Source organism: Azospira sp., assembly GCF_030247495.1.
In the GTDB taxonomy this organism is placed as follows: Bacteria; Pseudomonadota; Gammaproteobacteria; order Burkholderiales; family Rhodocyclaceae; genus Azospira; species Azospira oryzae.
Map to the genome: position 1 here is coordinate 56123 of NZ_JAOTRW010000002.1, position 57198 is coordinate 113320.

Sequence of the window (57198 nt, forward strand, 5' to 3'; positions counted from 1 at the left end):
CAGCAGGGCCCGCCGCTCGCCGTTCATCTCCGGGGTGTTGCTCTCCACCTCCATGCCTTCCTTGGCCGGCATGGCGCAGGAGGAGACGTGGCGTCCGCCCACCTTGACGATGCACAGCTTGCAGGAACCGTGGGCCGGAAAATCCGGATGCCAGCACAGGTGGGGAATGTAGTGGCCAGCCTGGCGGGCGGCCTCCAGGATGGTCTGGCCGTCCTGGAAGACCACCGGTTTGCCGTCCAGCAGGAATTTCTTGGTATCGCTCATCGGTGGGCCTCCACGGAACTCAGGTGGGCGTCGGCATCGTCGCGCCCGGTCATGCGCCGGGCCTCGGCCAGGGACTGGTCCAGGTCGAAGGCGGGGGCGAAATCCAGGGACTGGAGCCGGCGCTCGTAGGCGGGGCGGAACTTGATCAGGGTCTCCACCACCGGGTTGGCGGCGGCCAGGCCCAGGCCGCAGTGGCTGGCCGCCTTGAGCAGGCGGTTGATCCACTCGATGTCGGCCAGGTCGTACTTGGCGCCGTGGCCGGTGGCCAGCTTGTCCATGAAGTTCCGCAGCAGGGAGGTGCCGACCCGGCAGGGGGTGCAAAAGCCGCAGCTCTCGTGGGCGAAGAAGTGGACGAAGTTGCGCGCCACCTCGAAGAGGTCCCGGCTGGTATCGAAGATCATGAAGGAACCGGCCGTCGGCACGTCCTCGTAGGCAATGCCCCGGTGGAACTCGTAGGACGCCAGGCAGGTGCCCGAAGCGCCGCCCACCTGGACCGCCTGCACGTCGGTGGCGCCGCAATCCTCCAGGATCTGCTCGATGGAAACGCCGAAGGGATACTCGTAGATGCCGGGAAAGGCGCAGTCGCCGGATATGGAGAGGAGCTTGGTGCCGGTGGACTGGGCAGTGCCGACGGCGGCGAAGCGCTCGGCTCCTTCCAGGGCGATCAGCACCGTCTTGGCCAGGGTTTCCACGTTATTGACCACCGTGGGCCGCCCCAGATAGCCCTTGATCACCGGGAAGGGCGGGCGGATGCGGGGCGTGCCCCGCTTGCCCTCGAGGGACTCGATCAGGGCCGTTTCCTCACCGCAGACATAGGCGCCGGCGCCCAGATGAATCTCGATGTCGAAATCGAAACCGGCCTGGCCCCGGATACCCTGCCCCAGCAGCCCGGCCTCCCGGCGGCGCTGCAGGGCCGCCTCCAGGGGCTCCAGCAGGTAGCGGTACTCGCCCCGCAGGTAGAGGAAGCCCTGGCGGGCGCCGGTGGCGTAGGCCGCCAGGGTCATGCCCTCGAACACGTGGTCCGGGTATGAGGTCAGCAGCACCCGGTCCTTGAAGGTACCGGGCTCGCCTTCGTCCGCGTTGCAGACGATGACCCGCTCCTCACCGGGGGCGTTGCGGCAGGCCTCCCACTTGACCCCGGTGGTGAAGCCGGCGCCGCCGCGACCGCGCAGGCTGGACTTCTGCACCTCGCCCAGCCAGGCCTCGGGCCCCAGGGCCATGGCCGCCGCCAGGGCAGCCCCCGGCTCCAGCACGGTATTGAGCAGATCGTCCTTGCGGCGGATGTTGTCCTCCACCCGGAAGTATTCCTGGGGCCACAGGGACAGGGGCCGGCGGGAACGGATCAGCTCGCAGATTTCATTGACGCGCTGGTGGGTGAGGCGGGTGATGGGGCGGCCATTGACCAGCAGGGCCGGGCCCTGGTCGCACATGCCGGTACAGGAGGTGACATCCACCGAGACCAGGCCGTCTTCCGACACCTTGCCCTGTTCGACCCACAGCTTCTGGCACATGGTGCCGAGCAAGTCCAGGTTGCCCAGGAGGCGGTCGGTGGCGTTGTCGGAGAAGAGCACCCGGTATTTGCCCACCGGCTGCAGATGGAGAAAGGAGTAGAAGCCGGCCACGCCCTCGACCCGGGCCCGGGGCAGCTTCAGGGCGGCGGCGATGGCGGTGAGGGCGGGAGGGGGGATGTAGCCCACCTGTTCCTGCACTTCCCGGAGAATTTGCAGCAGTTGGGTGGGGTCCCGGCGGCGGTTGCTCAAAACCGCCTCGAGGACTGCATCCAGAGAATTGGCAATCGGTTCCAAAATCCCTCCCCCTTGTAAGGTCATGCCGGAGGATTATAGGTATGGTCAATGCGAAAACGTTGACACAGCGCAAGCCGCTGTAACGGGGACGTCATCGGAACGAAATACCGGCTTATCCCTCGTCCGCTAAGGTCCTACTGCCACTAGGCCTTGATCTAGGTCAAAATCGATATGCTGCACCGCAACACAAAATGCGGCATGATAACGAAAACAGGATTGCAATAACGGCCCCGGTCCAGACTGGACGCCGGATGGTTCACCTTCATTCAACTAACCTGGAGTTCTGCAAATGTTCAACCTCAACGGCAAAAAAGGCCTGGTCGTCGGTATCGCCAACAACAAGAGCATTGCCTACGGCTGCGCCAAGGCTTTCAACATCTGCGGCGCCGAACTGGCGGTCACCTACCTGAATGAAAAGGCCGAACCCCACGTGCGCCCCCTGGCCGAGCTGCTGGCCGCCCCCCTGGTGCTGCCCCTGGACGTGGAACAGGACGATCAGCTGGCAGCCGTTTTCGCCGCCATCGAACAGAAGTGGGGCAAGCTGGACTTCCTCCTGCACTCCATCGCCTTCGCCCCCAAGGAAGACCTGCACGGCCGGGTGGTGGACTGCTCCCGCCAGGGCTTCCTGCGCGCCATCGACATTTCCTGCCACTCCTTCATCCGCATGGCCAAGCTGGCCGAGCCCCTGATGAAGGACGGCGGCTCCCTGCTGACCATGAGCTACCTGGGCGCCGATGAAGTGGTGGACAACTACGGCATGATGGGCCCGGTGAAGGCCGCCCTGCAGGCCTCCACCCGCTATCTGGCCACCGAGCTGGGCCCCAAGGGCATCCGGGTGCACGCCATCTCCCCGGGCCCCCTGGCCACCCGCGCCGCCTCCGGCATCGCCCACTTTGACGACCTGATGAAGGACGCCGTGGAACGGGCCCCCCTGCACCGCCTGGTCTCCATCGACGACGTCGGCGCCCTGGCCGCCTACCTGTGCAGCGATGTGGCGAAGACCCTGACCGGCGGTACCATCTACATCGACGGCGGCTACAACATCGTCGGCTAAGAGCTCCACACAATCAAAAACGGGAGGCGCCATGCACGCTGAGCACACCGAGCAGTACATCGAAAACAAGACTTTCGACGAAATCCAGGTGGGAGACTCTTCCACCCTGATCCGGACCCTGCGTCCGGAAGACATCAAGCTGTTCGCCATCATGTCGGGGGATGTGAATCCCTCCGTGGTGGACCCGGAATTCGCCCAGAGCGGCATTTTCCGGGAGGTGGTGGCCCATGGCATGTGGAGCGGCGCCCTCATTTCCACCGTGCTCGGCACCCAGTTCCCGGGGCCGGGCACCATCTACATCGACCAGTCCCTGCACTTCTCCCGGCCGGTGATCATCGGCGACACGGTGACCATCACCATCACCGCCAAGCAGAAGTTCGACCATAACAAGCACATCCTCTTCGACTGCCAATGCACCAACCAGGAAGGCCTGCAGGTGGTGAGCGGCACCGCCGAGGTGCTGGCGCCGACGGAGAAGATCCGCCGCGAGCGGGTGCATCTGCCCGAATTCACCATCAGCGACAAGGAAGCCCGCTACCAGGCCCTGCTGGCCACCGCCGCCGGCCTGGAACCCATTCCCGTGGCCGTGGCCCATCCCTGCGATGCTGAATCCCTGAAGGGTCCCATCTTCGCCGCCCGGGCCGGCCTCATCGAACCCTTCCTGGTGGGGCCGGAGGCCAAGATCCGCTCCGTCGCCGAAGAGAACGGCCTGGACCTGACCGGCATCCGCATCGTCAATACCCGCCATAGCCACGAATCCGCCGCCATGGCCGTGACCCTGGTGCGCAACGGCGACTGCGAGGCCCTGATGAAGGGCAGCCTGCACACCGACGAGCTGATGGGCGAGGTGGTGTCCCGGGCCAACGGCCTGCGCACCTCCCGCCGCATCTCCCACGTCTTCTACATGGACGTGCCCACCTATCCCAAGCCCATCATGATCACCGATGCGGCCATCAATATCGCGCCGACCCTGGAAGACAAGGTGGACATCATCCAGAATGCCATCGACCTCTTCCACATCCTGGGCAACCCGGAACCCAAGGTGGCCATCCTTTCCGCCGTGGAGACGGTCAATCCCAAGATCCAGTCCACCCTGGACGCCGCCGCCCTGTGCAAGATGGCCGACCGGGGCCAGATCAAGGGCGGCCTGCTGGACGGCCCCCTGGCCTTCGACAACGCCGTTTCCCTGGTTGCAGCCAAGACCAAGGGCATCAAGTCCGCCGTCGCCGGCCAGGCCGACATCCTGGTAGTGCCTGACCTGGAGTCCGGCAACATGGTGGCCAAGCAGCTGGAATACCTGGCCAACGCCCTTTCCGCCGGCGTCGTGCTGGGTGCCAAGTGCCCCATCGTGCTGACCTCCCGCGCCGATACCGCCGAGACCCGCACCGCCTCCTGCGCCATCGCTGCCCTGATGGCCCACGCCTACCGGAAGCAGAACCAATGACCCGCGCCGTCCTCACCCTCAACGCCGGTTCCTCCTCCATCAAGTTCTCCCTCTACGAGCTGGAGAACGGCGGCGGCATCGCTGCTGAACCCGTGCTCTCCGGCCAGATCGACGGCATCGGCGTCAAGGCCCACATCAAGGCCAAGGACGACAAGGGCAAGAAGCTGGACGACGTGGACATCCCGCTCCAGGGCGATGCGGAAAGCCAGCACCACGAGGCCCTGGAGTTCCTCATCTCCTGGCTGCACGACCATGAAAAGGGCTGGAAGATCGTGGCCGTGGGCCACCGGGTGGTCCATGGCGGCGAGCGCTATTCGCGCCCCATGAAGCTCGACGACAACATCATCGAGCACCTGACCCGGCTCATTCCCCTGGCGCCCCTGCACCAGCCCCACAACCTGGACGGCGTCGATGCCCTGCGCACCATGATGCCGGAAGTGCCCCAGGTGGCCTGTTTCGACACCGCCTTCCACCGTACCCAAGCCCCCGTGGCCCAGGCCTTTGCCCTGCCCCGCTGGATCACCGGCGAAGGGGTCAAACGCTACGGCTTCCACGGCCTCTCCTACGAGTACATCGCCCGGGTGCTGCCGGACTACTCGCCCCGGGCCAATGGCCGGGTGGTGGTGGCCCACCTGGGCAACGGCGCCTCCATGTGCGGCATGGTGGATCGCAAGAGCCAGGTGTCCACCATGGGCTTCACCGCGGTCGAGGGCCTGATGATGGGCACCCGTACCGGCGCCCTGGACCCGGGTGTGATGCTGTACCTGATGGAAAACAAGGGCATGGACGTGAAGGCCCTGACCAAGCTGCTGTACAAAGAGTCGGGCCTGCTCGGCGTTTCCGGCATTTCCCCGGACATGCGCACCCTGCTGGCCAGCGACAAGCCGGAAGCCAAGGAGGCGGTGGATCTCTTCTGCTACCGCGTGGTGCGGGAGCTGGGTTCCCTGGCGGCCGCCATCGGCGGCATCGACGCCCTGGTATTCACCGGCGGCATCGGCGAGCACGCAGCCGAAGTGCGCCGTCGCGTCTGTCTGCAGGCCTCCTGGCTGGGCATCAGCATCGACGAATCGGCCAACGCTCTGCACGCCAACCGCATCAGCGAACCCCGCAGCACCGTGGACGTGCTGGTGATCCCCACCAACGAGGAATGGATGATCGCCCGCCACACCGCCACCCTGCTCAACCTGTAATAGCCGCAACACCCCTCGGCGGTCCGGACTCCCGGACCGCCACCGCCGCCCTTGGACGGCCCCGGCCATCGGCCAATCGCCCCACCGGATTTTGCGACCGGACTACCCCGGACCACCCCCTCCTCCCCCGCCCGCCCCCTAGGTATTTTTTGTTCCTCCGGCTGCAAACGGAACCACCGTTTTATTGTCAAAAAATGTGCCAATCCTGATTTTTCCAGCCTTTCCGCGAACCACCCCGGGAACAGCGCAACAACTACATCTAGTCAAGCATTTGCCTAGCACCACTACATGTAGTAGCTTTACCTCCCATTCGACTCCGGACTACCGGGGCATATTACCAACCGCATACCCACATTTTTGGAGAGGAAACCCATGAATCAGGTCGCCGAACAGCTCTCCCTGTCCGCCATTCCCGAAGCACCCGAATTTGCCCCGCTGCCCGAGCAGGAAATCTCCACCGAAGTGCTGGTGGAAAAGTACGCCAAGGGCAAGGAAATGAACGTGCATGACGTGCGCCGCCGCGTTGCCCGCGCCCTGGCCGCCGTCGAACACGAGAAGGACCGGGCCAAGTGGGAAGAAAAATTCCTCTGGGCCCAGGAAAACGGTTTCGTCCCCGCCGGCCGCATCAACTCCGCCGCCGGCACCGATCTCGCCGCCACCCTGATCAACTGCTTCGTGCAACCGGTCGGCGACTCCATCGTTGAAGTGGTGGACGGCCGTCCCGGCATCTACACCGCCCTGGCCCAGGCCGCCGAGACCATGCGTCGCGGTGGCGGCGTCGGCTACGACTTCTCCTCCATCCGGCCTGTGGGCGCCCAGGTCAAGGGCACCCAGTCCCGTGCCTCCGGCCCCGTCTCCTACATGCGCGTCTTCGACCGCTCCTGCGAGACCGTGGAATCCGCCGGCGCCCGCCGCGGCGCCCAGATGGGCGTGCTGCGCTGCGACCATCCGGACATCGAGGACTTCATCCACGCCAAGGACAAGGGCGACCTGACCAACTTCAACATTTCCCTGGGCGTCACCGATGCCTTCATGCAGGCGGTGGAAGCCGACGGCGAGGTGGAACTGGTGCACAAGGCCGAACCCAACGCCGACATGAAGTCCCAGGGCGCCTTCCAGCGCGAGGACGGCATGTGGGTCTATCGCAAGGTACGGGCCCGGGACCTGTGGGACCAGGTGATGAAGTCCACCTACGACCACGCCGAACCCGGCATCCTCTTCCTGGACCGCATCAACAAGGACAACAACCTTAATTACTGCGAGCAGATCGAGGCCACCAACCCCTGCGCCGAACAGCCCCTGCCGCCTTACGGCTGCTGCTGCCTGGGTTCCATCAACCTGACCCTGTTCGTCAAGAACGCCTTCTCCGAACAGGCCGAGTTCGACTTCGACGCTTTCGGTGAAGTGATCAAGGTGTCCACCCGCATGCTGGACAACGTGCTGGACGCCACCCACTGGCCCCTGGAACGGCAGAAGGAAGAAGCCGCCAACAAGCGCCGCATCGGCCTCGGCTTCACCGGCCTGGGCGACGCCCTGGCCATGCTGCGCCTGCGCTACGACCGGGCCGAAGCCCGGGCCATGGCCTCCCGCATTTCCGAATTCATGCGCGACACCGCCTACCTGACCTCCGTGGAAATGGCCAAGGAACGGGGCGCCTTCCCCCTCTTCAACGCCGAGCTGTACCTTTCCGGCGGCAACTTTGCCTCCCGCCTGCCCAACGAGGTCAAGGCCGAAATCCGCAAGCACGGCCTGCGCAATTCCCACCTGCTGTCCATCGCCCCCACCGGCACCATTTCCCTGGCCTTCGCCGACAATGCCTCCAACGGCATCGAGCCGCCCTTCTCCTGGACCTACAACCGGAAGAAGCGCATGCCCGACGGCACCCTGAAGGAATACGCGGTGGAAGACTACGCCTGGCGCCTTTACAAGCACCAGGGCGGCAATGTGGAAAAGCTGCCCGACTACTTCGTCACCGCCCTGGAAATTTCCGCCGCCGCCCACAAGGACATGGTGGCAGCCGTCGCCCCCTACATCGACACCGCCATCTCCAAGACGGTGAACGTGCCCGGCGACTACCCCTACGAGGATTTCCAGGACCTCTACGTGGAAGCCTGGAAGTCCGGCCTCAAGGGCCTGGCCACCTACCGGCCCAACAGCATCCTGGGCTCCGTGCTCTCCGTCGAGCCGACCAAGGCCCAGGCCCAGGCTGAAGAGGAAAAGAATCACCCCCAGGATTTCGTCTCCGACGCCAACCGCCGCCTCTCCATCAAGAACCTGCCGGCCCCCGTGCTGGCCTCCCTGCGCTGGCCCGGCCGCCCCACCCTGCCGGAAGGCAACATGGCCTGGACCTACATGCTCGATTACCCCCAGGGCAAGTTCGCCCTCTTCGTCGGCCATGTGGAGCAGGAAGAGGAAGGCGCCCCGCGCCGCTCCTGGCCCTTCGAGATCTGGGTGAACGGTCCCGACGTACCCCGCGGCCTGGGTGCCGTGGCCAAGACCCTGTCCATGGACATGCGGGCCAATGACCGGGGCCTGCTGGAAATGAAGCTGGATGCCCTGGCCAAGACCCCGGGCGACGCCTTCGACCTGCCCTTCCCGCCCCACGGCGAGCACAGGCGCATGCCCTCCATCGTTTCCGCCATGGCCCAGGTGATCCACTGGCGTGTGGAGCAGCTGGGTGCCATGAAGCACGAAGGCCCGACTCCGGTGGTAGACGCCATGTTCAGCGCCAAGGAACCGAAGACCGGCACCGACGGCACCCTGTCCTGGACGGTGGATGTCTTCAACCCGACCACCGGCGAAGACTTCGTCCTGGGCCTGAAGGAAATCACCCTGCCCGACGGCGTCACCCGCCCCTACTCCATGTGGCTCTCCGGCAACTATCCGCGCGCCCTGGACGGCCTGTGCAAGCTGCTCTCCCTCGACATGCGGGTGGTGGACCCGGCCTGGATCGGCATGAAGCTGCGCAAGCTGCTGGACTACCCGGAACCCCTGGGCGACTTCATGGCCTTCGTGCCCGGCACCCGCCGCCAGACCAACTATCCCTCCACGGTGGCTTACCTGGCCCAGCTCATCATCCACCGCTACGCCATGCTCGGCATCCTCGACGAGCAGGGCGTGCCCCTGCAGCAGATGGGCATCCTGGAAGCGCCGGAAGAAGCCTCCAACAGCGTTCGCCCCACCCAGGGCAAGCTGTGCAGCGAATGCGGCAATACCACGGTCATCAAAAAGGATGGCTGCGAATTCTGCACCGCCTGCGGCGCCGTGGGCTCCTGCGGCTAAGCGCAGCGCAACAATTTGATGCTATCCTCTCGGGCAGCCTGCGGGCTGCCCTTGTTTTTGGGGCACCGTACAACCAACAACACGACAGGCTACATCGAGACAAAAGACCCTTTTTCATGACCAGTCGACTTGCACATATCGTCTGGCACCGCCTCACCGGCCTCATGCCCGGCGAGCTGAACCAGGCCGAGCTGGCCTGGCTGGTGTCACCCCATTTCCACCTCACTCTGCTCTCCCGGCGGCGTGCGACCATGATCGTGAACCGGGTACGCCTGTTCGCCTTCCTCTTCGCCGTCCTGACGCCCCTGTGGAGCATCATCGACTACCTGGTCTTCCCCTTCCCGTTGTGGTTCGCCCTGGCCTCCATGCGCATCCTGGCCAGCGTCGCCTTTGCCCTGCTGGTGCTCTACTACCGCCCCTCCGGCAGCCTCACGGACGCCTACCGGGCCATGGCCATACTGTTTGCCATCCCCACCGTCTTCTACGTCGCCACCCACCAGTTGCTGGTCAATTATCAGCTGACCGGCATGCAGGCCGCCATCGGTGCCGGCTACGCCTTCCTGCCCTTCGTCCTGCTGGCGGGTCTCTCCATCTTCCCCCTGACCCTGCTGGAGAACATCCTCTTCGCCCTGCCCATGCTGCTGGCCCAGGCCGTCTCCGGCATCATCAGCTGGGCCACCCTGGATTGGCCGTCCTTTGCCGGCGCCTTCTGGCTGCTGACCCTGATCACCGGTGTCTCCACCCTGGCCGGACTATCCCAGCTCGCCTTCATGATCGCCCTGGTGCGGCAGGCCGTGCGGGACCCCCTCACCGGCATTTTCTCCCGCCGCAGCGGCGAGGAAGTGCTGGAACTGCAGTTCATCATCTCCACCCGCAGCAACGCTCCCCTGGCCATCGCCTTCCTCGACCTGGACAACTTCAAGGCCGTCAATGACCGCTATGGTCACGAGGCCGGCGACAGCGTCCTGGTGGGCGCCACCGACTCCATTTCGAACAATCTGCGCCGGGGCGACATGCTGGCCCGCTGGGGCGGCGAGGAATTCATCCTGATCATGCCCAACACGGATCTGGAACAGGCCCAGCAGGCCATGCGGCGGATGCGCCAGGCCGGCTTCGGCCTGCGTCCGGACGGCTCGCCGGTGACCGCCAGCATCGGCATCGCCGAGCGCCTGGAAGACCAGACCCTGGACTGGAAAACCCTGGTGGAAAAGGCTGACCAGCGCATGTACCGCGCCAAGCAGAGCGGCCGCGACCGGGTGGTCTGCGACGATACCGTCTGAGCAACGGCTGATATCAAGCAAAAGGCCCGCAATTGCGGGCCTTTTGCTTTGGTGACCTGGATCACCAGCCTTCCTGCAGCACCTTTTCCGCCCAATAGAGGGCGGTGATGGTCTTGGCATCGGTCAGGCGCCCGTCGCGGATGGCGGCGGCAGCCTCCTCCAGGGACATTTCGATCACCTCCAGGTGCTCGCCGTGATCCAACTGGGGAGCCGACTCCCGGATCAGCTCCCGGGCCAGGAATATTTCGATGCGCTCGTTGGAGTAGCCGATGCAGGGATGCATGACCCCCAGATAGCGCCATTGACCCGCGGCATGGCCGGTTTCCTCACGCAGTTCGCGGATGGCGGTCTTCAGTATTTCCTCCCCCGGATCGATCTTGCCGGCAGGCAGTTCGAGGAACACCTGCCCCACCGGGTGGCGGTACTGGCGTTCGAAAAGCAGCTTGCCATTATCGAGCACGGCAATGATCACCACGGCACCGGGATGGACAATGTACTCCCGCACCCCCTCATGGGCGTCCGGCAGGCGCACCTGGTCACGGCGAACATCGAGCAGGCGGCCCCGCCAGACCTGCTCGGTACTCAGGGCTTCTTCGACGAGATGGGCATCGGGCTTGGTTTGACTTTCCACGCATGGCTCCGGCAAGGGTTGCAACAAGGAAAAAGAAAACGCCCCGGGGCTGCCGGGGCGTTGCTGAGCGGGGCTGGAAGGCGCCTCAGAGGGAGCGCACCAGGGCCACGGCGCAGAGGTACATCAGGGTCTGGGGGAACAGACCCAGCAGGGCCACGGCCAGGCCGTTGGCGGACAGCAGCAGCTTGGTGTCGAAGCCGGCGGCGATGGGGGTTTCGTCCAGGGGTGCATCGAAGTACATCAGCTTCACCACCCGCAGGTAGTAGAAGGCGCCGATCAGGGAGAACAGCACGGCGGCGATGGCCAGCCACATGTAGCCGGCGGCGACGACCGCCTGCAGCACGGCGAACTTGGCGAAGAAGCCAACGAAGAACGGGATGCCGGCCATGGACAGCATCACCACCATCATCATGCTGGCGAACCAGGGGCTGCGCTTGTTCAGGCCCTTGAAATCGTCCAGGGAGTCGGCCTCGAAACCGGCCCGGGCCAGCAGCAGGATCATGCCGAAGCCGGCCACGCTGGTGATGACGTAGGCCACCATGTAGAACATGGAGGAGCTGTAGGCATTCAGGGCGAAACGGGCATCGCCGCCGACCACGCCGGAAACCATGCCGAGCAGCATGAAGCCCATGTGGGAGATGGCGGAATAGGCCAGCATGCGCTTGATGTTGGTCTGGGCGATGGCAGCCAGGTTACCGATGGCCATGGACAGCACGGCCAGGATCATCAGCATCTGCTGCCAATCGGGCGCCAGGAAGAACAGGCCGTTGACCAGCAGCCGGATGACCATGGCGAAGGCGGCCAGCTTGGGAGCGGAGGCAATGAACAGGGTCACCGGGGTGGGAGCGCCGTGATAGACGTCCGGAATCCACATGTGGAAGGGAACCACGCCCAGCTTGAAGGCGATGCCGGCCACCAGGAACACCAGGCCGAAGACCAGGATGGTCTTGTTGACCGCGCCCTGGGCCAGGGCCTGGGCCACCTGGGTGATTTCCAGGGTGCCGGTGGCGCCGTAGACCATGGAGATGCCGTATAGCAGCAGGCCGGAGGCCAGGGCGCCGAGCACGAAGTACTTCATGGCGGCTTCGGTGGCCTGGGTCGAATCCCGGTTCAGGGCGACCATGGCGTAGACCGACAGGGACATCATTTCCAGGCCCAGGTACAGGGTCAGCAGATGGTTGGCGGAAATCATCACCATCATGCCCAGAGTCGCCAGCAGCACCAGGACGTAGAACTCGCCCTTGGCCATGGAGACCCGCTCGGCGATGTAGCCGCGGGCATAGAAGAGCACCACGATGACCGTGAGATCGAGGAACAGCTTCAGCAGGTCCGCCATCAGGTCATCGACGAACATGTTGGAGAAGGTATAGGTGATCTCCCCCGTGCTGGTCATGTAGGTGATGGCGGCGCAACCGACCAGGGTCAGCTGGGTCAGCGCGAAGGTCAGGGTGCGGGCCTTGCTCTTGACGAACAGGTCCACAATGAGGATCACGCAGGCCATGGCCAGGATGAAGAGTTCCGGCGCTGCCGGCAGCAGGTCGGGAATAACGAAATTCGTCAGCATGGCGGCTTCCATTATTGGAGTTTGCTCTGGGCCACGTGCTGCAGCAGGTCATTGACCGACGCATGCATCACTTCGGTGAAAGGCAGGGGATACAGACCCATGCCCAGGACGCACAGGGCCAGGATGGCGAGGAAGAAGAATTCCCGTGCATTGATGTCTTCCAGTTCGGCCACGTGGCTGTTGGCGACGGCGCCGAAAACCACCCGCTTGTACATCCAGAGGGTGTAGGCAGCACCGACGATCATGGTGGTGGCGGCAGCGAAAGCAACCCAGAAGTTGTACTCGACGGCCCCCAGGATCACCATGAACTCGCCGACGAAGCCGGAGGTGGCAGGCAGGCCGGCATTGGCCATGGAGAAGAGCATGAAGAAGGCGGCAAACTTGGGCATGGTGTTCACCACGCCGCCGTAATCGGCGATCTGGCGGCTGTGCATGCGGTCATACAGCACGCCGATGCAAAGGAACATGGCGCCGGAAACGAAGCCGTGGGAAATCATCTGCACCAGCGCACCCTCGACGCCCAGGGGGTTGAGCATGAAGAAGCCCAGGGTGACGAAGCCCATGTGGGCGATGGAGGAGTAGGCCACCAGCTTCTTCATGTCGGCCTGCACCAGGGCAACGAAACCGATGTAGATGACGGCAATGAGAGACAGGCCGATCATCAGGCCGGACAGCTCATGGGATGCATCGGGGGCGATGGGCAGGGAGAAGCGCAGGAAACCGTAGGCACCGAGCTTCAGGGCGATGGCGGCCAGCACCACGGAACCGCCGGTGGGCGCTTCCACGTGGGCATCGGGCAGCCAGGTGTGCACCGGCCACATCGGCACCTTGACGGCGAAGGCCACCAGGAAAGCCAGGAACAGCCAGATCTGGGTGGTCAGATCCAGGGGCAGCTGATGCCAGTCCTGGATGGAGAAGGAACCGCCGGACTGGAAGAAGAGATAGATCAGGGCGATCAGGAACAGCAGGGAGCCCATCAGGGTGTAGAGGAAGAACTTGATGGCGGCGTAAACCCGGTTGGGGCCGCCCCACATGCCGATGATCAGGTACAGGGGAATCAGGCTGGCCTCGAAGAAGACGTAGAACAGCACGCCGTCCAGAGCACAGAAGATGCCGTTGAGCAGACCGGACATGATCAGGAACGCGGCGTTGTACTGAGCCACCCGCTGCTCGATCACCTTCCAGCCGGCCAGCACCACCAGAATGGTGATGAAGGCGTTGAGGATGACGAAGGGCATGGAAATGCCGTCCACCCCCAGGTGGTAGTTGATGTTGAAGGGGGCGATCCAGGAGGCCTGTTCGACGAACTGCATGGCACTGGTGGCCTTGTCGAAACCGGTATAGAGCGGCAGGGTCACCAGCAGACCCAGGACGGCTCCGAGCAGGGCCAGGCCGCGGGCCAGGGGCGCGTTGCGGTCGGAGCCGGTGAACAACACCACCAGACCGGCCACAATCGGGGTCCAGATGGCGAGAGAGAGCAAGTAACCAGACATATTGATCCCAGTCTTCTAGCTTAGGCGCGGTTAAACCAGAGGGTCAGCAGCACGAATACGCCGATGATCATGGTGAAGGCATAGTGGTAGATGTAGCCGGACTGGAAGAAGCGGACCACGGAAGCGATCGCTCCCACCAGACGGGCGGAACCATTCACCAGCAGACCGTCGATCAGCGCCACATCGCCGCCCTTCCACAGGCCGCGGCCCAGGAGGCGGGCACCGCCGGCAAAGACCACTTCGTTGAACTTGTCGAAGTAGTACTTGTTGTCCAGCAGGGTGTAGATACCGGAGAAACGGGCCTTGATGGCAGCCGGGATGTCGGGGCGCTTCATGTAGAAGAACCAGGACAGGGCAACGCCAGAGAAGGCCAGCCAGAACACCGGGGTGGTCACGGCGTGCAGCGCCATGGCGACGGCACCATGGAAGTGGTGGTGCAGGGCTTCCATCACCGGGTGGGCCTCTTCATTGACGTGGATGACGCCTTTGAAGTAGTCGCCGAAGAGCATGGGCTCGATGGCGATGTAACCGATGATCACGGACGGAATGGCCAGAGCGATCAGGGGCACGGTCACCACCCAGGGGGACTCGTGGGGCTTCTGGCCGGGAGCCAGGCCGTGGTGGTGGTCGTCGGCCGGTTCTTCGTCCTCATGGTCGCCATGATGATCGTGGTGAGCCTTGCCGAAGCGTTCCTCGCCGTGGAAGACCAGGAAATACATGCGGAAGGAATAGAAGGCGGTGATGAAGACACCGGCCATGACCGCAAAGTAGGCATACTTGGCGCCAGCGATGTTGGACAGGGCCACCGCTTCGATGATGGAGTCCTTGGAGTAGAAACCGGCGAAGAACGGCGTGCCGATCAGGGCCAGGGAACCGATCAGGGACGTGATCCAGGTGATGGGCATGTACTTGCGCAGGCCGCCCATGTTGCGCATGTCCTGATCGTGGTGCATGCCGATGATGACGGAACCGGCACCGAGGAACAGCAGGGCCTTGAAGAAGGCGTGGGTCATCAGGTGGAAGATGGCCACGGAATAGGCGGAAGCGCCCAGGGCCACGGTCATGTAACCCAGCTGGGACAGGGTGGAATAGGCCACCACGCGCTTGATGTCGTTCTGGATGATGCCGAGGAAGCCCATGAACAGGGCGGTGGTGGCACCGATCACCAGGACGAAGGACAGGGCCGTGTCGGACAGCTCAAACAGCGGGGACATGCGCGCCACCATGAAGATGCCGGCAGTCACCATGGTCGCCGCGTGGATCAGGGCGGAGATGGGGGTCGGGCCTTCCATGGAATCGGGCAGCCACACGTGCAGCGGCACCTGGGCGGATTTGCCCATGGCGCCGATGAACAGGCAGATGCAGGCAACGGTCATGAGGGACCAGTCGGCGGAACCCCAGATGTTGATGGTCTTGTTAGCCAGTTCAGGCGCCTTGGCGAACACGGTGGCGTAGTCCAGGCTGCCGAAATGGGCCAGCACCAGGCCGATGCCGAGAATGAAACCGAAGTCACCGACCCGGTTCACCAGGAAGGCCTTCATGTTGGCGAAAATGGCGGTGGGGCGGGTGTACCAGAAGCCGATCAGCAGGTAGGAAACCAGGCCCACGGCTTCCCAGCCGAAGAAGAGCTGCATGAAGTTGTTGCTCATCACCAGCATCAGCATGGAGAAGGTGAACAACGAGATGTAGCTGAAGAAGCGGTTGTAGCCAGGGTCTTCCTGCATGTAGCCGATGGTGTAGAGGTGCACCATCAGGGAGACGGAGGTCACCACCAGCATCATGGTCACCGTCAGCTTGTCGATCAGGAAACCCACTTCGAACTTGTATTCGCCGCTGGCCAGCCACTGATAGACGGTGCCGTTGAAACTGTTACCCGCCAGCACGTCCTGGAAGATGACGATGGAGGTGATGAACGCCACGGCCACCCCCAGGATGGTGGCCGTGTGGGCCAGCCAGCGGGGAATGACGCGGCAGAACAGGCCGGCGACGATGGCACCCGCCAGGGGGGCCAGGGGAACCAGCAGATAGAGGCTCTTCATATCCATAGATGCTTAACCCTTCAGGCTGTCCAGATCATCCACATGGATGGTGCGCAGATTGCGGAACAGCACCACCAGGATGGCGAGGCCGATTGCAGATTCGGCCGCGGCGACGACGAGGATGAAGAAAACGGCAAGTTGCCCGGCCAGATCCTGCATGTAGTGGGAGAACGCGATGAAATTCATGTTCACCGCCAGCAGCATCAGTTCGATCGCCATGAGCAGCACGATCAGGTTCTTCCGGTTAAGGAAGATACCGAGCACGCTGATGGCGAAGAGAATCGCGCCAAGCACGAGGAAATGCGACAGAGTAAGCAAGGGGCCTCCCTTATCCTTCTTCAGCAGACTGCGGCCAGGCCGCAGCCACGTTGTTTAGTCCTGTTTTTCGGCCGGCATCTGCAAAACGCGGATGCGGTCGGCTGCCTTCACGAACACCTGCTTGGCAGGATCGGTGTACTTGGTCTTCTTGGCGCCCCGATGGGTCAGGACGATGGCGGCGATCAGGGCCACCAGCAGAATCACCGACGCCAGTTCGAAGGGATAGACGTACTCGGTGAAGAGCAGACGCCCCAGTTCCTTGACGTTGGAGACACCGGCGGCAGTCTGGGGCACCTGGGCTTCGGCAGCGCCGAGGTACTGGCTACCCAGGATGGCGCCCATTTCCAGGACCATCAGCAGGCCGACCATGGCCCCCAGGGGCAGGTAGTTCCAGAAGCCCTCGCGAATGCGGTCGATGTTGATGTCCAGCATCATGACGACGAAGAGGAACAGCACCATCACCGCGCCGACATAGACCAGAACGATGGAGATGGCGAGGAACTCGGCCTGCAGCAGCGCCCATACGCCACCGGCACTGAAGAAGGACAGCACCAGATGCAGGGCGGCATGGACCGGGTTACGGGCAGTGATCACCCGCAGGGCGGCGTAAACCAGGATCGCCGACAGGAAGTAGAAAACGACAGTCTTGAATTCCATTTCAGGTCCCGTCAGCGGAATTTGGCATCGGCTTCACGGTCAGCGGCGATCTGCGCTTCGTAGCGGTCGCCGTTGGCCAGGAGCATCTGCTTGGTGTAGTAGAGATCGCCGCGCTTTTCGCCGTGATACTCGAAAATGCGGGTTTCGACGATGGCATCGACCGGGCAGGCTTCTTCGCAGAAACCGCAGAAGATGCACTTGGTCAGGTCGATGTCGTAGCGCGTGGTGCGACGGGAACCATCATCCCGCTGGGCCGCTTCAATGGTGATGGCCATCGCCGGACAGACCGCTTCACACAGCTTGCAGGCGATGCAGCGCTCTTCCCCGTTGGGGTAGCGACGCAGGGCATGCAGGCCACGGAAGCGCGCACTTTGCGGAGTTTTTTCTTCCGGATACTGAACGGTGATCTTGCGGGCAAAGAAATAGCGCCCGGTAACGCTCATACCCTGGAACAGTTCCTTGAGGAACAGGCTCTTAACAATATCTTTCATGGCACCCATGGTGTAATCCTCACTTCCAGATGTTCAGGGGCGACATCATCCAGACGCCGACCACGGTGAACCACACCAGGCTAACCGGAATGAACACCTTCCAGCCCAGACGCATGATCTGGTCGAAACGGTAGCGCGGGAAGGTGGCACGGAACCAGAGGAACAGGAACAGCACGAAGGACATCTTCGCGGCCAGCCAGAAGAAGCCGTCGGGCAGGAATCCCACCGGAGACAGCCAGCCGCCCAGGAACAGCAGGGAGGTCAGAGCTGCAATCAGGATCATATTGGCGTATTCGGCCAGGAAGAACAGGGCGAACGCCATGCCGGAGTATTCCACCATGTGGCCGGCCACAATTTCGGATTCACCTTCCACCACGTCGAACGGGGCCCGGTTGGTTTCAGCCACACCGGAGACCAGGTAGACAATGAACATGGGCAGCAGGGGCAGCCAGTTCCAGGAAAGGAAGGTCAGGCCCATGCCGGCGAAGATGCCGTGATCCTGGGCCCGCACGATTTCGGTGAGGTTCAGGCTGTTGGACACCATCAGCACGGTCACCAGGGCAAAGCCCATGGAGATTTCGTAGGACACCATCTGGGCCGCGGAACGCATGGCACCGAGGAAGGCGTACTTGGAGTTGGAAGCCCAACCGGCCAGGATGATGCCGTAGACGCCCATGGAGGCGATGGCCATGATGTAGAGCAGGCTGGCATCGATATTGGCCACACCCAGGCCGTCGGCAAAGGGCACCACTGCCCAGGCTGCCAGCGCCGGAGCGATGGCCAGGCCGGGAGCAATCAGATAGACCCACTTGTCGGCACCGGACGGAACGATGATTTCCTTCAGCAACAGCTTGAGGCCGTCGGCGATCGGCTGGATCAGGCCCAGGGGACCGACCCGGTTGGGACCGATCCGCACGTGCATGTAGGCAATGACCTTGCGCTCGAAGTAGGTCAGGTAGGCCACACCCAGCAGCAGGGGGGCAACCACGGCGACGATCTTGAGCAGGTTCCAGACCACCGGCCAGGCAGGGCCGAAAACGCCCTGAATGAATTGCTGCAGCATATCCATCATGCACGCTCCACGGTGATGGTGCCGAACAGGTCACCCAAGGCCGCAGTGGCGGCATGGGCGGCGGGAACCCGCACGCAACCGGCAGGAGTCCCTTCGTCCAGCTTCAGGGTCAGGGTGGCAGTACCGTCGCCCTGGCGCACACGAACCTGGGCGCCCTCTTCCAGACCCAACTGGGCTGCCGTGGCGCCGTTGATGCGGGCCATGGGGGCCTGCCCGTCACGGGTGCGCAACAGGGAAGGCGCGCGACGCACCAGGGTGTCGGCGAAGTGGATGGGCACATCGCCCACCCGCTGCAGACCGGCAGGGGCCGGGGCCAGTGCCACATTCACACCGCTGATGCCGTTATCGAGGCCGGCGGCGAATTCGGTGCCCTGCCCCAGCAACTCGTCGCGCACTGCTTCGGCGCTTTCGTAATCGAAGCCGGACAGGTTGAGCACATTACCCAGGACGCGGAAGATCTTCCAGGCCGGACGGGCTTCGCCCAGGGGCCGCACCACACCGTTGAAGCTCTGCACGCGGCCTTCGGCATTGACGAAGGTACCGGCAGTTTCGGTGAAGGGGGCAACGGGCAGCATCACATCGGCGTACTCCAGGGCCGGCGCGTGCTTGAAGGCGGACATGAACACCACCAGCTTGGCCTGCTTGAGGGCAGCCAGGGTCTGCTGGGCATTGGCAAAGTCGAACTCGGGCTCGGCATTCAGCAGCAGATAGCCCTGGCGGGGCTGTTCCAGCATGGTGCGGGCATTGAGCTTGCCCGGCAGAGCGCCGGCCACATAACCGCCGACGCTGTTGGCAGCCTCGCCGATGAAGCCGACGGTGGCGCCGGTGATCTTGCCCAGTTCGTTGGCCAGCACCTGCAGCTGGGCGGCGTCGCCGGACTGCTGGGCCACGCTGCCGAGGAACACGGCCTTCTTCTCGCCATCCACCAGGGACTGGGCGATCTTCTGGGCGGTTTCACAGGGATTGAGGCTGTCCAGACCGGCGGGCACTGCCACGCCCTTGATCTGGGCAGCGGCCTTGACCACGGCACCGAGACCGCGGATCAGGTCGGCCGGAGCCAGGGTCAGGCGGGCATGGGTGTTGATCAGCTGGCCATCGCCGGCCACATCGATGAAGCTCACCTTGGTGAACTTCTTGGCGGCCTGGCGCAGGCGCTGGGCAAAGAGGGCGGCATCCTTGCGCAGGAAGGAACCGACCACCAGGGCACCGTCCAGATCCTTGATCTCGGCCAGCTTCAGGCCCAGCCAGGGAGTGCCGGCACGCTTGCCGTCGGCGGAGAAGTCGCGCTGACGCAGGCGGAAGTCCACGTTGTCGCAACCCAGGCCGGCCGCCAGTTTCTTGGCCAGAGCCAGTTCTTCCAGGGTGGCGTGGGGAGACAGCAGGAAGCCCAAGGCATCGCCGCCGAATTCACGGGAGACGTCCTTCAGACCGTGGGCCACGTAGTCCAGGGCCACGTTCCACTCCACTTCCTTCCATTCGCCGCCCTGCTTGACCATGGGCTTGGTCAGGCGCTCTTCGCTGTTCAGGGCTTCGTAGGAGAAACGGTCCTTGTCGGAAATCCAGCACTCGTTCACTTCCTCGTTTTCACGGGGCAGAACGCGCATGACCTTGTTGCCCTTGACCTGGACCACCAGGTTGGCGCCGAGGGAATCGTGGGGGCTGACGGACTTGCGACGCTGCAGTTCCCAAGTGCGGGCGCTGTAGCGGAAAGGCTTGGAGGTCAGGGCACCCACCGGGCACAGGTCGATGGCATTGCCGGACAGCTCGGAATCCACGGTGCGGGCCATGAAAGTGGTGATCTCGGAATGGAAATTCCGGTTCGCCATGCCCAGTTCCATGATGCCGGCAATCTCCTGGCCGAAGCGCACGCAACGGGTACAGTGGATGCAACGGCTCATCTCCTCCATGGAGATGAGGGGGCCGATGTCCTTGTGGAACACCACCCGCTTCTCTTCCTGGTAGCGGCTCTTGACGCCGCCGTAGCCCACGGAAAGATCCTGCAGCTGGCATTCGCCGCCCTGGTCGCAGATGGGGCAGTCCAGGGGGTGGTTGATGAGGAGGAATTCCATCACACCCTTCTGGGCCTTGACGGCCAGCTCGGAGTGGGTGAACACCTTCATGCCGTTGGTCACGGGAGTGGCACAGGCCGGCAGCGGCTTGGGCGCCTTCTCCACTTGCACCAGACACATGCGGCAGTTGGCGGCGATGGAAAGCTTCTTGTGGTAGCAGAAGTGCGGAATGTAGACACCCACCTGCTGCGCGGCATCCATCACCGTGCTGCCGTCGGGTACCTCGGCCTTCTTGCCGTCGATTTCGATTTCAAGCATGTCGCTTAAGCCTCAGTTCTGAGCCTTGAAGAACCCGCTACCCGCCCGCTGGACATCCTTGGGCACGAGACAGGTCTTGTGTTCGATGTGGTGCACGAATTCGTCGCGGAAGTGCTTGATGAAGCTCTTCACGGGGAAGGCGGCGGCGTCGCCCAGGGCGCAGATGGTGCGGCCCATGATGCCTTCGCAGACGGAATCGAGCAGATCCAGGTCGTCGGGACGGCCCAGGCCGTGCTCGATGCGGCTCACCACCTTGTACAGCCAGGGGGTGCCTTCACGGCAGGGAGTGCATTGGCCGCAGGACTCTTCGTGATAGAAGAAGGAGAGGCGCTCCAGAGCCTTGACCATGCAGGTGGTCTCGTCCATGACGATGACCGCACCGGAGCCCAGCATGGAGCCGGCCTTGCTGATGGAGTCATAGTCCATGGTGCATTCCATCATCACGTCGCCGGGCAGCACCGGAGCGGAAGAGCCCCCGGGAATCACCGCCTTGAGCTTGCGACCGCCGCGCACGCCGCCGGCCATCTCCAGCAGGGTGCTGAAGGGGGTGCCCAGCGGAATCTCGTAGTTGCCGGGACGATTGACGTGGCCGGAAATGGAGAACAGCTTGGTACCGCCGTTATTGGGCTTGCCCAGGTTGAGGAACTTCTCGCCACCGTCCCGGATGATGAAGGGAATGGAGCCGAAGGTCTCGGTATTGTTGATGGTGGTGGGCTTGCCGTAAAGGCCGAAGGAGGCGGGGAACGGCGGCTTGAAGCGGGGCTGACCCTTCTTGCCTTCGATGGACTCCAGCAGGGCGGTTTCTTCACCGCAGATGTAGGCGCCGTAGCCGTGGTGGGCGAACAGTTCGAAGTTGAAGCCGGAGCCCAGGATGTTCTGGCCGATGAAACCGGCGGCACGGGCTTCGTCCAGGGCATCCTCGAAGCGCTTGTACACTTCCCAGATTTCGCCGTGGATGTAGTTGTAGCCGCGGGTGGCCCCCATGGCGTAGGCGGCGATGGCCATGCCTTCGATCACGGAGTGGGGGTTGTAGCGCAGGATGTCCCGGTCCTTGAAGGTGCCGGGCTCGCCCTCGTCGGAGTTGCAGACCACGTACTTGTCGCCGGGGAAGGAGCGGGGCATGAAGCTCCACTTCAGACCGGTGGGGAAACCGGCGCCGCCCCGTCCGCGCAGGACGGAGGTCTTCACTTCGGCAATGACCTGTTCCTGGGGAATCTTTTCCGCCAGGATTTTCTTCAGGGCCTCGTAGCCGCCGCGGGCCACGTAATCCTTCAGGCTCCAGCCCGCGTCACCGTTCCAGCCGGCGGTCAGGGTGGGGTTGATCGCTCCCAGAATGGCCATTATTTCAACTCCGCCAGCAGTTGGTCGATCTGTTCCGGATTCATGTGGCTGCACATGGACCGGTTATTGACGATCATCACCGGGGCGTCGCCGCAGGCTCCCATGCACTCACCCATGACCAGGGTGAACTTGCCATCGGGAGTGGTCTCGCCGTAGCCGATGCCCAGCTTCTGCTGCAGGTACTCACCGGCGTGTTCGCCGCCGGTCAGGGCGCAGGGCAGATTGGTGCAGACGGTGAGCTTGTACTTGCCCACCGGCTTGCGATCGTACATGTTGTAGAAGGAGGCCACTTCCAGGGCCGCCATGGGCGGCATGCCGAGATAGTTGGCGACGAACTCGATGGTTTCGTCGGCCAGCCAGCCTTTTTCTTCCTGGGCGATCGCCAGAGATGCCATCACCGCCGACTGCTTTTGATCAGCCGGATACTTGGCGACCTCGCGGTCGATCTTCTTGAGGGATTCGGGAGTCAGCATCAGCGGTCAATCTCGCCAAAAACGATGTCCTGGGAGCCGATGATCGTCACCACGTCGGCGATCATGTGGCCCCGTGCCATCTCGTCCATGGCCGCCAGGTGGGCGTAGCCAGGAGCACGGATTTTCATGCGATACGGCTTGTTGGCACCGTCGGAGACGAAATAGATGCCGAACTCGCCCTTGGGATGCTCGACGGCGGCATAGGCCTCGCCTTCGGGCACGTGGATGCCTTCAGTGAAGAGCTTGAAGTGGTGGATCAGCTCTTCCATGTTGGACTTCATGCCTTCGCGGGCCGGCGGTGCAACCTTGTGGTTGTCGGTGATGACCGGACCCGGGTTCTTGCGCAGCCAGTCGATGCACTGCTTGATGATGCGGTTGGACTGGCGCATTTCTTCCATACGCACCAGATAGCGGTCGTAGGAGTCGCCGTTCACGCCGACGGGAATGTCGAAATCCAGATCGGCATAGACTTCGTACGGCTGCTTCTTGCGCAGGTCCCAGGCAATGCCGGAGCCGCGCAGCATGGCGCCGGTGAAGCCGAGCTGCAGGGCGCGCTCGGGGCTGACCACGCCGACGTTCACCAGACGCTGCTTCCAGATCCGGTTGTCGGTAAGGAGGGTGTGGTACTCGTCCAGATAGGTCGGGAAGCGATTGGTGAAGTCTTCCAGGAAATCCAGCAGGGAACCGGTGCGGTTCTCGTTCAGGGTCTTGACCGTGGACGCGCTTTTGAAGCGGTTCTCGGTGTATTGGGGCATGCGGTCCGGCAGGTCGCGATAGACGCCGCCCGGACGGTAGTAGGCTGCGTGCATGCGGGCACCGGAAACGGCCTCGTAGGCATCGACCAGGTCTTCCCGCTCGCGGAAGGTGTACAGCACCATGGCCATGGCACCCACGTCCAGGCCGTGACAGCCGATCCACAGCAGGTGGTTGAGCAGACGGGTGATCTCGTCGAACATCACGCGGATGTACTGGGCACGGACCGGCACCTCGATGCCCAGCAGCTTTTCAACGGCCAGGCAGTAGGCATGCTCGTTGGACATCATGGACACATAGTCCAGACGGTCCATATAGGGCACGGACTGAATCCAGGTGCGGGTTTCCGCCAGCTTCTCGGTAGCCCGGTGCAGCAGGCCGATGTGCGGATCGGCGCGCTGCACGACTTCGCCGTCGAGCTCCAGCACCAGGCGCAGCACACCGTGGGCCGCAGGGTGCTGGGGCCCGAAGTTCATGGTGTAGTTACGAATTTCGGCCATATCAGACGTCCCCGTAATTCTCTTCGCGCACGATGCGCGGCGTGTTTTCGCGCGGTTCGATGGTCACCGGCTGGTAGATCACCCGACCCTGGTCCGGGTCGTAGCGCATTTCGACATAACCGGAAATGGGGAAGTCCTTGCGGAAAGGATGGCCGATGAAGCCGTAATCCGTCAGGATGCGGCGCAGATCTTCGTGACCCGGGAAAACGATGCCGAACAGGTCGAAGGCTTCGCGCTCGAACCAGTTGGCGGAACTCCAGACATTGACGACGGAATCCACCGCGGGGAAGGCATCATCCGGCGCGAAGACACGCACCCGCAGACGCCAGTTCTTGGCCACCGACAACAGGTGGACCACCACCGCGTAGCGCTTGCCGCTCCAGCCGTCGTTGCCGTAGGTGGAGTAATCGACGCCGCACAGGTCGATCAACTCGTCGAAACACAGGGCTTCGGAATCGCGCAACTCCTGCATCACCTGCAGATAATCGGCGGCATCGACTTCGATGGTCGCTTCACCGAGGGCCAGCTTGAGACTCTTGAGGCGCTCACCGAACTGCGCCTGCAGGCTCTGGCCAAGGGTTTCCAGTTTGGACATGGGAACTCTCCAGGATCAGCGGGCGATGGTATTGGTACGGCGGATCTTGTTCTGCAGCTGCACCAGACCGTAAAGCAGGGCTTCAGCGGTCGGGGGGCAGCCCGGAACGTAGATATCCACCGGCACAATGCGGTCACAACCGCGCACCACGGAATAGGAATAATGGTAGTAGCCACCGCCGTTGGCACAGGAACCCATGGAGATGACCCAGCGGGGCTCCGGCATCTGGTCGTAGACCTTGCGCAGGGCGGGAGCCATCTTGTTGGTCAGGGTGCCGGCCACGATCATCACGTCGGACTGACGGGGGCTGGGACGGAAAACGATACCGAAGCGGTCCAGGTCGTAGCGGGAACAGCCGGCGTGGATCATTTCCACGGCGCAGCAGGCTAGACCGAACGTCATGGGCCACAGGGAGCCCGTACGCATGTAGTTGATCAGCTTGTCAGCGGTAGTCGTGACAAAGCCTTCCTGCAGAATACCTTCGATAGCCATACGCTTACTCCCACTCCAGCGCGCCCTTGACCCAGGCGTAGATGTATCCGACCACCAGAATGGCGATAAAAACCATCATTTCGGCGAAACCAAACCACTTCACGGCCTCGGTATTGACGATTTCCTTGAAAATCGTGGCCCAGGGGAAGAGGAAGGCAATTTCCAGGTCGAACAGGATGAAGAGGATGGCGATCAGGTAATACCGCACATCGAACTTCATACGGGCGTCTTCGAAGGCTTCGAAGCCGCATTCGTAGGGGGAGAGCTTTTCAGCGTCGGGACGGTTGGGAGCAATCAGCCAACCAAGGACAATCGGCAGAACACCGATGGCGATGCCGACCAGAATGAATAATAAGATCGGGAAGTAGTTTTCCAGCATGATCCGCCGCGCTATCGCTTCGTTCTGAAGCCCAACGACCCCTGGCGGAACCACTGGACTTCGTTGCAATTGGTGCCGACGGCGAGACTCGAACTCGCACGACTTACGTCACTACCCCCTCAAGATAGCGTGTCTACCAATTTCACCACGTCGGCACTGCCACTCTGGCACGGCAATTCGAGGACTTCTGCTTTCCGTACCAGAGAACCAAACCCAAAAATTACTTGGGAATGTCTTTCGCTTTCGAACCAACTCCAGCATCTGCCGCTGCAGCGGCGGCATCGCCGCCAACCACAGCCGGCGCGCCATTCGGCGCAGAAGCAGGCGCGGATTGTACAGCTTCCTGCATCACACTGCCACTATTTTTCGGCTTGGCCGAAGCAAGATAGGCGAGCGCCAGGCTGGTCGAAAAGAAAACGATCGCGAGGATGGCGGTGGTACGGGACAGGAAGTTGGCAGAACCGGTAGCGCCGAACAAACTGCCGGACGCACCGCTACCAAACGCAGCCCCCATATCGGCACCCTTGCCATGCTGGATCAGGACCAAACCAATGATCCCCAGGGCCGCCAGGATATGCACCACCAACACCACAGAAAACAGGTAATTCATGTCACTCTTTTCTCAAAAGGCAGCCGCACGACAAATGGCCACGAATTCTTCCGCCACCAGGGATGCGCCGCCGACCAAAGCCCCGTCGATATCGGGCATGGCAAACAACTCCGCCGCATTCCCCGCCTTGACGCTGCCACCGTAGAGCACACGCACTCCGGCAGCCACTTCTGCATTTCTTGCCGCCAGTCGGGCACGAATCCCTTCATGCACCGCCTGAGCCTGGGCGGGAGAAGCCGTGAGGCCGGTACCGATGGCCCACACGGGCTCATAGGCAACCACCGCTCCGGCGAAAACCTCAACACCCGCCGCATCCAGGACCGCATCCAGCTGAGCAGCAACCACCCCAGCCGTCTGACCGGACTCCCGCTGAGCCAGGGTTTCACCGACACACAGAATCGGCACCAACCCGCCCGCCAGAGCCTGCTTGAACTTCTTTGCCACCAGCCCGTCATCCTCGCCATAGAGCGCCCGGCGCTCCGAGTGGCCGACGATGACATAGCGACAGCCAAAATCCTTGAGCATTGCCGTACTTACCTCACCGGTAAATGCCCCCGAGACTTGCTCGCTCAGGTTTTGCGCCCCCCAACTCACTTCAGTCTTAGCCAGCTCCTGCTGGGCCTGAGCCAGGTACGGATAGGGAACACAAACGGCACACTCGACCGCAGCGGCAAGCCCCTTCACCCCGGCAACCACACCCTGGAGCAGGGAACGGTTGGCTGCCAAGCCGCCATGCATCTTCCAGTTTCCAACAACCAGTTTTTGGCGCATGACTCAAAGACTCGGATCAGGTGAAGCGCCCCCAAAACGGGAGTGCATAAAACTTTTTAATTATATCTTTTAGAAGACTCCCGGGTCAATGCAAAACCGGAGATACCGGATGCGCCGCAAATCAAGAAAAACGGCCGGAAAGTCCGGCCGTTTCTATGATTTATGGCAAATTCCGCCACTCGCAAAAAAGGACAATCAACCGAAGCGGCCGGTGATGTAGTCCTCGGTCTGCTTCTTCTGGGGCTTGATGAAAATCTGGTCGGTGATGCCGAACTCGATCAGTTCCCCCAGATACATGTAGGCCGTGAAGTCGGAAACCCGTGCCGCCTGCTGCATGTTGTGGGTAACGATGAGGATGGTGACCTTTTCCTTCAGCTCGGACACCAGCTCTTCGATGCTGGCGGTGGCGATGGGGTCCAGGGCGGAAGTGGGCTCGTCGAAGAGCAGCAGTTCGGGATCGGTAGCCAGGGCCCGGGCGATGCACAAGCGCTGCTGCTGGCCGCCGGAAAGATTGAAGGCCAGATCGTCCAGGCGGTCCTTCACCTCGTCCCACAGGGCCGCGCCGCGCAGGGCCTCCTCCACCTTCTCGTCGAGCACGGTGCGCTTCTTCTCGCCGCGCACGCGCAGGCCATAGGCAACGTTCTCGTAGATGGACTTGGGAAAAGGATTGGGTTTCTGGAACACCATGCTGATGCGCATGCGCACTTCGATGGGATCCACCTTCTCGGCCAGCAAGTTGGTCTGGTCGGGAAAGAAGTTGATGGCGCCCTGATAGCGGTTACCCGGGTAGAGGTCGTGCATGCGGTTGAAGCAGCGCAGGAAGGTGGATTTGCCGCAGCCGGAAGGGCCGATCAGGGCCGTCACCTTCTTCTCGTAGACCGGCATGTTGAGACCCTTGAGGGCATGGAAGCCGCCGTAGAAGAAATTCAGGTCCTTCGCTTCGGCCTTGACGATCGGGGTTGCAGTGGTCATGGATTAATTCCTGTTGGAGCGCCTGTTAAAGGCAGGCACGGTCAATTCGATAGAGGGCGAGGTCCGGCCTTACCACTTGATGTTCTTGCGCAGGCGATAGCGGATCCAGATCGCCAGGGCATTCATGGTCAGGGTCATCAGCACCAGGACGAAGCCGGCAGCGGCCGCATTCTGGTGGAAGGCCTCTTCGGGACGGGAGGTCCAGTTGAACATCTGGATCGGCATCACCGTGAAGGGGGCGAAGACCCAGTCGAAGGGACCGGCCATGGGCTCGCCGGTGAAGGGTGCCGGCGGCAGGAAGGCAATGAAGGTCAGGGCGCCGATGGTGATGATGGGCGCCGTCTCGCCGATGGCCCGGGCCATGCCGATGATGACCCCGGTGAGGATGCCGGCGGAGGAATAGGGCAGGATGTGATCCCGCACCACCTGCCACTGGGTGGCGCCGCAACCGTAGGCACCTTCGCGCACATAGATGGGAATGGCGCGGATAGCCTCCCGGGTGGCGACGATGACCACCGGCAGGATCAAGAGAGCCAGGGTCAGGCCGGCGGAGAGGATGCTCTGGCCGAAGCCGAACTGATAGACGAAGATGCCCAGGGCCAGCAGGCCATAGACGATGGAAGGCACGCCGGCCAGGTTGGTGACGTTGATCTCGATGATGTCGGTCATCAGGTTCTTCGGCGCGTATTCCTCCAGGTAGACCCCGGCGGCCACGCCCAGGGGCACGGCGGCCAGGGCGGTGACGATCATCACCAGGGTGGAGCCCACCCAGGCGGAGAGGATGCCCGCCTGCTCCGGACGACGGGAGGGGAAGTTGGTGAAGAAATCCACCGACAGGCGGGGACCGCCTTCTACCACCATCTGGGCGAAGAGGGAAACGAAGGTCAGCACGCCCAGCATCAGGGCGCACAGGCCGAGCAGGGCGAACAGGAGATCCCAGCGCTTGTGGCGCGCGATGATGCGACGGATTTCCTGCAGACGGGCAGCAACGACAGCGGTATCGCTCATGATCAGTAAGCCTCGCGGAACTTCTTGCGCATGATGTGACCGATGACGTTGAAGAACAGGGTAATCAGCATCAGGGTCAGACCCGCGGCGAAAATGGTCTGGTAGCCCACGGAACCGTGGGGCAGGTCACCCAGGGCCACCTGGACGATGTAGGCGGTGATGGTGGCCGCCGGCTCCAGGGGATTCCAGGTCAGGTTGGGCTGCATGCCGGCGGACACGGCCAGGATCATGGTCTCGCCCACCGCCCGGGAGATGCCCAGGATGTAAGCGGCGGCCAGGCCGGAAGTGGCGGCGGGCGCTACCACCTTGACCGCCGTCTGGAAGCGGGTGGCGCCCATGGCGTAGGAGCCCTCGCGCAGGCTCATAGGCACGGCGCGCATGGCGTCCTCGGCCACCGAGCTAACGTAGGGCACGATCATGATGCCCATGACGATGCCGGCGGACAGCAGGTTGAAGCCGGGCAGGTCCGGGTAAATCTGCTGCAGCAGCGGGGTGATGAACATCAGGGCGAAGTAGCCGTAGACGATGGTCGGCACGCCGCCCAGCAATTCAAGGAAGGGCTTGGCGATTTCGCGCACCTTGAAGGGAGCGAATTCGGAAAGGTAGATGGCGATGATGGTCCCCAGGGGAATGGCCACCAGCAGGGCCACACCGGAGCTCACCAGGGTGCCGGAAACCAGGGGCAGGATGCCGAAATGGGCATCGTCAAACAGAGGCGTCCACTGGGTATCGGTAAGGAAGTCGATGAGGGGCACGTGGTCGAAGAAGACCAGGGACTCCTTCACCAGGATAAAGACGATCCCGGCCGTGGTCGCCACGGAAACCAGGGCTGCCGCCAGCAGGATGAATTCAATGATGGTTTCGCGCAGGTGGCGGGTACGCCGCCGCACGAAACGCTCGCTCACATGGTCAAGGGGTACGGCCACAGGCGCATCCGATACAAGGGTGGAAGACATAACGGGATTTTCGGGGCTCATTCTAATGGAGTCCGGCAGGGCCGGGGCTCAAAAAAGGCGGCCCGCCGCAACGGGCCGCCCTGCTGCAACAGCTTAGAGTTGAGCTTCGCGCTTGATCAGTTCTTCGATCTTCATGCCGACAGCTTCAGTGCCACCGAAGACGGTGCCGGCCTTCTTCTTGGCCAGGCGTTCCCGGTTGGCTTCATACACCTTGCCGGGCAGGGCCACGTACTTCACTTCCTTGACCAGCTTGGGGGCGTTCTTCAGGTAGAACTCGACGAACTCCTTGACCTCGGGCTTTTCCAGGGACTTGGCGTTCACGTAGATGAAGATGGGACGGGACAGGGGAGCGTAGGAACCGTTCTCCACGGTCTCGGGGGAAGGCAGGACGCCGCCCTTGCCGTTGTCGATGGACACGGCCTTCAGCTTCTTCTGGTTTTCAATGTAGTAGGCGTAGCCGAAGTAGCCCAGGCCGCCCTTGTCGCGGGAAACGCCCTGCACCAGCACGTTGTCGTCTTCGGAGGCGGTGTAGTCGCCGCGGGAGGACTTGGCCTTGCCGACCACGGCTTCGGTGAAGTAGTCGAAGGTGCCGGAATCGGCGCCGGGACCGTAGAGCTTCAGGGGCACGTCCGGATAGGCCGGGTTCACCTGGTTCCAGTTGGTGATCTTGCCCTGGGCGGCGGGTTCCCAGATGGCCTTCAGTTCGGCCACGGTCATGTTCTTGATGAAGTTGTTCTGGGGATTGACGATGACGGTCAGGGCGTCATAGGCAATGGGCAGTTCGTAGTAGGCAATGCCCAGTTCCTTGCAGGCGTCCATTTCCTTCTTCAGGATGGGACGGGAGGCATTGGAAACGTCGGTCTCGCCGCGGCAGAACTTCTTGAAACCGCCGCCGGTGCCGGAAATACCCACGGTCACCTTGATGGCGTTCTTCTTTTCCTTCTGGAAATCCTCGGCCACCGCCTCGGTAATGGGATACACGGTGGAAGAGCCATCCACCTTCACCAGTGCGGACTGGGCGTGGGCGATACCGGAAACGGCCAGGCCGGCAAGACCCAGGGCAGCGGCGATTTTGGCAAATTTCATCAGGTTTTCTCCTTGGAGGGGTTACACGCATAAGACGGTGCATTTCACTACCCTGCGGAGTCTACCTAGCCACTATTACACTTCCGTTACATCGCTGTAATAAATCCGGACCACCCCCTCTTCCACCGGAAAGGGCGGCCAGGATCAAGCAAAGACGGGTATCTTGGCCATGCAATGGCCAAGATACCCGCCCTTCCTGCCTCCCCGGGATGGCCCCGGGAAGAATGCCGCCCCGCCTTATTCGCCGACGGCCTGGCGCACGGCGCCGGCCAGCTTCTCCGCCAGACGGGCAATCAGTTCGCCATCCTGCCCTTCCACCATCACCCGCAGCAGGGGCTCGGTGCCGGAAGCGCGCAGCAGCACCCTGCCCCGTCCGTCCAGCTCCGCCTCCACCGCCCGCTGGGCCGCGGCAATGGCCGGGCTGTCCTGCCAGGGGAAGCCCTTGGGCATGGGCACGTTGATCAGTTTCTGCGGATACAGCACCAGGTCCCCGAGCAGGGCCTTGAGGCTGCCGCCCTGCTGGCGCAGGGCCGCCAGCACCTGCAGCGCAGCGATGATGCCGTCGCCGGTGGTGTGCCGGTCGAGGCAGAGGATGTGGCCGGAATTCTCGCCGCCGTAGAGCCAGCCGTTCTGCACCAGCTTTTCCAGCACGTAGCGGTCGCCCACGGCAGCCCGGGCGAAGGGAATGTCCAGGGCCTTGAGGGCATCTTCCAGGGCCAGGTTGGTCATCAGGGTGCCGGCCACGCCGGCCACCGGGCCCAGGGCCTGGCGGCCGCGGACGATGGCGTAGAGCAGCTGGTCGCCGTCGTAGACGTTGCCCTCCCCGTCCACCATCACCAGCCGGTCGCCGTCGCCGTCCAGGGCGATGCCCAGATCGGCCCGCTGGCCCAGCACCGCTTCCTTGAGGGCCTTGGGCGCCGTGGCGCCGACGGCGGCGTTGATGTTGAGGCCGTCCGGACGGTTGCCGATGGCCACCACGTCCGCCCCCAACTCGTGGAAGACGTCCGGCGCGATGTGGTAGGCGGCACCATGGGCGCAGTCCACCACGATCTTCAGGCCGCGCAGGTCCAGATCGTTGGGGAAGGTGCTCTTGCAGAATTCGATGTAGCGACCCCGGGCGTCGTCGATGCGCCGGGCCTTGCCCAGGCGGTCCGAGGGCACGCAGCCCATGGGCGCTTCCACGCCGGCCTCGATGGCATGTTCCACCGCATCCGGCAGCTTGGTGCCCTGGGCCGAGAAGAACTTGATGCCGTTATCGTAGAAGGGGTTGTGGGAGGCGGAGATGACGATGCCGGCCTGCAGCCGCAGGGCCCGGGTCAGGTAGGCCACCGCCGGCGTCGGCATGGGACCCACCAGGCAGACATCGACGCCGGCGGCGGAAAAACCGGCCTCCAGGGCCGCTTCCAGCATGTAGCCGGAAATCCGGGTGTCCTTGCCGATCAGCACTGCCGGACGCTCGCCGGCGGGCAGCCCGTCCTGGGCCACCAGCACCTGGCCGGCGCTGTAACCCAGGCGCATGGCGAAATCCGGCGTGATCGGCGCTTCGCCGACGCGGCCCCGCACACCATCGGTACCGAAATATTTTCTGCTCATGGTTGTCCTCGTAACTTTCAGTGTTCAGGCGGCCACGGCCTGCCAGACAGTCAGGGCGTCCCGGGTGGCGGCCACGTCATGCACCCGCAGGATGCGGGCGCCGCGCTGGGCAGCCAGGAGATGGGCGGTCACGCTGGCCGCCAGCCGCTCTGCCACGGGCTTGCCGGTGAGGGCGCCCAGCATGGTCTTGCGCGACATGCCGGCGAGAACGGGCAGGCCGTCCACCGTGGTTTCCGGCAGGTGGCGCAACAGGGCCAGGTTGTGTTCCAGGGTCTTGCCAAAGCCGAAGCCCGGGTCCAGCACCAGGCGCTCGTCGGCGATGCCGGCGGCCCGGACAGCGGCAACCCGCCGGGCCAGGAAATCCCGCACCTCCGCTACCACATCGCCGTAGCTGGGCTGCTGCTGCATGGTGCGGGGTTCGCCCTGCATGTGCATGAGGCAGAGGCCGCAATCGCTGTCAGCCACGGCCTCCAGGGCACCGGGATAGCTCAGGGCGGCGATGTCGTTGATCATGTCGGCGCCGGCCGCCAGCACGGCCCGCATCACTTCCGGCTTGTAGGTATCCACCGAGAGGGGCACGCCGCAATCCTTGAGGGCCGCCAGCACCGGCAGCAGCCGCTCCAGCTCCTCTTCCGCGGTGGCCGGGATGGCGCCGGGACGGGTCGATTCGGCCCCCAGGTCCAGCATGTCGGCACCGGCCGCAATCTGGGCCCGGGCGTGGGCCGCGGCCCGTTCTGCATCGGTGGCCAGGCCGTCGCCGGAAAAGGAGTCGGGGGTGAGATTGACGATCCCCATGATCAGGGGCCGTTCCAGGGAAAGGGTGAATTTCCCGCAGCGCAAAAGGGACATGTGGACAGCAGACAAAAGAAAAGGCCGGAAGGATGATCCTCCCGGCCCCGTATTGTAACGCCTGGCAACCAGGCCGTGATCAGGCCGTGGCGGCAGCGCTGGGCGCAGCGCCCGGGGAATTGCTGTCGGCAGACGACTTGGGCGGCGTCTGGGGCGCCTTGGGCGGGCGCGGTTCCTTGCCTTCCATGATGTCGTTGATCTGGTCTGCGTCGATGGTTTCCCACTCCAGCAGGGCGGCGGTCATGGCCTCCACCTTGTCCCGGTTGTCTTCCAGCAGCTTGCGGGCAAGGCCGTACTGCTGGTCGATGATGCGGCGGATTTCCTTGTCCACCAGCTGCATGGTGGCTTCGGAAACGTTCTTGTGGGTGGTGACGGAACGGCCGAGGAACACTTCGCCTTCGTTCTCGCCATAGACCATGGGGCCCAGGGCGTCGGTCATGCCGTAGCGGGTGACCATGTCCCGGGCCATCTGGGTAGCCCGCTCGAAATCGTTGGAAGCGCCGGTGGTCATCTGGTTCATGAACACCTCTTCGGCGATGCGGCCGCCGAAGAGAATGGCGATGCGGTTCATCAGATATTCCCGGTCGTAGGCGTAACGGTCTTCCACCGGCAGCTGCATGGTGACGCCGAGGGCCCGGCCCCGGGGAATGATGGTGACCTTGTGCACCGGATCGGCCTTGGGCAGCAGCTTGGCGACAACGGCATGGCCGGACTCGTGGTAGGCCGTGTTGCGCTTTTCTTCCTCGCTCATGACCATGCTGCGGCGCTCGGCGCCCATCATGATCTTGTCCTTGGCCTTCTCGAAGTCCTCCATGTCCACCAGGCGCTTGTTGCTGCGGGCGGCAAAGAGGGCGGCTTCGTTCACCAGGTTGGCCAGATCGGCACCGGAGAAACCGGGGGTGCCGCGGGCCACGATGTCGGCACGCACGTCACCGGCCACCGGCACCTTGCGCATGTGCACCTTGAGGATTTCCTCCCGGCCGCGGATGTCGGGCAGGGGTACCACCACCTGGCGATCGAAACGGCCCGGGCGCAGCAGGGCGGGGTCGAGCACGTCGGGACGGTTGGTGGCGGCGATGACGATGATGCCGGTATGGCCCTCGAAACCGTCCATTTCCACCAGCAGCTGGTTCAGGGTCTGTTCCCGCTCGTCGTTGCCACCGCCCAGGCCGGCGCCGCGCTGGCGGCCGACGGCGTCGATTTCGTCGATGAAGATGATGCAGGGGGCGTGTTTCTTGGCGTTTTCGAACATGTCGCGGACCCGGGCCGCGCCCACGCCGACGAACATTTCCACGAAGTCGGAACCGGAGATGGAGAAGAACGGCACCTTGGCCTCGCCGGCGATGGCCTTGGCCAGCAGGGTCTTACCCGTACCCGGGTTGCCCACCATCAGCACGCCCTTGGGAATGCGGCCGCCCAGCTTCTGGAACTTGGAGGGGTCCCGCAGGAAATCCACCAGCTCGGACACTTCTTCCTTGGCCTCGTCGCAGCCGGCCACGTCGGCGAAGGTGACTGTGTTGTTGGATTCGTCCAGCATGCGGGCCTTGGACTTGCCGAAGGAAAAGGCGCCGCCCTTGCCGCCGCCCTGCATCTGGCGCATGAAGAAGACCCAGACGCCGATGAGGAGCAGCATGGGGAACCAGCTGACGAAGATGCTCATCAGCATGGAGGGTTCTTCATCCGGCTTGGCCTCGATCTTGACGCCGTACTTGAGCAGGTCGGAAACCAGCCAGATGTCGCCCGGCGAATAGGAAGTGACGCGCTTGCCTTCCGTCGTGGTGGCCTTGAGGGTGCGGCCTTCCATCACCACCTTGTTGATACGACCAGCCTTCACCTCGTCGATGAACTGGGAGTATTCCATGGAGTTCTGGGCAACCTGACGGTTGTTGAACTGATTGAACACCGTCATCAGGACCAGGCCAATCACCAGCCAGATGGCCAGGTTTTTAAACATGTTGTTCAAGTGTGCTCCTCTCGCCGCTCAACGGCGGCTAAACCTCGAATGCCACGAATGGTCCATTCTAAACCGAAAGCCGGTCTGACAGCAGGCGGGGCTATACGGACCCACCATGCTTGAGACGCCGGCCGAGCAAATAGAGTTCCGGACTGCGATCCCGGGACGACTTGGGCTTGCGTGTCGCCACCACCTCGAAGGTCTCCCGCATGGCCGCCAGGAACTCGTTGAAACCGCTGCCCTGGAAGACCTTGACGAGGAATGCGCCATCCGGCTTGAGGTGCTCCCGGGCGAATTCCAGGGCCAGTTCGCACAGATAGATGGAGCGCGCCTGATCGGAAACGTTCACCCCCGATATATTGGGGGCCATGTCCGAAAGTACAAGCCCCACCTGGCGCCCCGCCAGGCGCGACTCGAACTCCCGCAGCACCGATTCCTCGCGGAAATCCCCCTGCATGAAGTCCACACCGGCGATACCCTGCATTTCCAGAAGGTCGATGGCGAACACCTTGCCGCCCTCCCCCACCCGCTGCACGGCCACCTGACACCAGCCGCCGGGGGCCGCCCCCAGGTCCACCACCACCTCGCCGGGCTTGAGGAGTTTGTCCTTGTCGTCGATCTCGAGCAGCTTGAAGGAGGCGCGGGAACGCCAGCCCTCGGCCTTGGCCCGATGGACAAAATGATCATTGACGTGTTCTTGCAGCCACGCCTTGCTGGTCTTGGAACGTGCCATCCAGTAGAATCCGCGTTTTGAATCAGGTGCTTCCTATGCTTTCCCTCAATGCCGACCAGCGCCGCGCTCTGCGAGCCCGTGCCCATTCCCTCGACCCCGTCGTCAGCATCAGCCAGAACGGCCTCTCTGAAGGGGTGATGAAGGAGATCGACGCCTCCCTGAAGAGCCATGAGCTCATCAAGGTCCGGGTGTACAACGACAACCGGGAAGAACGGGAACAGTTCCTCCAGGAAATCTGCCAGCAACTCGACGCTGCCCCGGTGCAGCACATCGGCAAACTGCTGGTACTGTGGCGCCCCACTCTGGACGCCGCCGGCAAGCCGGTCAAGGCCGCCCCCCAGCGCCGTCCCCGCTCCGCCCCCCGCCGCACCAAGCGCAGCTTCCAGGCCTGAACAGGCACGCCGGTGGTCAGGCCACAGCAGGCCGCCGGCTCTCCACTCCCCCCAGCATCACCAGAATCAGCCCCGCCAGGCTCTGCAGCAGGTAGAGGGCGCTGGACAAGGCATGCCAGAAGGCGAACTCCGGCCCCAGGAACGCCACGTCCGGCGGCAAGGGGGGCAATTGGGCCTTGATGCCGGCAATCACCGGCTGCAGCCAGAACAGCTGGGCCGCCGCCAGCAGCCACAACACCGACAGCAACAGCAGACGCAGCCGCCGCTCGCGGCCGGCCACCTGGGTGCGACGCACATAAACCAGGAGCAGGATGCCGGCCGCCATGCCGATCCAGCCGACGATGAAGAACAGCTTGCCCGCCACTTCCCCGGCCACCAGCCTGGGCAGGCTGGCAAACAGCACCGGCGCGGCCAGGTAACCCACCGCCCACAGGGCACCGACCCAGAGGACCAACAGTCCGCGGCAGAGCGCCGTGGCCAGGCGGGACAGGACGGCAGGCTTGGTCATCTTTGGTTCAAGACAAAAACCAAGGCCCTGCCACCCCTGCCAGGACAGCGGCAGATCGGTTGAACAGGGCCCGGGACATGATGGGTTACGCCGGACTTATTCGTAACGCACGTCGAGGATTTCATACTCCCGCAGGCCGCCCGGAGCCTGCACCTGGGCGATATCGCCGGCATATTTGCCGATCAGGGCGCGGGCCAGGGGGGAGTTGAAGGAAATCTTGCTTTCCTTGATGTCCGCCTCATCCTCACCCACGATCTGGTAGGTCACCTGGGCACCGGAATCCTGGTCCTCCAGATCGACGGTGGCGCCGAAAACGCAGCGTCCGTCCGCATCCAGGGCCTGGGGATCGATGATCTGGGAATGGGAAAGCTTGCCTTCCACTTCCTGGATCCGGCCCTCGATGAAGCCCTGGCGCTCCTTGGCGGCATCGTACTCGGCATTTTCCGAGAGGTCGCCGTGGGAACGGGCTTCGGCAATGGCGGCAATGACATTGGGCCGATCCACCGTCTTCAGGCGGTGCAGTTCGGCGCGAAGTTTCTCGGCGCCCTTAACGGTCAGAGGAATCTTGCTCATAGCGCGTCTATCAAAGCAAAACCGCCGGCGCCCCGATGGGGCGTTCCCGGCGGCGAGGGTTAGGATTGATCAGGAAATCTGGGCGTGCAGCGCCTGGATGGGATAAACCACCAGTTCGCCACCCTGGCGGATACCGGCGGCAGCAGCCTCGGCACCCCAGATGGTGGTGTACATGGTGACCCGGGCGGCCAGTCCGGAAGTCCGGATGGAGCGGGAATCGTTGATGGCCTGGCGCTTCTCGTCCACCGTGTTGATGATCAGGGCAATCTCGTTGTTCTTGATCATGTCCACGATGTGGGGACGGCCTTCGGTCACCTTGTTCACCACGGTCACCGGAATGCCGGCCGCTTCCATGGCGGCACCGGTACCCCGGGTCGCCAGGATGGTAAAGCCGGCAGCGTGCAGGTCACGGGCCACATCCACGGCCTTGGTCTTGTCCGAATCCTTGACGGAGAGGAACACCTTGCCGCCGGTGGGCAGCTTGACGCCGGCCGCCAGCTGGCTCTTGACGAAGGCTTCGGCGAAGGTGGTGCCCACACCCATGACTTCGCCGGTGGACTTCATTTCCGGCCCCAGGATGGTATCGACACCGGGGAACTTGACGAAGGGAAACACCGCTTCCTTGACGGAGAAGTAAGGCGGAATCACTTCCTTGGTGATGCCCTGGCTCTTCAGGCTCTGGCCGGCCATGCAGCGGGCGGCGATCTTGGCCAGCTGCAGGCCCGTGGCCTTGGAAACGAAGGGCACGGTGCGGGAGGCGCGGGGATTCACTTCCAGCACATACACGGTGTCGTTCTGAATGGCGAACTGCACGTTCATCAGGCCGCAGACGTTGAGGGCCTTGGCCATCAGCTTGGTCTGGCGACGCAGTTCGTCGGTCACTTCCTTGGTCAGGGAGTAAGGCGGCAGGGAACAGGCGGAGTCGCCGGAGTGCACGCCGGCCTGTTCGATGTGTTCCATGACGCCGCCGATGATGACTTCGTCACCGTCGGACAGGGCATCCACGTCCACTTCGCAGGCGTCGTTCAAGAAGCGGTCCAGCAGCACGGGAGAGTCGTTGGAGACCTTCACCGCCTCGCGCATGTAGCGCTCCAGATCGGACTGCTGATGCACGATTTCCATGGCCCGGCCGCCCAGCACGTAGGAGGGGCGGACCACCAGGGGATAACCGATTTCCTGGGCCAGGGCCAGGGCGTCGGCTTCGTTGCGGGCGGTGCGGTTGGGCGGCTGCTTCAGGCCCAGCTCGTGCAGCAGCTTCTGGAAGCGTTCCCGGTCTTCGGCCGCGTCGATCATATCGGGGCTGGTACCGATGATGGGCACGCCGTTGGCCTCCAGGTCCCGCGCCAGCTTCAGCGGGGTCTGGCCGCCGTACTGGACGATGACGCCGACGGGCTTCTCCACATTGACCACTTCTAGCACGTCTTCCAGGGTCAGGGGCTCGAAGTACAGACGGTCGGAGGTGTCGTAGTCGGTGGACACGGTCTCCGGGTTGCAGTTGACCATGATGGTCTCGTAGCCGTCTTCGCGCATGGCCATGGCGGCATGCACGCAGCAGTAGTCGAACTCGATGCCCTGGCCGATGCGGTTCGGACCGCCGCCCAGGACCATGATCTTCTTCTTGTCGCTGGGCTGGGCCTCGCACTCGTCCTCGTAGGTGGAGTACATGTAGGCCGTGTTGGTGGCGAATTCGGCGGCGCAGGTATCGACGCGCTTGAACACCGGACGCACGTTGAGGGCGTGGCGACGCTCCCGCACGGCGGTCTGGGTGGTGGCCAGCAGCTTGGCCAGGCGCTTGTCGGAGAAGCCGCACTTCTTCAGCACCAGCAGCTCTTCCCGGGACAGGGAATCGACGCTGCGGCCGGCCAGGGACTTGGCCTTCAGGTGCAGGTCCTCGATCTGGGCCAGGAACCAGGGGTCGATGTGGGTCAGGCGGTGGATCTCGTCCAGGGTCATGCCGATGCGGAAGGCATCGCCCACGTACCAGATGCGCTCGGGGCCGGGTTCGGCCAGTTCGGTCTCGATCACTTCCCGGTCGGTGGTCTTCTCGTCGAAGCCGTCCACACCCACTTCCAGGCCGCGCAGGGCCTTCTGCAGGGATTCCTGCAGGGTGCGGCCGATGGCCATGACCTCGCCCACGGACTTCATCTGGGTGGTCAGGTGGAAATCGGCGGTGGGGAACTTCTCGAAGGCGAAACGGGGCACCTTGGTGACCACGTAGTCGATGGAGGGCTCGAAGGAGGCCGGGGTCTTGCCGCCGGTGATCTCGTTGGCCAGCTCGTCCAGGGTGTAGCCGACAGCCAGCTTGGCCGCCACCTTGGCGATGGGGAAGCCGGTGGCCTTGGAGGCCAGGGCGGAGGAACGGGACACCCGGGGGTTCATCTCGATGACGATCATGCGACCGTCCTTCGGACTGATGGCGAACTGCACGTTGGAGCCGCCCGTATCAACGCCGATCTCGCGCAGCACCGCGATGGAGGCGTTGCGCATGATCTGGTATTCCTTGTCCGTCAGGGTCTGGGCCGGGGCCACGGTGATGGAGTCACCGGTATGCACACCCATGGGGTCCAGGTTCTCGATGGAACAGATGATGATGCAGTTGTCCTTGCTGTCGCGGACCACTTCCATCTCATACTCTTTCCAGCCGATGAGGGACTCTTCGATGAGCAGTTCCTTGGTCGGCGAGGCTTCCAGGCCCCGTTCGCAGATGGTGACGAACTCTTCCTTGTTGTAGGCGATGCCGCCGCCGGAACCGCCCAGGGTGAAGGAGGGACGGATGATGGCCGGGAAGCCGATCATGGCCTGCACCTGCAGGGCCTCTTCCATGGAGTGGGCCACGGCGGAACGGGCGGAGCCCAGACCGATCTTGGTCATGGCGGCCTTGAACTTTTCCCGGTCCTCGGCCTTGTCGATGGCTTCCTCGGAAGCGCCGATCAGCTCGACGCCGAACTTCTCCAGCACGCCGTGCTTGGCCAGATCCAGAGCGCAGTTCAGCGCAGTCTGGCCGCCCATGGTGGGCAGCAGGGCGTCGGGACGCTCCTTTTCGATGATCTTTTCCACCACCTTCCAGGAGATGGGCTCGATGTAGGTCACATCGGCCGTTTCCGGGTCGGTCATGATGGTGGCGGGGTTGGAGTTCACCAGGATGACCCGGTAACCCTCGGCCTTCAGGGCCTTGCAGGCCTGGGCGCCGGAATAGTCGAACTCGCAGGCCTGACCGATGATGATCGGGCCGGCGCCGATGATGAGAATGCTCTTAATGTCTGTGCGCTTGGGCATGAGTTACTTTCCCTCGGCCTTTTTGTCTTGCATCAGCTTGATGAAACGGTCGAACAGATAGGCCACATCGTGGGGGCCCGGGCTCGCCTCGGGGTGGCCCTGGAAGGAGAAGGCCGGCACGTCGGTGCGGGCGATGCCTTGCAGGGAGCCGTCGAACAGGGACACGTGGGTCGCCCGCACATTGGCCGGCAGGGTGTCCACATCCACGGCAAAGCCGTGGTTCTGGCTGGTGATCAGCACCTGGTTGGTGTCCAGATCCTTGACCGGATGGTTGGCACCGTGGTGGCCGAACTTCATCTTCAGGGTCTTGGCGCCGGAAGCCAGGGCCAGCAGCTGGTGGCCCAGGCAGATGCCGTAGGTGGGCACGCCGGCCGCCAGGATTTCACGGATGGCGGTGATGGCGTAGTCACAGGGCTCGGGGTCGCCGGGGCCGTTGGAGAGGAAGACGCCATCCGGCTTGTACTTCAGCACCTCGGCCGCAGGAGTCTGGGCCGGCACCACGGTGACGTCGCAGCCGCGGGCAGCCAGCATGCGCAGGATGTTGGTCTTGACGCCGTAATCGTATGCCACCACCTTGAACTTGGCGGCGGGGGCGGCGGCGTAACCCTTCAGGGTCCACTCGCCTTCGCTGAACTGGTAGGGGGAATCGACGCTGACCACCTTGGCCAGGTCCATGCCGGCCAGACCCGGGAAAGCGCGGGCTTCGGCCAAGGCCTTGGCTTCGTCGGCCACGCCGGCGATGATGCAGCCGGCCTGGGCGCCCTTTTCGCGCAGGATGCGGGTCAGCTTGCGGGTGTCGATGCCGGCGATGGCAACGACGCCATGCTGCTTCAGATAGTCGGGCAGGGTCTGCTCGATACGCCAGTTGGAAGCGCGGATCGGCAGGTCGCGGATGACCAGGCCGGCGGCGAAGTTGGCGCGGGACTCGAAGTCCTCCGCATTGCAGCCGGTGTTGCCGATGTGGGGATAGGTGAGGGTGACAATCTGACGGCAGTAGGACGGGTCGGTCAGGATTTCCTGGTAACCGGTCATGGCCGTGTTGAACACCACTTCACCGCTGGTGGTGCCCTCGGCACCGATGGCGTAACCGCGGAACACGGTGCCGTCGGCCAGGGCAAGCAGGGCGGGCGAAAAGGCAGGAAGCAGGGACACAAAAGACTCCGGGCGGCGAATTCGTGGTACTCGTGACGCGCTGTCGGACCCCGGACAGCCCTGCCGCCACACAGGCAGGACCGGTTTCACCGGGGCACATACGCAAAGCGGGATGGGCTCAGCGCCCTCCCGCTTTCACGAATTGATTTTTTAACCGCACTATTATAGCCGACTGCCCCCTTTTGGGGCAATCGCGGCGCAGCACGTCACGGCCCGGAGCGGCTTCGCGGCCGCCCCCGGAGGAGGCTCAGCGCAGGCCCAGCACGTCCTGCATGTCGAACAGGCCATTCTTCTTGCCCGCCAGGAAGCGGGCCGCCCGCAGGCTGCCCAGGGCGTAAGGCATGCGGCTGCCGGCCTTGTGGGCGATCTCCACCCGTTCGCCGGTGCCGCAGAACATCACGTTGTGGTCGCCGACGATGTCGCCGCCGCGCACGGTGGCAAAGCCGATGGTGGAAGGATCCCGTTCGCCGGTGACGCCTTCGCGGCCGTAGATGGCGCATTCCTTCAGGTCCCGGCCCAGGGCATGGGCCACCACTTCGCCCATGCGCAGGGCGGTGCCGGAAGGGGCGTCGATCTTGTGCTTGTGGTGGGCTTCGACGATCTCGATGTCGTAGCCCTGGTTGAGAATGCGGGCCGCCACATCCAGCAGCTTGAACACCAGATTCACGCCCACCGCCATGTTGGGGGCGAAGACGACCGGGATATCCTGGGCGGCGTCGCGGATGGCGGCCTTGCCAGCCTCGTCGAAGCCGGTGGTGCCGATGATCATGGCCACGCCCAGCTTGCGGCACAGGGCCAGGTGCTCCAGGGTGCCTTCGGGGCGGGTGAAGTCGATCAGGCAGTCGGCCTGCTTCAGGGCGGTCTCGGCGCTATCCAGCACCTGGACGCCACAGGGCTGGCCCACCAGGTCGCCCGCATCCTTACCCACAGCGGGGCTGCCCGGGCGGTCAAAGGCGGCACCCAGCACCACTTCGCCATCCTTCAGGGTGGCTTCGATCAACATCCGGCCCATACGGCCGGAAGCCCCGGCCACGGCAATACGCAACTTGCTCATGAATTACAGTCCAACCTTATCCAGCATTCGTCCAAAGAAGCCCCGCTCGCTGTCGGGCGGCGGCGCCTGCACACTTCCGTCCTCGGGAATGGACCCAAGGTCGATCACCTGCTGCCGGGTCGGCGGCACCACGTCACCACCGGCCTCGCCGGCCTGGGCCGCCACCACGTCGCCACCGACGCGGGCCAGCTTGCCGTCAGCAAAGAAAACGGAGAACTTGCGGGTCTCGGTTTCCCCAGTCTTGCCCTTTTCCAGCCGATAGACGTAATCCCAGCGTTCGCCGTGGAAAATGTCCATCAACATGGGCGTCCCCAGGATGTAGCGAACCTGGTCCTTGCTCAGCCCGGGGCGCAGTTGGGCCACCATGTCCTGGGTCAGGACATTGCCCTGCTGCACATCGATTTTGTATTCGGTGACGATACGGGGAACGGAGCATCCGGCGAGCAAGGTCGAGGAAACGACCAGGGCCGAAAGGAAAATCCGGGAACTATGGCGGAAATGGCCATCAAAGGCAGGGATATGGAAGCGACTCATGCGGCAAAACGCTGGATTCCAGCGGTGTCCAAGCAAAGTGAATCGGTATATCATAGCCCAAAAAATCAGACCAACCTATCAAATAGGGTGCGACATGAGCAATTCCCAGAGCCTGAAGAGCATCGGTCTCAAGGCCACCTTTCCCCGACTCAAGATTCTGGACCTGTTCGAAAAGAGCAACGTCCGCCACCTCTCCGCCGAAGACGTCTATAAGCTCCTCATCGCCGAAGGCATGGACATCGGCCTGGCCACGGTTTACCGGGTCCTGACCCAGTTCGAGCAGGCCGGCATCCTGGAACGCCACTTTTTCGAATCCGGCCGTGCCGTCTTCGAAATGAACGAGGGCAAGCATCACGACCACCTGGTCTGCGTCAATTGCGGCCGGGTGGAAGAGTTCTACGACCCCGAGATCGAGCGGCGCCAGAACAAGATCGCCAAGGAACGGGGCTTCGCCATCCAGGAGCACGCCCTCTACCTCTACGCCGAGTGCCTCAAGGAAAACTGTCCCCACCGCAATTCCCCGGACGCCCACGTGGACAAGCACCACCTGCCTCACGACGCCTGATCCTCCAATTCCTTTGCCATGACGCCGGGGCTTGCCCCGGCTTTTATTTTGTATGGACGCCCTCCTCACCTCCACCCTGCTGGTCGCCCTGGCTGAAATCGGCGACAAGACCCAACTTCTCTCCTTCGTCCTGGCGGCACGCCTGCGCCGGCCCTGGGCCATCATCGCCGGCATCTTCGTCGCCACCGTGGCCAACCATGCCCTGGCCGGTTCCGTCGGCGCCTGGGTCGCCTCCCTGCTGAGTCCGGAAATCCTGCGCTGGTCGGTGGGCATCCTGTTCATCGCCTTCGGCCTGTGGACCCTGAAGCCGGACACCCTGGACGACGACGAGACGCCCAAGACCCTGGCCCGCGGCGCCTTCATCACAGCCCTGATCGCCTTCTTCCTGGCGGAGATGGGGGACAAGACCCAGTTCGCCACGGTGGCCCTGGCCGCCCGCTTCGATTCCCTGGCCGCCGTGGTCCTGGGCACCACCCTGGGCATGATGATCGCCAACGTGCCGGCCGTGCTGATCGGCGAAAAGCTGGCCCATCGCCTGCCTCTGGACTGGATCCGCCGCCTCGCCGCCCTGGTCTTCGTCCTGACCGGCGGCGCCACCCTGCTGACCACCGGCGCTTGACCCCCCGGGAGGGGCGGGGTATAACTTTTGTTCTACATCGTTACGCCTATGCGCCTCCATGGGGTTTTCCCGTCGATCCCTGTCCCGCCATGCGCTGGCCCTGTTCTGCCTGGGCCTGCCGGCTCTCGTCCATAGCGGCGATACGGCCACGGCCGGCCTGCGGGTGGGCCTCATGCACAGCGAACCCTGGGCCTACTACAGCCGGGACGGCGGCAACGAGCGCAAGAGCCAGCTCAGCGGCGTGTTCGTGGACATCAGCCGGGAGCTGGCCAGGGAAACCGGCCTCAGCCTGGAACTGAACACCCTGCCCTATGGCCGGGTCGGCAAGGAGCTGCAGAGCGGCGACTGCGACCTGACCTATCTGATCCGCTCCGACGACCGGGATGCCTACGTCGAGTACGCGGGCTATCTCTTCAGCTTCCACACCCTGGTGCTGGCCCGCCCCGGCAGCACCCTGCGCAGCTATGACGACCTGCAGGGCCTGCGCATCGGCCTGGTCAAGGACATCCGCCTCAACCCCCGTCTCGACGGCGACGCCGGTTTGAACAAGGTGGAAGTGCGGGACTACGAAACCCTGGTGGACATGTTCCTCAGCGGCCGCCTGGACGCCATCGCCGGCAACAGCATCTCCCTGCACCACCTGCTGCAGAAGCGGGGCTACCCGAGCCAGCCCTGGCCGCGCCTGATGCTGCAGAAGACCGAGGTGTGGGCCCAGATGTCGAAGAAATCCCCCCAGCTCGGCCACCTGCCCCGCATCCGCAGCGCGGTGGAAAAACTGCGCAGCGAAGGCTTCTTCGAGAATGCCGTGCAGCGCTACCGCCCCGCGGCGGAATCCGCGCCTCAGGCGAAGAGATCGACGCGGGAGCGGGAAACAGCCGTTTCCCTGACGCCCACGCTCTCCAGCCGATAGGCCGCCTCTCCCCTGGCCCCACCGCCAGAAGCCGCACCGGACGGACCTGCCACGGCAGCCTCCGCTGCAACCTGCGTCAATGCTTGCTATCCAGACACACCTCCGGTGGAACCGCTCCCCTCCTGGGCCGCAGCCGCCTCCGTAGCCTGTTCCTTGGCCTGCTCGGCCCGGGCGCTGCTCTCCAGCCTGGCGGCGCCTGCCGCCACGCGCCGGTCCTGGGGCGAAGGATCGGCCGGCGCCATGGCGGCGGCACGGATCTGCTGGGCCTTGGCCAGACTTTCCTCCGGCGTGCGGCCCGGCGACACATCGATGGAAACCTCTCCCGCCACCGCATACATGCGGCCGTCCGGCCCCTTGTCGTAGGTATAGCTGGCGCCGCCCTGGACCAGGGCGCCGCCGGCAGCGATGTGGGCCTGCTCGTGGGCGCGCACCTTGCGGTCCGTCTCCTTCAGCTTTTCCACCTGCCGCTGCTCGTCCTCCGACAGCTCGCTCTTCCCGGCAGCGGCGGCGAAGGGGTTCTTGCCCAGGGACTGGCCGTAGCCCCCGTTCCACTCGGCACCTGAAGCCGCCGCACTGCCACTGCCCGACGAAGATGCTCCGCTGCCGCTCTCGGCCGCCTTGGCGCCGCCGGCCGCCGGCCGCTGCACGGGTGCAGCAACGCCTCCCGTGGCGACAGGATAGACACTGGCAATGCCGGAAGCTGAGAGGGAGCCGATCATGGCAGACACTCAAGGCCGCAGCGGGGCGACAGCCCCGTTTGCGGGAAAGTAGATTACCTCACCATAGCCCAGGCCCCGGGCCGGGGCCAAGTCGGGCTCAGCCCTGACCGAGCAGTTCCTTGGCGTGCTGCCGGGTGGTGGCGGTGATTTCCACGCCGCCCAGCATGCGGGCGATTTCCTCCACCCGACCCGCTGCGTCCAGAGGCGTGACCCGGCTCTTGATGGCGGCGCCCTCCTTGGACTTGGCCACCTGCCACTGCCAGTCGGCCCGGGCCGCCACCTGGGGCAGGTGGGTGACGCACAGCACCTGGCGCTCCCGGCCCAGGCGGTGCAGCAGGCGCCCCACCACCTCGGCGACGCCGCCGCCGATGCCCACGTCCACCTCGTCGAAAATCAGGGTGGGGACGCTGGCCTGGCGGCTGGTGACCACCTGGATGGCCAGACTGATGCGGGACAGTTCGCCGCCGGAGGCCACCTTGGCCAGGGAACGGGCTTCGCTGCCCGCCAGGCCGCCGATACGGAATTCGATGTTTTCCAGGCCGTGGGCATTGCCGCCGGCCACGGGCACCAGGGCGATTTCGAAACGGCCGCCGCCCAGGGCCAGTTCCTGCATGCCCTGGCTGACCTCGTCGCCCAGGGCCTTGGCCGCCTTGGCCCGGGCCTTGGAGAGCTTGGCCGCATCCTTGTCGTATTGCTGGCGAGCCGCATCCACCCTGGCCTGCAGGGCCGCCAGGTCGCCCGCCTCGCCCAGCTCGGCGAGACGCTGCTGCCAGCGGGACAACAGTTCCGGCAGTTCCTCCGGCAGGGCGCGGAACTTGCGCGCACAACCCATGACGGCCTCCAGGCGGCGTTCCACCTCGGCCAGGCGGGCCGGGTCCAGATCCACCCGGTCGGCGTAGCGGCGCAGGGCGCTGACGGCTTCGGCCAGCTCGGCTTCGGCCGACTGCACCAGCTGGGCCACTTCGCTCAGGGCCGGGTCGTATTCGGCCAGACCGTCGAGACGGGAGGCCACGGCACGCACCTGGGCTTCGCAGGCCCCCTCGCCTTCGGCCAGCAGGCCCAGGGAAAACTGGGCCCCTTCCAGCAGGGAGGCGGCATGGGCCAGGCGCTTGTGTTCCTGGTTGAGGTTTTCCCACTCGTCGGCGGAGAAGGCCAGGGTCTCCAGTTCCCGCACCTGCCATTCCAGCTGTTCCCGCTCCCGGGCCAGGGCTTCGCCGCCTTCGGCTGCCGCATCCAGGGAATCCCGGGCGTCGCGCCAGGTGCGCCAGGCTTCGCCGACGCTGCGGGCCAGGTCGGCATGGCCGGCATGGGCGTCCAGCAGCTGGCGCTGGGCCTCGCCCCGCAACAGGGACTGGTGGGCGTGCTGGCCGTGGATGTCCACCAGCCATTCGGCGGCCTGTCGCAGTTGCTGCAGGGTGGCGGCAGAGCCGTTGATGTAGGCCCGGGAACGGCCGCCCGCATCCAGGATGCGACGCAGCAGCAGGTCATCGTCAGCGGCGAAGTCGTTCTCCGCCAGCCAGGACTTCAGTTCGGCCAGGGCACGGATGTCGAACTCGGCCCCCACTTCGGTCTTCTCGGCCCCGGCCCGCAGCAGGCCGCTGTCGGCCCGCTCGCCGAGGACGAAGGCCAGGGCGTCCACCAGGATGGACTTGCCGGCGCCGGTCTCGCCGGTGAGGGCGCCGAAGCCGCCCTGGAAATCCAGCTCCAGCCGGTCCACCAGGACGAAATCGCGAATGTTCAGACGTTGCAGCATGGTTCAGGGCCCCTTGGGACGTTTGCTCCAGTGGAGCTTCTGACGCAGCATGGCGAAGTAGCTGTAGCCGGGCGGGTGCAGGAAACAGACGTTGTAGGCGGAGCGGCGCATGCGCACGCAGTCGTCGGGACGGATGTCGAAGGCCACCTGGCCGTCAAAGTGCACCCGGGCGTCGGCGGACTGGATCACCCGCAACTCGATCTCGCAGCGGTCCGACACCGTGATCGGCCGGTTGGTCAGGGAATGGGGACAGAGGGGCACCAGGGCGATGCCGCCCAGGGTCGGGTGCAGGATGGGGCCGTTGGCCGAGAGGGCGTAGGCGGTGGAGCCGGTGGGAGTGGAGATGATGAGGCCGTCGGCCCGCAGGTTGTAGATGAACTCGCCGTCGATGAACAGCTCGAATTCGATCATGCGGCCGATGGCGCCCTTGTCCATCACCACGTCGTTGAGGGCCTGGTTGGCGCAGACTTCCTTGCCGTCCCGGATCACCTCGGCGTCCAGGATCAGGCGCTCCTCCGGCACGAAGCGGCCGTCCAGCAGGTCTTCCATGCAGGACAGCATGTCGCAGCGGGCAATGTCGGTCATGAACCCCAGGCGGCCCTGGTTCACGCCCACCAGGGGCACCTTGTAGCGGGCCAGGTGGCGGGCGGCGTTGAGCATGGTGCCGTCGCCGCCGAGGACGATGGCCAGGTCAGCATGGGCGCCGATGAACTGGAAATCGCCGGTCATCCAGCGGCTTTCCCCCACATTGGCGGCCGTGTCGGCCTCCACCAGCACCGAGACGCCCCGCTCGCTCAGATACTGGCCGAGGGAACGCAGGGATTCGGCAATTTCCGGGCTGTGGTATTTGCCAATCAGGGCAATGGTGCGGGGAAGTGCCATGGGACGCGAAGGGGAATGGTGACCGGAGCCTTTCATGGCCCGCATTAAACCACAAAACCCCCCGCCCCCGGCGGCACGGCGCGGATGCAACTCCTGGCGGCCCCGGCGATTTTCGGTAAAATCGATTCATGCTCGACAACCGCGCCCGCATCCTGCTCAAGACCCTGGTCGAACGGTACATCGCCGAAGGCCAACCGGTGGGCTCCCGCGCCCTCTCCCGCTTCTCCGGGCTGGACCTGTCGCCGGCCACCATCCGCAACGTCATGGCGGACCTGGAGGAACAGGGTTTCATCGCCAGCCCCCACACCTCCGCCGGCCGCATTCCCACGCCCCGGGGCTACCGCCTGTTCGTGGACAGCCTGCTGGCGGTGCAGCCCCTGCAGGAAAACCAGATCCACGAGATGGAAGGGCAGCTGATCCAGACCCAGCCCCAGCAGCTGATCGGCAACGCCTCCCACCTGCTCTCGGAACTGACCCAGTTTGCCGGCATCGTCGTGACACCGCGGCGCAAGACGCCGACCATCCGCCAGATCGAATTCCTCGGCCTCTCGGAAAAGCGCATCCTGCTCATCATCGTCACCACCGACGGCGACGTGCAGAACCGCATCCTGCTCACCGAACGGCCCTACTCGCCGTCGGAGCTGACGACGGCGGCCAATTACCTGAACCACAATTACGCCGGCCTGGACTTCGACCAGATCCGCCAGCGCCTCACCGGCGAAATCCAGCAGTTGCAGGACGACCTGAAGATCCTCATGGCCTCGGCCCTGGAGGCCGGCAACCAGGCCTTGAACGACAGCGCCAGCCAGTACGTCATCTCCGGCGAGAAGAACCTGCTGGAAGTGGAGGAACTGTCCTCCAACATGAAGCGGCTGCGGGAGCTGTTCGACCTCTTCGAACAGAAGACCGGCCTGGTGCGCCTGCTCGACATCTCCAACAACGCCGACGGCGTGCAGATCTACATCGGCGGCGAATCGGGCCTGGCGCCCCTGGACGAATGCAGCGTCGTCACCGCCCCCTACGAGGTGAATGGCCAAGTGGTGGGCTCCGTCGGCGTCATCGGCCCCACCCGCATGGCCTACGAGCGGGTCATCCCCATCGTGGACATCACCGCCAAGCTGCTCTCCTCCGCCCTTACCTACCAGGCCAATACCTGATGCCCTTTTTCCGTCCGGAACCCGAATTCAAGCACGGCACAGCCCCCCAGACCGGGGTTCTGCTGATCAACCTGGGCACCCCCGACGCCCCCACGGCGCCGGCCCTGCGCCGCTATCTCAAGGAATTCCTCTCCGACCCCCGGGTGGTGGAGATTCCCCGCCTCATCTGGTGGCCCATCCTCAACGGCATCATCCTCAACACCCGCCCCGCCAAGTCGGCGGCCAAGTACGCCTCCGTCTGGCTGCCCGAAGGCTCGCCCCTGCGGGTACACACGGAACGCCAGGCCAAGCTGCTCAAGGGCACCCTGGGCCAGGCCGGCCACCGCCTAGTGGTGGATTACGCCATGCGCTACGGCCAGCCTTCGGTAGCCGATGCCCTGGAGCGGCTGAAGCAGCAGAACTGCACCCGCATCCTGCTGCTGCCCCTCTATCCCCAGTACGCCGGCAGCACCTCGGCCACCGCCCTGGATGCGGCCTACGCCTGGCTGCAGCAGAGCCGCAACCAGCCGGAAATCCGCGCCGTGCGCAATTTCCACGACCATCCCGGCTACATCGCCGCCCTGGCCGCCAGCGTGCGCCAGTACTGGGCGGAGAACGGCCAGCCCGGCCCTTCCTACCGTCTCATGCTGAGCTTCCACGGCGTCCCCAAACGCACCCTGGAACTGGGGGACCCCTACCACTGCGAATGCCTGAAGACCGGCCGCCTGCTCAGCGAAGCCCTGGGCCTGCCCAAGGAGCGGGTGGAAATCTGCTTCCAGTCCCGCTTCGGCAAGGCCGAATGGCTGCAGCCCTACACCGCCCCCACCCTGCACCGGCTGGCCAAGGAAGGGGTGGAACGGGTAGACGTCATCTGCCCCGGCTTCACCTCCGACTGCCTGGAAACCCTGGAGGAGATCGCCATGGAAGGCAAGGCCGATTTCCTCGCTGCCGGCGGCAAGACCTACGGCTACATCCCCTGCCTCAACGAGCGGCCGGACTGGATCGAGGCCCTCGCCGACATCGTCACGACGCACCTTTCAGGCTGGCCCACCGGGGAAGCCCCGGACCAGGCGGCCCTGGAGCAGAGCGCCCTGCGGGCCCAGGCCCGGGGCGCCTCCCGCTGACCCCCTCTTGAAGACCGGGGCGGCGTCTCCATATTAGACAAGTCTAATCAATGAGCCCGCCATGGCCGCCCCCGAATCCCTGCACCTGGTCTGCCCCCACTGCCAGGCCGTCAATCGCCTGCCCACCCAGCGCCTGACCGAACAGCCCACCTGCGGCCGCTGCAAGGCAGCGCTGTTCACCGGCGAGCCCCTGGCAGTCAATAGCGCCGCCCTGGAGGCCCACCTGGGCCACTCCGACCTGCCCCTGCTGGTGGATTTCTGGGCCCCCTGGTGTGGCCCCTGCCGCATGATGGCTCCCGCCTTCGCCCAGGCGGCCCGGCAACTGGAACCCCATTACCGCCTGCTCAAGCTGGATACGGAAGCCGAACCGGCCATGGCCGCCCGCTTCGGCATCCGCAGCATTCCCACCCTGGCCCTCTTCCGCGGCGGCCGGGAAGTGGCCCGCCAGGCCGGCGCCATGGATGCAGCCAACCTGATCCGCTGGCTGCGCAGCGTGGACGTGTAGAAACGCCTCAACCTTTGCTCCGGGAGGCCGTAGACGAGGTAGCCACCCGCCACCCGGAGCCTCCCATGAAAATCGCCTCTGCCGACGTCCAGATGGCCGCCAGCCATGCCAGCCTGCAACACCATGAAGTCAGCGAAAGCCTGCGCGTCTGGGTCGGCGACCGGCGACCCGACTTCGAAGGCAACGGCGACTTGGCGACAGCCTCCCCGACATCGCCGGCCACCAGTGTCAGCCTGTCCCCGGAAGCCCTGGCGGCCCAGGCCCAGGACGGGGTGGAGGCTGCCGGCGCCAAGGCCGAAGAGACGCTGGAACCCAAGCTGGCCCTGCTCAAGACCCTGATCGAGTACTTCACCGGCCGCAAGATCGAGCTCCTCAGCCAGACCGATCTCAGCGCCGAAACGGGCACGCTTGCGGCCGGCCAGGCAGCGGGCGGCGTACCGGCCGACGCAGCACCGGCCAAGGCCGGCTACGGGGTTGAATACGACCACCACGAGTCCTACACGGAAATGGAACAGACCACCTTCTCCGCCCAGGGAAAGGTGCGCACCAGCGACGGCAAGGAAATCAGCTTCGACCTCAACCTGGCCATGAGCCGGCTCTACCACGAGGAAAGCAGCGTCAGCCTCCGCGCCGGCGATGCGGTGAAGAAGGACCCCCTGGTGCTCAATTTCGCCGGCACCGCCGCCCAGCTGACCGACCAGCGCTTCGCCTTCGACATCGACAGCGACGGCAAGGACGACATGGTCAACTTCACCAGCGGCGGCAGCGGTTTCCTGGTTTTCGACAAGGACGGCAACGGCAGCGCCACGGACGGCGGCGAGCTGTTCGGCACCCGCAGCGGCGACGGCTTTGCCGAACTGGCCGCCTACGACGCCGACCGCAACGGCTGGATCGACGAGAACGACCCCATTTTCGAACAGTTAAGAATCTGGATCAAAGACGGGGCTGGCCGGGACCAGCTACTTTCCCTGGCAGACAAGGGCGTGGGCGCCATCGGCCTGCAACATCTGGCCACCCCCTTCGAGGTGAAGACGGCGCAGAACCGGCTACAGGCTTCAGTGCTGGCTTCCGGCGTGTTTTTACAGCAGAATGGAGGCGTTGGCTCGATCCAACAACTGGACTTGACTGTATAGCGGCAGGACCGACAAATTAAAGCCGAGGACCAAGGGAGATTATGGCTCGTATCGCCGATTTGAAAATCTGGGTGCGCCTCACCGCAGCCATCTGGTTCATGCTCATTGCCGTATGGACAGGCATGATCGTCTGGGAATCCGAAGTCAATCGGGAAACAGCCATCGGCCAAGCCAAGGATTTTGCCGGCAGCATCCACGAAATGACCATGGCCGGCCTCACCGGCATGATGATCACCGGCACCGTCGGCCAGCGCGAAGTCTTCCTCGACCAGATCAAGCAGCTCTCCGTCATCAAGGACCTGCACGTGGTCCGCGGCGAAGCCGTGAGCAAGATTTTCGGCCCCGACACCAAGGACAAACGTCCCATGGACAGCATCGAGCAACAGGCGATGCAGAGCGGCAAGGCCTATACCGCCGTGCATGAAGAAAACGGCGCCACCTATCTGCGGGTGGTCACCCCCACCCTGGCTTCCACCAACTACCTGGGCAAGAACTGCATCATGTGCCACCAGGTGCCGGAAGGGTCCGTCCTCGGCCTGGTCAGCATGAAGGTTTCCCTCGACAAGGTGGACGCCGAGGTCAACGCCTTCCGCCTGAAGATCGCTGCCGCCGCCTTCGGTGCCAGCCTGCTGCTGCTGGCGGTGATCTACCTGTTCATCCGCCACTTCGTCACCATTCCCATCGAGCATCTGACCCACGGCCTGCAGGACATCGCCACCGGCGAAGGGGATCTCACCCGCCGCCTGGAAGTGAAGGGCCGGGACGAAGTGGGCCTGGCCGCCACCGTCTTCAATCAGGTGATGGAGAACTTCTCCACCCTGGTGCGCCAGGTCAGCCAGTCCGCCACCGAGGTTTCCGCCAAGGCCCATGCCCTGGCCCAGAGCGCCTCCCAGGTGGCCGACGGCTCCCACCAGCAGAACGAGAAGTCCGTCACTGCCGCCTCCGCCGTGGAACAGATGGTGTCGTCCATCGCCGCCATTTCCCAGAGCGCCGAGCACGTACAACAGCAGTCTCAGGAAAGCCTGAAGCGCTCCGAGGAGGGCAACAAGAGCCTGGGCCACCTGCTCGAGGAAATGAACAACGTGGAGCAGACGGTCAAGGAAATGGCCGAGTCAGTGAATGAGTTCGTGCGCAACACCGACGCCATCAACAAGATGACCCAGGAAGTGAAGGACATCGCCGAGCAGACCAACCTGCTGGCCCTCAACGCCGCCATCGAGGCGGCCCGGGCCGGCGAGCAGGGCCGGGGCTTCGCCGTGGTGGCCGACGAGGTGCGCAAACTGGCCGAGAAGTCTTCCCGCTCCGCCAGCGAGATCGATGCCATCACCGAAACCCTCTCGGCCCAGTCGGTCAATGTGCGGCGGGCCATCGAAGAGGGCCTGGGCCACCTGTCCTCCAGCCAGGCTTCGGTCACCAACGTGGCCGACATCCTGCAGGCCGCCAACGGCTCCGTCACCGAAGTGGGCCACGGCCTGGATGCCATCGCCGGCGCCACCGACGAGCAGCGTCGGGTCAGCGGCGAAGTGGCGGACAGCATCGAGGCCATCGCCGCCATGGCCCGGGAAAACAACGAATCCGTGGAGCAGACGGCTGCCGCCGCCCAGTCCCTGGAAGCCCTGGCCGATTCCCTGCAGAACACGGTGGGTCGCTTCAAGGTCTGATCCCGGACCGCCCACAATAAAACGCCCGGCAGGCACCAAGCCTCCGGGCGTTTTCTTTTGTTGCGGCGCTGCCGGCGGCGGTCAGTCCGCTATTCGATGGGCGGCAGCAACTCCAGGTCGCAGTCGAGCTCGGCGTAATCAACGCCGCCGCTGCGGGCACCGCCCCCCTCCACCGCCTTGTCGCCGAAACGGGCCAGGATCTTGTCCGCCTCCCGCAGCCGCTCCACCACCCGCGCCATGAGAGCGCGGCGCATGCGCTCGATCAGCTCTTCCGAGGCCAGTTCCAGGGCCGGGCCGCTGACCTCGAGGAAGACGGTGGACTCCAGGGTGACCACGCTGGCACTGCGCTCCGGGCTTTCCGGATGCAGGTAGGCCATTTCCCCCAGCACCTCGCCGGCCCCCAGGCGGCAGATGGCGCGCCCGTCCCGGGAGACTTCGGCATAGCCGCTGACGATGATGCCGAAGCGCCGGTCCTCGTCCCCTTCCCGCATCAACTCCACCTTGGGCGCAATCTCGCGCCAGATGCTGATGCGCAGCACCTCCCACAGTTCCACATCCTCGAAGCTGGCGAAGAAGGGCAGCTGCCGCAGCCGGTCGAAGCGGACCATGTCCCGGGCCGTGTCGTCCTCGTCCAGAATCTGGTAGCGGACGGTGGACAGGTCCTTGGCGAAATCGGCCCCGTTGCGGTAGCGGCTGTAAAGGTCCTTCTCCAGGGCCCGGCGGATGATGCCGTCCATGGCCTCCGGAATGGCCGGATTGAGGGCGCAGACCGAGGGCGTATCCATGTTCACGATCTTGTACATGAGGGCTGCCGACGTGGGGGCCCGGAAAGGCGTGCGGCCGGTGAGCAGCTGGAACAGCACCACCCCGAGGGAATAGAGGTCGGTCTTGTGGTTGAGGGGATAACCCTTGACCTGCTCCGGCGACATGTAGGCCGGCGAACCCACTCCCATGACGAAGGTGGAATCCTTGCCCACGTCCTTCTGCAGATTCAGGGCCAGGCCGAAATCGGTGATCTTGGGATTGTCGTCGGCATCGATGAGGATGTTGGCCGGCTTGATGTCCCGGTGCACCACCCCCTGGCGGAAGGCGTAGTCCAGGGCCAGGCAGCACTTGAAGATGATGCCCACCACCCGGTGCATGGGCAGCAGGCGGTCGATGGCGCAGAACTGGTCCAGGGGCGTGCCATTCACGTACTCCATGACCATGTAGGTGCGCTGCTCCCCATTGACCTCTTCCATCACCGCGTCGAAGACCCGGGTGATGTGAGGATGGTCCAGGCGCCGGGCAATGCTGCCCTCGGTCTGGAACAGCTTCAGCAGGCGCCGCGAGAGGGCCGCATTCTCCCCCCCCAGGCGCATCAGCTTGAGCGCCACCTGACGGCGCGACTCGTCCACGGCCTGCGGGTCCCGGGCCAGATAGACGATGGAGGTGGCTCCCCGTCCCAGTTCCCGGACGACTTCGTAGCGGCCGATGCGTTCCGGCATGGTTCAGTCCCCGCGAGGCGTTTTGGTCTGCATCGGCAGATGCTAGCAAAGCCCCGGCGGAGGCCGGCGGAAATTAATCACGCCCCGGGGCTTGAAATCCCCGAGAGCGCCCCCACGTGGAGAAAAGTTTTTCCGGAGAATCCCCATGCAAGATCAAAACAAGCCTCAGGAACCCCTGGAACTGGGCGGCGATGCCAATGCCCCCGAATCCGTGGCCCAGCCCGCTGCAGGCCAGACCGACACCACCCCGAGCCTGGAAGAGCTGCTGCGCCAGGCCGAACTGAACGCCCAGGAACACCACGACGCCTGGCTGCGGGCCAAGGCCGAGACCGAGAACATGCGTCGCCGGGCCCAGGAAGACATTGCCAAGGCCTCCAAGTTCGCCATCGAGAAATTCGCCGAGAGCCTGCTGCCGGTGAAGGACACCCTGGAAATGGCCCTGGCCGACACCAACCCCGACTCCCTGCGGGTCGGCGTGGACATGACCCTGAAGAACCTCCTCTCCGCCTTCGAGAAATCCGGCGTCAAGGAAGAGAACCCGGTGGGCCAGAAGTTCGACCCCAACAAGCACCAGGCCATCGGCATGGTGGAGTCCGAGCAGGAACCCAACACCGTGGTGAATGTGCTGCAAAAGGGCTACCTCATCGCCGACCGGGTGCTGCGCCCGGCCATGGTCATGGTCGCCAAGGGCAAGGACGCCTGATTTTCGGCAAAAAAGGCTGGAAACAGCCTTGAAATAGCCGACCCCACCCCCATTTGGGGTGCAGAAAGCAATTCGTATTGATTCCGGCGGGTGCGCCGGGCCGAAGGCCCCCACCGCCGCCACTCTGAAAGGACACGAAACATGGGCAAGATCATCGGTATCGACCTGGGCACCACCAACTCCTGCGTCGCCATCATGGAAGGCGGCCAGCCCAAGGTCATCGAAAACTCTGAAGGCACCCGCACCACCCCCTCCATCGTCGCCTATGCCGAAGACGGTGAAGTGCTGTGCGGCGCCCCCGCCAAGCGCCAGGCCGTGACCAACCCGCGCAACACCCTGTTCGCGGTGAAGCGCCTGATCGGTCGCCGCTTCGAGGAAAAGGAAGTGCAGAAGGACATCGCCCTGATGCCCTACAAGATCGTCAAGGCCGACAACGGTGATGCCTGGGTGGACGTGCGCGACAAGAAGATCGCCCCGCCCCAGGTTTCCGCCGAAGTGCTGCGCAAGATGAAGAAGACCGCCGAGGACTACCTGGG

The 57198-nt window shown here is 64.1% G+C and carries 53 protein-coding genes and 1 tRNA gene (2 of these 54 only partly in view); 16 read left to right on the forward strand and 38 right to left on the reverse strand.

Annotation, left to right across the window (positions count from 1 at the left end; all coding sequences use genetic code 11):
* Together OEL49_RS00270 and OEL49_RS00275 are read right to left on the reverse strand one after the other, a co-directional pair.
* On the reverse strand, positions 1 to 264 hold the 5' portion of the coding sequence (locus OEL49_RS00270; RefSeq protein WP_205229856.1) for a 2Fe-2S iron-sulfur cluster-binding protein. 450 nt of this gene lie to the left of the window's left edge; 264 of the gene's 714 nt are visible here — the first part of the coding sequence; its start codon is at positions 262 to 264; the stop codon falls past the left edge of the window.
* On the reverse strand, positions 261 to 2093 hold the full coding sequence (locus tag OEL49_RS00275) for an NAD(P)H-dependent oxidoreductase subunit E (protein WP_287873719.1): 1833 nt from the start codon (positions 2091 to 2093) through the stop codon (positions 261 to 263). Before OEL49_RS00275 ends, OEL49_RS00270 begins: the two co-directional genes overlap by 4 nt.
* A gap of 265 nt (positions 2094 to 2358) precedes the next feature.
* Between OEL49_RS00275 and fabI the strand changes: the two genes are divergently transcribed.
* The 5 genes from fabI (at position 2359) to OEL49_RS00300 (ending at position 10319) form a co-directional block, all read left to right on the forward strand.
* Positions 2359 to 3123: an enoyl-ACP reductase FabI gene (gene fabI / locus OEL49_RS00280; protein ID WP_014238046.1), complete on the forward strand. Its 765-nt coding sequence runs from the start codon at positions 2359 to 2361 to the stop codon at positions 3121 to 3123.
* 31 nt (positions 3124 to 3154) lie between these two features.
* Positions 3155 to 4567: a bifunctional enoyl-CoA hydratase/phosphate acetyltransferase gene (locus tag OEL49_RS00285; RefSeq protein ID WP_287873720.1), complete on the forward strand. Its 1413-nt coding sequence runs from the start codon at positions 3155 to 3157 to the stop codon at positions 4565 to 4567.
* Positions 4564 to 5757, forward strand: coding sequence for an acetate/propionate family kinase (locus OEL49_RS00290; RefSeq protein WP_014238048.1), 1194 nt, complete (start codon positions 4564 to 4566; stop codon positions 5755 to 5757). The genes OEL49_RS00285 and OEL49_RS00290 overlap by 4 nt, the downstream gene beginning before the upstream one ends.
* 372 nt (positions 5758 to 6129) lie before the next feature.
* Positions 6130 to 9039, forward strand: coding sequence for an adenosylcobalamin-dependent ribonucleoside-diphosphate reductase (locus OEL49_RS00295; protein ID WP_205229858.1), 2910 nt, complete (start codon positions 6130 to 6132; stop codon positions 9037 to 9039).
* Positions 9040 to 9155: 116 nt separating this feature from the next.
* Positions 9156 to 10319, forward strand: coding sequence for a GGDEF domain-containing protein (locus OEL49_RS00300; protein ID WP_014238050.1), 1164 nt, complete (start codon positions 9156 to 9158; stop codon positions 10317 to 10319).
* A 61-nt stretch (positions 10320 to 10380) separates the two neighbouring features.
* Here OEL49_RS00300 and OEL49_RS00305 read toward each other — a convergent pair whose 3' ends face one another.
* From OEL49_RS00305 to rlmE, 26 genes are all read right to left on the reverse strand, one after another.
* Positions 10381 to 10950: an NUDIX domain-containing protein gene (locus tag OEL49_RS00305; RefSeq protein WP_205229859.1), complete on the reverse strand. Its 570-nt coding sequence runs from the start codon at positions 10948 to 10950 to the stop codon at positions 10381 to 10383.
* 85 nt (positions 10951 to 11035) lie between these two features.
* Positions 11036 to 12514 carry an NADH-quinone oxidoreductase subunit NuoN gene (gene nuoN / locus OEL49_RS00310; RefSeq protein WP_014238052.1) on the reverse strand — a complete coding sequence of 493 codons (1479 nt, stop codon included), beginning with the start codon at positions 12512 to 12514 and terminating at the stop codon, positions 11036 to 11038.
* An 11-nt stretch (positions 12515 to 12525) separates the two neighbouring features.
* Complete coding sequence (locus OEL49_RS00315; protein WP_014238053.1) at positions 12526 to 14007, reverse strand: NADH-quinone oxidoreductase subunit M; 1482 nt, start codon at positions 14005 to 14007, stop codon at positions 12526 to 12528.
* A 20-nt stretch (positions 14008 to 14027) separates the two neighbouring features.
* Positions 14028 to 16052 carry an NADH-quinone oxidoreductase subunit L gene (gene nuoL / locus OEL49_RS00320; protein ID WP_130458754.1) on the reverse strand — a complete coding sequence of 675 codons (2025 nt, stop codon included), beginning with the start codon at positions 16050 to 16052 and terminating at the stop codon, positions 14028 to 14030.
* Positions 16053 to 16058: 6 nt separating this feature from the next.
* Positions 16059 to 16364: an NADH-quinone oxidoreductase subunit NuoK gene (gene nuoK, locus OEL49_RS00325; protein WP_014238055.1), complete on the reverse strand. Its 306-nt coding sequence runs from the start codon at positions 16362 to 16364 to the stop codon at positions 16059 to 16061.
* Between the two features lie 54 nt (positions 16365 to 16418).
* Positions 16419 to 17021: an NADH-quinone oxidoreductase subunit J gene (locus OEL49_RS00330; protein WP_287873722.1), complete on the reverse strand. Its 603-nt coding sequence runs from the start codon at positions 17019 to 17021 to the stop codon at positions 16419 to 16421.
* 11 nt (positions 17022 to 17032) lie between these two features.
* Complete coding sequence (nuoI, locus tag OEL49_RS00335; RefSeq protein WP_014238057.1) at positions 17033 to 17521, reverse strand: NADH-quinone oxidoreductase subunit NuoI; 489 nt, start codon at positions 17519 to 17521, stop codon at positions 17033 to 17035.
* A gap of 10 nt (positions 17522 to 17531) precedes the next feature.
* Positions 17532 to 18581 carry an NADH-quinone oxidoreductase subunit NuoH gene (nuoH, locus tag OEL49_RS00340; RefSeq protein WP_043799532.1) on the reverse strand — a complete coding sequence of 350 codons (1050 nt, stop codon included), beginning with the start codon at positions 18579 to 18581 and terminating at the stop codon, positions 17532 to 17534.
* Complete coding sequence (gene nuoG / locus OEL49_RS00345) at positions 18581 to 20911, reverse strand: NADH-quinone oxidoreductase subunit NuoG (protein ID WP_287873723.1); 2331 nt, start codon at positions 20909 to 20911, stop codon at positions 18581 to 18583. Before nuoG ends, nuoH begins: the two co-directional genes overlap by 1 nt.
* A 12-nt stretch (positions 20912 to 20923) precedes the next feature.
* Positions 20924 to 22252, reverse strand: coding sequence for an NADH-quinone oxidoreductase subunit NuoF (gene nuoF / locus OEL49_RS00350; protein ID WP_014238060.1), 1329 nt, complete (start codon positions 22250 to 22252; stop codon positions 20924 to 20926).
* Positions 22252 to 22725 (reverse strand): NADH-quinone oxidoreductase subunit NuoE, encoded by a 474-nt coding sequence (gene nuoE, locus OEL49_RS00355; protein ID WP_014238061.1) that lies wholly within the window; start codon positions 22723 to 22725, stop codon positions 22252 to 22254. Before nuoE ends, nuoF begins: the two co-directional genes overlap by 1 nt.
* On the reverse strand, positions 22725 to 23978 hold the full coding sequence (locus tag OEL49_RS00360) for an NADH-quinone oxidoreductase subunit D (protein WP_014238062.1): 1254 nt from the start codon (positions 23976 to 23978) through the stop codon (positions 22725 to 22727). Before OEL49_RS00360 ends, nuoE begins: the two co-directional genes overlap by 1 nt.
* 1 nt (position 23979) lies before the next feature.
* Positions 23980 to 24573, reverse strand: coding sequence for an NADH-quinone oxidoreductase subunit C (locus OEL49_RS00365; RefSeq protein WP_130458756.1), 594 nt, complete (start codon positions 24571 to 24573; stop codon positions 23980 to 23982).
* Between the two features lie 15 nt (positions 24574 to 24588).
* Complete coding sequence (locus OEL49_RS00370) at positions 24589 to 25065, reverse strand: NuoB/complex I 20 kDa subunit family protein (protein ID WP_014238064.1); 477 nt, start codon at positions 25063 to 25065, stop codon at positions 24589 to 24591.
* Between the two features lie 4 nt (positions 25066 to 25069).
* On the reverse strand, positions 25070 to 25444 hold the full coding sequence (locus OEL49_RS00375) for an NADH-quinone oxidoreductase subunit A (RefSeq protein ID WP_014238065.1): 375 nt from the start codon (positions 25442 to 25444) through the stop codon (positions 25070 to 25072).
* 70 nt (positions 25445 to 25514) lie between these two features.
* Positions 25515 to 25599, reverse strand: a tRNA-Leu gene (locus OEL49_RS00380).
* 65 nt (positions 25600 to 25664) lie between these two features.
* Entirely contained in the window at positions 25665 to 26054 is a 390-nt protein-coding gene (gene secG / locus OEL49_RS00385) for a preprotein translocase subunit SecG (protein WP_130458757.1), read from the reverse strand.
* 12 nt (positions 26055 to 26066) lie between these two features.
* Positions 26067 to 26825 (reverse strand): triose-phosphate isomerase, encoded by a 759-nt coding sequence (tpiA, locus tag OEL49_RS00390; protein ID WP_287873725.1) that lies wholly within the window; start codon positions 26823 to 26825, stop codon positions 26067 to 26069.
* A gap of 195 nt (positions 26826 to 27020) precedes the next feature.
* Entirely contained in the window at positions 27021 to 27797 is a 777-nt protein-coding gene (gene pstB, locus OEL49_RS00395) for a phosphate ABC transporter ATP-binding protein PstB (RefSeq protein ID WP_014238067.1), read from the reverse strand.
* A 69-nt stretch (positions 27798 to 27866) separates the two neighbouring features.
* Complete coding sequence (pstA, locus tag OEL49_RS00400; RefSeq protein WP_130458759.1) at positions 27867 to 28805, reverse strand: phosphate ABC transporter permease PstA; 939 nt, start codon at positions 28803 to 28805, stop codon at positions 27867 to 27869.
* A gap of 2 nt (positions 28806 to 28807) precedes the next feature.
* The gene (gene pstC, locus OEL49_RS00405; protein WP_050804318.1) at positions 28808 to 29731 is read right to left on the reverse strand and encodes a phosphate ABC transporter permease subunit PstC; all 924 of its coding nucleotides are present in this window, start codon (positions 29729 to 29731) and stop codon (positions 28808 to 28810) included.
* Positions 29732 to 29854: 123 nt separating this feature from the next.
* On the reverse strand, positions 29855 to 30847 hold the full coding sequence (locus OEL49_RS00410; RefSeq protein ID WP_014238070.1) for a PstS family phosphate ABC transporter substrate-binding protein: 993 nt from the start codon (positions 30845 to 30847) through the stop codon (positions 29855 to 29857).
* A 237-nt stretch (positions 30848 to 31084) separates the two neighbouring features.
* Positions 31085 to 32440 (reverse strand): phosphoglucosamine mutase, encoded by a 1356-nt coding sequence (glmM, locus tag OEL49_RS00415; protein ID WP_287873726.1) that lies wholly within the window; start codon positions 32438 to 32440, stop codon positions 31085 to 31087.
* Positions 32441 to 32464: 24 nt separating this feature from the next.
* Positions 32465 to 33289: a dihydropteroate synthase gene (folP, locus tag OEL49_RS00420; protein WP_287873727.1), complete on the reverse strand. Its 825-nt coding sequence runs from the start codon at positions 33287 to 33289 to the stop codon at positions 32465 to 32467.
* A gap of 79 nt (positions 33290 to 33368) precedes the next feature.
* Positions 33369 to 35252 carry an ATP-dependent zinc metalloprotease FtsH gene (gene ftsH, locus OEL49_RS00425; protein WP_014238073.1) on the reverse strand — a complete coding sequence of 628 codons (1884 nt, stop codon included), beginning with the start codon at positions 35250 to 35252 and terminating at the stop codon, positions 33369 to 33371.
* A gap of 91 nt (positions 35253 to 35343) precedes the next feature.
* Entirely contained in the window at positions 35344 to 35976 is a 633-nt protein-coding gene (rlmE, locus tag OEL49_RS00430; protein ID WP_014238074.1) for a 23S rRNA (uridine(2552)-2'-O)-methyltransferase RlmE, read from the reverse strand.
* Between the two features lie 35 nt (positions 35977 to 36011).
* On the opposite strand from rlmE, the gene yhbY reads away from it, so the two are divergent.
* Positions 36012 to 36368 carry a ribosome assembly RNA-binding protein YhbY gene (gene yhbY / locus OEL49_RS00435; protein ID WP_014238075.1) on the forward strand — a complete coding sequence of 119 codons (357 nt, stop codon included), beginning with the start codon at positions 36012 to 36014 and terminating at the stop codon, positions 36366 to 36368.
* 16 nt (positions 36369 to 36384) lie between these two features.
* On the opposite strand, the gene OEL49_RS00440 is transcribed toward yhbY, so the two are convergent.
* The 6 genes from OEL49_RS00440 to OEL49_RS00465 form a co-directional block, all read right to left on the reverse strand.
* A complete protein-coding gene (locus OEL49_RS00440; protein WP_287873728.1) occupies positions 36385 to 36876 on the reverse strand; it encodes a DUF4149 domain-containing protein in 492 nt (163 codons plus the stop codon).
* A 96-nt stretch (positions 36877 to 36972) separates the two neighbouring features.
* Positions 36973 to 37449, reverse strand: coding sequence for a transcription elongation factor GreA (gene greA / locus OEL49_RS00445; protein ID WP_014238077.1), 477 nt, complete (start codon positions 37447 to 37449; stop codon positions 36973 to 36975).
* A 69-nt stretch (positions 37450 to 37518) separates the two neighbouring features.
* Positions 37519 to 40725 (reverse strand): carbamoyl-phosphate synthase large subunit, encoded by a 3207-nt coding sequence (gene carB, locus OEL49_RS00450; RefSeq protein ID WP_014238078.1) that lies wholly within the window; start codon positions 40723 to 40725, stop codon positions 37519 to 37521.
* 3 nt (positions 40726 to 40728) lie between these two features.
* Positions 40729 to 41877 (reverse strand): glutamine-hydrolyzing carbamoyl-phosphate synthase small subunit, encoded by a 1149-nt coding sequence (gene carA, locus OEL49_RS00455; RefSeq protein ID WP_287873729.1) that lies wholly within the window; start codon positions 41875 to 41877, stop codon positions 40729 to 40731.
* A gap of 247 nt (positions 41878 to 42124) precedes the next feature.
* Positions 42125 to 42931 (reverse strand): 4-hydroxy-tetrahydrodipicolinate reductase, encoded by an 807-nt coding sequence (gene dapB / locus OEL49_RS00460; RefSeq protein ID WP_130458765.1) that lies wholly within the window; start codon positions 42929 to 42931, stop codon positions 42125 to 42127.
* Positions 42932 to 42934: 3 nt separating this feature from the next.
* Positions 42935 to 43465 carry an outer membrane protein assembly factor BamE gene (locus OEL49_RS00465; protein WP_130459285.1) on the reverse strand — a complete coding sequence of 177 codons (531 nt, stop codon included), beginning with the start codon at positions 43463 to 43465 and terminating at the stop codon, positions 42935 to 42937.
* Positions 43466 to 43559: 94 nt separating this feature from the next.
* Here OEL49_RS00465 and fur point away from each other — a divergent pair, with 94 nt between their 5' ends.
* Genes fur through OEL49_RS00480 form a run of 3 tightly spaced genes read left to right on the forward strand, consistent with a single transcriptional unit; the run spans position 43560 to position 45559 of the window.
* Positions 43560 to 44030 (forward strand): ferric iron uptake transcriptional regulator, encoded by a 471-nt coding sequence (gene fur / locus OEL49_RS00470; RefSeq protein WP_130458766.1) that lies wholly within the window; start codon positions 43560 to 43562, stop codon positions 44028 to 44030.
* A gap of 52 nt (positions 44031 to 44082) precedes the next feature.
* Positions 44083 to 44649, forward strand: coding sequence for a TMEM165/GDT1 family protein (locus OEL49_RS00475; RefSeq protein WP_014238083.1), 567 nt, complete (start codon positions 44083 to 44085; stop codon positions 44647 to 44649).
* A gap of 58 nt (positions 44650 to 44707) precedes the next feature.
* A complete protein-coding gene (locus OEL49_RS00480; protein ID WP_287873730.1) occupies positions 44708 to 45559 on the forward strand; it encodes a substrate-binding periplasmic protein in 852 nt (283 codons plus the stop codon).
* Positions 45560 to 45645: 86 nt separating this feature from the next.
* Here the strand turns inward: OEL49_RS00480 and OEL49_RS00485 are convergent, their stop codons facing one another.
* The 3 genes from OEL49_RS00485 to OEL49_RS00495 form a co-directional block, all read right to left on the reverse strand.
* Positions 45646 to 46278: a putative metalloprotease CJM1_0395 family protein gene (locus OEL49_RS00485; protein ID WP_287873731.1), complete on the reverse strand. Its 633-nt coding sequence runs from the start codon at positions 46276 to 46278 to the stop codon at positions 45646 to 45648.
* A 97-nt stretch (positions 46279 to 46375) separates the two neighbouring features.
* Entirely contained in the window at positions 46376 to 48031 is a 1656-nt protein-coding gene (gene recN, locus OEL49_RS00490; protein WP_287873732.1) for a DNA repair protein RecN, read from the reverse strand.
* Between the two features lie 3 nt (positions 48032 to 48034).
* On the reverse strand, positions 48035 to 48913 hold the full coding sequence (locus tag OEL49_RS00495) for an NAD kinase (protein ID WP_014238087.1): 879 nt from the start codon (positions 48911 to 48913) through the stop codon (positions 48035 to 48037).
* Positions 48914 to 49041: 128 nt separating this feature from the next.
* On the opposite strand from OEL49_RS00495, the gene hrcA reads away from it, so the two are divergent.
* From hrcA to OEL49_RS00520, 5 genes are all read left to right on the forward strand, one after another.
* On the forward strand, positions 49042 to 50070 hold the full coding sequence (gene hrcA / locus OEL49_RS00500; protein ID WP_130458770.1) for a heat-inducible transcriptional repressor HrcA: 1029 nt from the start codon (positions 49042 to 49044) through the stop codon (positions 50068 to 50070).
* A complete protein-coding gene (gene hemH, locus OEL49_RS00505) occupies positions 50070 to 51173 on the forward strand; it encodes a ferrochelatase (protein WP_287873733.1) in 1104 nt (367 codons plus the stop codon). The genes hrcA and hemH overlap by 1 nt, the downstream gene beginning before the upstream one ends.
* 61 nt (positions 51174 to 51234) lie before the next feature.
* A complete protein-coding gene (gene trxC, locus OEL49_RS00510; protein ID WP_205229869.1) occupies positions 51235 to 51678 on the forward strand; it encodes a thioredoxin TrxC in 444 nt (147 codons plus the stop codon).
* A gap of 65 nt (positions 51679 to 51743) precedes the next feature.
* A complete protein-coding gene (locus tag OEL49_RS00515; protein ID WP_205229870.1) occupies positions 51744 to 52811 on the forward strand; it encodes an FG-GAP repeat domain-containing protein in 1068 nt (355 codons plus the stop codon).
* Between the two features lie 41 nt (positions 52812 to 52852).
* Complete coding sequence (locus OEL49_RS00520) at positions 52853 to 54472, forward strand: methyl-accepting chemotaxis protein (RefSeq protein WP_014238092.1); 1620 nt, start codon at positions 52853 to 52855, stop codon at positions 54470 to 54472.
* 89 nt (positions 54473 to 54561) lie between these two features.
* Here OEL49_RS00520 and OEL49_RS00525 read toward each other — a convergent pair whose 3' ends face one another.
* Entirely contained in the window at positions 54562 to 55959 is a 1398-nt protein-coding gene (locus OEL49_RS00525; RefSeq protein ID WP_287873734.1) for a serine/threonine-protein kinase, read from the reverse strand.
* A gap of 145 nt (positions 55960 to 56104) precedes the next feature.
* Between OEL49_RS00525 and grpE the strand changes: the two genes are divergently transcribed.
* The gene (grpE, locus tag OEL49_RS00530) at positions 56105 to 56662 is read left to right on the forward strand and encodes a nucleotide exchange factor GrpE (RefSeq protein WP_014238094.1); all 558 of its coding nucleotides are present in this window, start codon (positions 56105 to 56107) and stop codon (positions 56660 to 56662) included.
* Between the two features lie 141 nt (positions 56663 to 56803).
* On the forward strand, positions 56804 to 57198 hold the 5' end (the start) of the coding sequence (dnaK, locus tag OEL49_RS00535) for a molecular chaperone DnaK (protein ID WP_205229871.1). It continues 1537 nt past the right edge of the window; 395 of the gene's 1932 nt are visible here — the first part of the coding sequence; its start codon is at positions 56804 to 56806; its stop codon lies beyond the right edge, outside the window.

Coding starts and splice junctions, on each gene's coding strand:
- OEL49_RS00300 (WP_014238050.1), top strand. CDS start 9,156: ATGACCAGTCGACTTGCACATATCGTCTGGCACCGCCTCACCGGCCTC.
- OEL49_RS00410 (WP_014238070.1), bottom strand. CDS start 30,847: ATGAAATTTGCCAAAATCGCCGCTGCCCTGGGTCTTGCCGGCCTGGCC.
- grpE (WP_014238094.1), top strand. CDS start 56,105: ATGCAAGATCAAAACAAGCCTCAGGAACCCCTGGAACTGGGCGGCGAT.
- OEL49_RS00515 (WP_205229870.1), top strand. CDS start 51,744: ATGAAAATCGCCTCTGCCGACGTCCAGATGGCCGCCAGCCATGCCAGC.
- nuoN (WP_014238052.1), bottom strand. CDS start 12,514: ATGCTGACGAATTTCGTTATTCCCGACCTGCTGCCGGCAGCGCCGGAA.
- nuoE (WP_014238061.1), bottom strand. CDS start 22,725: ATGCTGACTCCCGAATCCCTCAAGAAGATCGACCGCGAGGTCGCCAAG.
- OEL49_RS00465 (WP_130459285.1), bottom strand. CDS start 43,465: ATGAGTCGCTTCCATATCCCTGCCTTTGATGGCCATTTCCGCCATAGT.
- OEL49_RS00485 (WP_287873731.1), bottom strand. CDS start 46,278: ATGATCGGCTCCCTCTCAGCTTCCGGCATTGCCAGTGTCTATCCTGTC.
- dapB (WP_130458765.1), bottom strand. CDS start 42,931: ATGAGCAAGTTGCGTATTGCCGTGGCCGGGGCTTCCGGCCGTATGGGC.
- carB (WP_014238078.1), bottom strand. CDS start 40,725: ATGCCCAAGCGCACAGACATTAAGAGCATTCTCATCATCGGCGCCGGC.
- fabI (WP_014238046.1), top strand. CDS start 2,359: ATGTTCAACCTCAACGGCAAAAAAGGCCTGGTCGTCGGTATCGCCAAC.
- glmM (WP_287873726.1), bottom strand. CDS start 32,440: ATGAGCAGAAAATATTTCGGTACCGATGGTGTGCGGGGCCGCGTCGGC.
- trxC (WP_205229869.1), top strand. CDS start 51,235: ATGGCCGCCCCCGAATCCCTGCACCTGGTCTGCCCCCACTGCCAGGCC.
- rlmE (WP_014238074.1), bottom strand. CDS start 35,976: ATGGCACGTTCCAAGACCAGCAAGGCGTGGCTGCAAGAACACGTCAAT.
- OEL49_RS00275 (WP_287873719.1), bottom strand. CDS start 2,093: ATGACCTTACAAGGGGGAGGGATTTTGGAACCGATTGCCAATTCTCTG.
- pstB (WP_014238067.1), bottom strand. CDS start 27,797: ATGACCACTGCAACCCCGATCGTCAAGGCCGAAGCGAAGGACCTGAAT.
- OEL49_RS00495 (WP_014238087.1), bottom strand. CDS start 48,913: ATGGCACTTCCCCGCACCATTGCCCTGATTGGCAAATACCACAGCCCG.
- nuoG (WP_287873723.1), bottom strand. CDS start 20,911: ATGCTTGAAATCGAAATCGACGGCAAGAAGGCCGAGGTACCCGACGGC.
- OEL49_RS00480 (WP_287873730.1), top strand. CDS start 44,708: ATGGGGTTTTCCCGTCGATCCCTGTCCCGCCATGCGCTGGCCCTGTTC.
- nuoH (WP_043799532.1), bottom strand. CDS start 18,581: ATGGATATGCTGCAGCAATTCATTCAGGGCGTTTTCGGCCCTGCCTGG.
- OEL49_RS00290 (WP_014238048.1), top strand. CDS start 4,564: ATGACCCGCGCCGTCCTCACCCTCAACGCCGGTTCCTCCTCCATCAAG.
- tpiA (WP_287873725.1), bottom strand. CDS start 26,825: ATGCGCCAAAAACTGGTTGTTGGAAACTGGAAGATGCATGGCGGCTTG.
- greA (WP_014238077.1), bottom strand. CDS start 37,449: ATGAGCAAGATTCCTCTGACCGTTAAGGGCGCCGAGAAACTTCGCGCC.
- OEL49_RS00440 (WP_287873728.1), bottom strand. CDS start 36,876: ATGACCAAGCCTGCCGTCCTGTCCCGCCTGGCCACGGCGCTCTGCCGC.
- OEL49_RS00370 (WP_014238064.1), bottom strand. CDS start 25,065: ATGGCTATCGAAGGTATTCTGCAGGAAGGCTTTGTCACGACTACCGCT.
- pstA (WP_130458759.1), bottom strand. CDS start 28,805: ATGAGCGATACCGCTGTCGTTGCTGCCCGTCTGCAGGAAATCCGTCGC.
- fur (WP_130458766.1), top strand. CDS start 43,560: ATGAGCAATTCCCAGAGCCTGAAGAGCATCGGTCTCAAGGCCACCTTT.
- nuoI (WP_014238057.1), bottom strand. CDS start 17,521: ATGGGTGCCATGAAAGATATTGTTAAGAGCCTGTTCCTCAAGGAACTG.
- folP (WP_287873727.1), bottom strand. CDS start 33,289: ATGTCCCTTTTGCGCTGCGGGAAATTCACCCTTTCCCTGGAACGGCCC.
- OEL49_RS00315 (WP_014238053.1), bottom strand. CDS start 14,007: ATGTCTGGTTACTTGCTCTCTCTCGCCATCTGGACCCCGATTGTGGCC.
- OEL49_RS00520 (WP_014238092.1), top strand. CDS start 52,853: ATGGCTCGTATCGCCGATTTGAAAATCTGGGTGCGCCTCACCGCAGCC.
- hemH (WP_287873733.1), top strand. CDS start 50,070: ATGCCCTTTTTCCGTCCGGAACCCGAATTCAAGCACGGCACAGCCCCC.
- nuoF (WP_014238060.1), bottom strand. CDS start 22,252: ATGGCCATTCTGGGAGCGATCAACCCCACCCTGACCGCCGGCTGGAAC.
- secG (WP_130458757.1), bottom strand. CDS start 26,054: ATGAATTACCTGTTTTCTGTGGTGTTGGTGGTGCATATCCTGGCGGCC.
- OEL49_RS00475 (WP_014238083.1), top strand. CDS start 44,083: ATGGACGCCCTCCTCACCTCCACCCTGCTGGTCGCCCTGGCTGAAATC.
- nuoL (WP_130458754.1), bottom strand. CDS start 16,052: ATGGATATGAAGAGCCTCTATCTGCTGGTTCCCCTGGCCCCCCTGGCG.
- OEL49_RS00295 (WP_205229858.1), top strand. CDS start 6,130: ATGAATCAGGTCGCCGAACAGCTCTCCCTGTCCGCCATTCCCGAAGCA.
- OEL49_RS00525 (WP_287873734.1), bottom strand. CDS start 55,959: ATGCCGGAACGCATCGGCCGCTACGAAGTCGTCCGGGAACTGGGACGG.
- OEL49_RS00330 (WP_287873722.1), bottom strand. CDS start 17,021: ATGGAATTCAAGACTGTCGTTTTCTACTTCCTGTCGGCGATCCTGGTT.
- OEL49_RS00365 (WP_130458756.1), bottom strand. CDS start 24,573: ATGTCCAAACTGGAAACCCTTGGCCAGAGCCTGCAGGCGCAGTTCGGT.
- recN (WP_287873732.1), bottom strand. CDS start 48,031: ATGCTGCAACGTCTGAACATTCGCGATTTCGTCCTGGTGGACCGGCTG.
- yhbY (WP_014238075.1), top strand. CDS start 36,012: ATGCTTTCCCTCAATGCCGACCAGCGCCGCGCTCTGCGAGCCCGTGCC.
- hrcA (WP_130458770.1), top strand. CDS start 49,042: ATGCTCGACAACCGCGCCCGCATCCTGCTCAAGACCCTGGTCGAACGG.
- OEL49_RS00375 (WP_014238065.1), bottom strand. CDS start 25,444: ATGCTGGAAAACTACTTCCCGATCTTATTATTCATTCTGGTCGGCATC.
- OEL49_RS00360 (WP_014238062.1), bottom strand. CDS start 23,978: ATGGCCGAAATTCGTAACTACACCATGAACTTCGGGCCCCAGCACCCT.
- OEL49_RS00285 (WP_287873720.1), top strand. CDS start 3,155: ATGCACGCTGAGCACACCGAGCAGTACATCGAAAACAAGACTTTCGAC.